At 62.6% G+C, this 54230-nt stretch carries 62 protein-coding genes (1 of these 62 running past the window's edge); 44 read left to right on the top strand and 18 right to left on the bottom strand.

Annotation, left to right across the window (positions count from 1 at the left end; all coding sequences use genetic code 11):
* Nucleotides 1–541, top strand: partial view of a c-type cytochrome gene (locus tag IEX16_RS00520; protein ID WP_188705519.1) — the 3' portion only. 125 nt of this gene lie to the left of the window's left edge; only the last 541 of its 666 coding nucleotides appear in the window; its start codon lies beyond the left edge, outside the window; it ends in the stop codon at nt 539–541.
* Between the two features lie 290 nt (nt 542–831).
* Here the strand turns inward: IEX16_RS00520 and IEX16_RS00525 are convergent, their stop codons facing one another.
* Entirely contained in the window at nt 832–1266 is a 435-nt protein-coding gene (locus tag IEX16_RS00525) for a DUF1841 family protein (RefSeq protein ID WP_188705522.1), read from the bottom strand.
* Nucleotides 1267–1444: 178 nt separating this feature from the next.
* On the opposite strand from IEX16_RS00525, the gene IEX16_RS00530 reads away from it, so the two are divergent.
* The gene (locus IEX16_RS00530) at nt 1445–1666 is read left to right on the top strand and encodes a hypothetical protein (RefSeq protein ID WP_188705524.1); all 222 of its coding nucleotides are present in this window, start codon (nt 1445–1447) and stop codon (nt 1664–1666) included.
* A 61-nt stretch (nt 1667–1727) separates the two neighbouring features.
* On the opposite strand, the gene IEX16_RS00535 is transcribed toward IEX16_RS00530, so the two are convergent.
* Nucleotides 1728–2546: an IclR family transcriptional regulator domain-containing protein gene (locus tag IEX16_RS00535; protein WP_188705526.1), complete on the bottom strand. Its 819-nt coding sequence runs from the start codon at nt 2544–2546 to the stop codon at nt 1728–1730.
* Between the two features lie 94 nt (nt 2547–2640).
* Between IEX16_RS00535 and IEX16_RS00540 the strand changes: the two genes are divergently transcribed.
* Genes IEX16_RS00540 through pcaF form a run of 3 tightly spaced genes read left to right on the top strand, consistent with a single transcriptional unit; the run spans nt 2641 to nt 5255 of the window.
* Entirely contained in the window at nt 2641–3357 is a 717-nt protein-coding gene (locus tag IEX16_RS00540) for a 3-oxoacid CoA-transferase subunit A (protein ID WP_188705528.1), read from the top strand.
* Between the two features lie 2 nt (nt 3358–3359).
* The gene (locus tag IEX16_RS00545; RefSeq protein WP_188705530.1) at nt 3360–4001 is read left to right on the top strand and encodes a 3-oxoacid CoA-transferase subunit B; all 642 of its coding nucleotides are present in this window, start codon (nt 3360–3362) and stop codon (nt 3999–4001) included.
* A 48-nt stretch (nt 4002–4049) separates the two neighbouring features.
* Nucleotides 4050–5255 (top strand): 3-oxoadipyl-CoA thiolase, encoded by a 1206-nt coding sequence (gene pcaF / locus IEX16_RS00550; protein WP_188705531.1) that lies wholly within the window; start codon nt 4050–4052, stop codon nt 5253–5255.
* Nucleotides 5256–5295: 40 nt separating this feature from the next.
* Here the strand turns inward: pcaF and IEX16_RS00555 are convergent, their stop codons facing one another.
* Both IEX16_RS00555 and yghU read right to left on the bottom strand, forming a co-directional pair.
* A complete protein-coding gene (locus IEX16_RS00555) occupies nt 5296–5928 on the bottom strand; it encodes a glutathione S-transferase family protein (protein ID WP_188705533.1) in 633 nt (210 codons plus the stop codon).
* The gene (gene yghU, locus IEX16_RS00560) at nt 5925–6794 is read right to left on the bottom strand and encodes a glutathione-dependent disulfide-bond oxidoreductase (RefSeq protein ID WP_188705535.1); all 870 of its coding nucleotides are present in this window, start codon (nt 6792–6794) and stop codon (nt 5925–5927) included. The genes IEX16_RS00555 and yghU overlap by 4 nt, the downstream gene beginning before the upstream one ends.
* A 184-nt stretch (nt 6795–6978) precedes the next feature.
* Between yghU and IEX16_RS00565 the strand changes: the two genes are divergently transcribed.
* From IEX16_RS00565 to IEX16_RS00605, 9 genes are all read left to right on the top strand, one after another.
* Nucleotides 6979–7902 carry an NAD(P)-dependent oxidoreductase gene (locus IEX16_RS00565; protein ID WP_188705537.1) on the top strand — a complete coding sequence of 308 codons (924 nt, stop codon included), beginning with the start codon at nt 6979–6981 and terminating at the stop codon, nt 7900–7902.
* Nucleotides 7903–8132: 230 nt separating this feature from the next.
* Nucleotides 8133–9476 (top strand): amidohydrolase family protein, encoded by a 1344-nt coding sequence (locus tag IEX16_RS00570; protein WP_188705538.1) that lies wholly within the window; start codon nt 8133–8135, stop codon nt 9474–9476.
* Between the two features lie 74 nt (nt 9477–9550).
* Nucleotides 9551–10513 carry a tripartite tricarboxylate transporter substrate binding protein gene (locus IEX16_RS00575; protein WP_188705540.1) on the top strand — a complete coding sequence of 321 codons (963 nt, stop codon included), beginning with the start codon at nt 9551–9553 and terminating at the stop codon, nt 10511–10513.
* A gap of 148 nt (nt 10514–10661) precedes the next feature.
* The gene (locus IEX16_RS00580; RefSeq protein ID WP_188705543.1) at nt 10662–11576 is read left to right on the top strand and encodes an ABC transporter substrate-binding protein; all 915 of its coding nucleotides are present in this window, start codon (nt 10662–10664) and stop codon (nt 11574–11576) included.
* 8 nt (nt 11577–11584) lie between these two features.
* The gene (locus tag IEX16_RS00585; protein WP_229676094.1) at nt 11585–12193 is read left to right on the top strand and encodes a carboxymuconolactone decarboxylase family protein; all 609 of its coding nucleotides are present in this window, start codon (nt 11585–11587) and stop codon (nt 12191–12193) included.
* Nucleotides 12190–13083 (top strand): NAD(P)-dependent oxidoreductase, encoded by an 894-nt coding sequence (locus IEX16_RS00590; protein ID WP_188705546.1) that lies wholly within the window; start codon nt 12190–12192, stop codon nt 13081–13083. The genes IEX16_RS00585 and IEX16_RS00590 overlap by 4 nt, the downstream gene beginning before the upstream one ends.
* Nucleotides 13080–14141: a maleylacetate reductase gene (locus IEX16_RS00595; RefSeq protein ID WP_188705548.1), complete on the top strand. Its 1062-nt coding sequence runs from the start codon at nt 13080–13082 to the stop codon at nt 14139–14141. The genes IEX16_RS00590 and IEX16_RS00595 overlap by 4 nt, the downstream gene beginning before the upstream one ends.
* Before the next feature lie 56 nt (nt 14142–14197).
* Entirely contained in the window at nt 14198–14809 is a 612-nt protein-coding gene (locus IEX16_RS00600) for a hypothetical protein (protein WP_308421312.1), read from the top strand.
* The gene (locus IEX16_RS00605) at nt 14806–15417 is read left to right on the top strand and encodes a tRNA-uridine aminocarboxypropyltransferase (protein WP_188705551.1); all 612 of its coding nucleotides are present in this window, start codon (nt 14806–14808) and stop codon (nt 15415–15417) included. The genes IEX16_RS00600 and IEX16_RS00605 overlap by 4 nt, the downstream gene beginning before the upstream one ends.
* Before the next feature lie 52 nt (nt 15418–15469).
* Here the strand turns inward: IEX16_RS00605 and IEX16_RS00610 are convergent, their stop codons facing one another.
* A complete protein-coding gene (locus tag IEX16_RS00610; protein WP_188705552.1) occupies nt 15470–17146 on the bottom strand; it encodes an FAD-dependent oxidoreductase in 1677 nt (558 codons plus the stop codon).
* 1 nt (nt 17147) lies between these two features.
* Entirely contained in the window at nt 17148–18077 is a 930-nt protein-coding gene (locus IEX16_RS00615) for a LysR family transcriptional regulator (RefSeq protein WP_188705554.1), read from the bottom strand.
* Nucleotides 18078–18243: 166 nt separating this feature from the next.
* Between IEX16_RS00615 and IEX16_RS00620 the strand changes: the two genes are divergently transcribed.
* From IEX16_RS00620 to IEX16_RS00640, 5 genes are all read left to right on the top strand, one after another.
* On the top strand, nt 18244–19089 hold the full coding sequence (locus IEX16_RS00620; RefSeq protein ID WP_188705557.1) for an intradiol ring-cleavage dioxygenase: 846 nt from the start codon (nt 18244–18246) through the stop codon (nt 19087–19089).
* Nucleotides 19090–19106: 17 nt separating this feature from the next.
* A complete protein-coding gene (locus IEX16_RS00625; RefSeq protein ID WP_188705560.1) occupies nt 19107–19457 on the top strand; it encodes a Dabb family protein in 351 nt (116 codons plus the stop codon).
* Nucleotides 19454–20071 carry a nuclear transport factor 2 family protein gene (locus tag IEX16_RS00630; RefSeq protein WP_188705562.1) on the top strand — a complete coding sequence of 206 codons (618 nt, stop codon included), beginning with the start codon at nt 19454–19456 and terminating at the stop codon, nt 20069–20071. Before IEX16_RS00625 ends, IEX16_RS00630 begins: the two co-directional genes overlap by 4 nt.
* Nucleotides 20072–20148: 77 nt before the next feature.
* The gene (locus tag IEX16_RS00635) at nt 20149–21126 is read left to right on the top strand and encodes a Bug family tripartite tricarboxylate transporter substrate binding protein (protein ID WP_188705564.1); all 978 of its coding nucleotides are present in this window, start codon (nt 20149–20151) and stop codon (nt 21124–21126) included.
* Nucleotides 21127–21164: 38 nt separating this feature from the next.
* Nucleotides 21165–21749: a malonic semialdehyde reductase gene (locus IEX16_RS00640; protein ID WP_188705567.1), complete on the top strand. Its 585-nt coding sequence runs from the start codon at nt 21165–21167 to the stop codon at nt 21747–21749.
* A 13-nt stretch (nt 21750–21762) separates the two neighbouring features.
* On the opposite strand, the gene IEX16_RS00645 is transcribed toward IEX16_RS00640, so the two are convergent.
* Nucleotides 21763–22644: a LysR substrate-binding domain-containing protein gene (locus IEX16_RS00645; RefSeq protein ID WP_188705569.1), complete on the bottom strand. Its 882-nt coding sequence runs from the start codon at nt 22642–22644 to the stop codon at nt 21763–21765.
* Between the two features lie 145 nt (nt 22645–22789).
* On the opposite strand from IEX16_RS00645, the gene IEX16_RS00650 reads away from it, so the two are divergent.
* The 9 genes from IEX16_RS00650 (at nt 22790) to IEX16_RS00690 (ending at nt 32203) form a co-directional block, all read left to right on the top strand.
* Nucleotides 22790–23683: a dioxygenase family protein gene (locus IEX16_RS00650; protein ID WP_188705571.1), complete on the top strand. Its 894-nt coding sequence runs from the start codon at nt 22790–22792 to the stop codon at nt 23681–23683.
* A gap of 36 nt (nt 23684–23719) precedes the next feature.
* Entirely contained in the window at nt 23720–24523 is an 804-nt protein-coding gene (locus IEX16_RS00655; RefSeq protein WP_188705573.1) for a citryl-CoA lyase, read from the top strand.
* Nucleotides 24520–25686 (top strand): CaiB/BaiF CoA transferase family protein, encoded by a 1167-nt coding sequence (locus tag IEX16_RS00660; RefSeq protein WP_188705575.1) that lies wholly within the window; start codon nt 24520–24522, stop codon nt 25684–25686. The genes IEX16_RS00655 and IEX16_RS00660 overlap by 4 nt, the downstream gene beginning before the upstream one ends.
* Entirely contained in the window at nt 25683–26687 is a 1005-nt protein-coding gene (locus IEX16_RS00665; protein ID WP_188705577.1) for a Bug family tripartite tricarboxylate transporter substrate binding protein, read from the top strand. Before IEX16_RS00660 ends, IEX16_RS00665 begins: the two co-directional genes overlap by 4 nt.
* 47 nt (nt 26688–26734) lie before the next feature.
* Entirely contained in the window at nt 26735–27934 is a 1200-nt protein-coding gene (locus IEX16_RS00670) for an amino acid ABC transporter substrate-binding protein (RefSeq protein WP_188705579.1), read from the top strand.
* A gap of 15 nt (nt 27935–27949) precedes the next feature.
* Nucleotides 27950–28807, top strand: coding sequence for a branched-chain amino acid ABC transporter permease (locus IEX16_RS00675; protein WP_188705581.1), 858 nt, complete (start codon nt 27950–27952; stop codon nt 28805–28807).
* 2 nt (nt 28808–28809) lie between these two features.
* Nucleotides 28810–30534, top strand: a complete 1725-nt coding sequence (locus IEX16_RS00680) for a branched-chain amino acid ABC transporter ATP-binding protein/permease (protein ID WP_188705583.1) — start codon at nt 28810–28812, stop codon at nt 30532–30534.
* Entirely contained in the window at nt 30527–31243 is a 717-nt protein-coding gene (locus IEX16_RS00685; RefSeq protein WP_188705584.1) for an ABC transporter ATP-binding protein, read from the top strand. The genes IEX16_RS00680 and IEX16_RS00685 overlap by 8 nt, the downstream gene beginning before the upstream one ends.
* A 204-nt stretch (nt 31244–31447) precedes the next feature.
* On the top strand, nt 31448–32203 hold the full coding sequence (locus IEX16_RS00690; protein WP_188705587.1) for a sulfite exporter TauE/SafE family protein: 756 nt from the start codon (nt 31448–31450) through the stop codon (nt 32201–32203).
* A 95-nt stretch (nt 32204–32298) separates the two neighbouring features.
* On the opposite strand, the gene IEX16_RS00695 is transcribed toward IEX16_RS00690, so the two are convergent.
* A complete protein-coding gene (locus tag IEX16_RS00695; RefSeq protein WP_188705589.1) occupies nt 32299–33414 on the bottom strand; it encodes a hypothetical protein in 1116 nt (371 codons plus the stop codon).
* Nucleotides 33415–33426: 12 nt separating this feature from the next.
* On the opposite strand from IEX16_RS00695, the gene IEX16_RS00700 reads away from it, so the two are divergent.
* Together IEX16_RS00700 and IEX16_RS00705 are read left to right on the top strand one after the other, a co-directional pair.
* The gene (locus IEX16_RS00700; RefSeq protein WP_188705590.1) at nt 33427–34044 is read left to right on the top strand and encodes a nucleotide-binding protein; all 618 of its coding nucleotides are present in this window, start codon (nt 33427–33429) and stop codon (nt 34042–34044) included.
* Between the two features lie 63 nt (nt 34045–34107).
* Nucleotides 34108–34563: a MaoC family dehydratase gene (locus IEX16_RS00705; protein ID WP_188705592.1), complete on the top strand. Its 456-nt coding sequence runs from the start codon at nt 34108–34110 to the stop codon at nt 34561–34563.
* On the opposite strand, the gene IEX16_RS00710 is transcribed toward IEX16_RS00705, so the two are convergent.
* From IEX16_RS00710 to IEX16_RS00720, 3 genes are all read right to left on the bottom strand, one after another.
* A complete protein-coding gene (locus tag IEX16_RS00710) occupies nt 34554–34961 on the bottom strand; it encodes a hypothetical protein (RefSeq protein WP_188705594.1) in 408 nt (135 codons plus the stop codon). The two genes, IEX16_RS00705 and IEX16_RS00710, sit on opposite strands and share 10 nt — an antisense overlap.
* Before the next feature lie 222 nt (nt 34962–35183).
* Nucleotides 35184–35489, bottom strand: a complete 306-nt coding sequence (locus tag IEX16_RS00715) for a DUF4148 domain-containing protein (RefSeq protein ID WP_188705596.1) — start codon at nt 35487–35489, stop codon at nt 35184–35186.
* Between the two features lie 63 nt (nt 35490–35552).
* On the bottom strand, nt 35553–35861 hold the full coding sequence (locus IEX16_RS00720) for a DUF4148 domain-containing protein (protein WP_188705598.1): 309 nt from the start codon (nt 35859–35861) through the stop codon (nt 35553–35555).
* A 227-nt stretch (nt 35862–36088) separates the two neighbouring features.
* On the opposite strand from IEX16_RS00720, the gene IEX16_RS00725 reads away from it, so the two are divergent.
* Entirely contained in the window at nt 36089–36988 is a 900-nt protein-coding gene (locus IEX16_RS00725) for a LysR family transcriptional regulator (protein WP_308421313.1), read from the top strand.
* Here the strand turns inward: IEX16_RS00725 and trmL are convergent.
* A complete protein-coding gene (gene trmL / locus IEX16_RS00730) occupies nt 36985–37467 on the bottom strand; it encodes a tRNA (uridine(34)/cytosine(34)/5-carboxymethylaminomethyluridine(34)-2'-O)-methyltransferase TrmL (protein ID WP_188705602.1) in 483 nt (160 codons plus the stop codon). The genes IEX16_RS00725 and trmL overlap by 4 nt on opposite strands.
* A 182-nt stretch (nt 37468–37649) precedes the next feature.
* On the bottom strand, nt 37650–38399 hold the full coding sequence (locus tag IEX16_RS00735; RefSeq protein WP_188705604.1) for a ComF family protein: 750 nt from the start codon (nt 38397–38399) through the stop codon (nt 37650–37652).
* Nucleotides 38400–38450: 51 nt separating this feature from the next.
* Between IEX16_RS00735 and IEX16_RS00740 the strand changes: the two genes are divergently transcribed.
* From IEX16_RS00740 to IEX16_RS00770, 8 genes are all read left to right on the top strand, one after another.
* On the top strand, nt 38451–39347 hold the full coding sequence (locus tag IEX16_RS00740) for a methyltransferase domain-containing protein (RefSeq protein WP_188705606.1): 897 nt from the start codon (nt 38451–38453) through the stop codon (nt 39345–39347).
* A gap of 137 nt (nt 39348–39484) precedes the next feature.
* Nucleotides 39485–39991, top strand: a complete 507-nt coding sequence (locus IEX16_RS00745; RefSeq protein WP_373288252.1) for a DUF2244 domain-containing protein — start codon at nt 39485–39487, stop codon at nt 39989–39991.
* Nucleotides 39992–40140: 149 nt separating this feature from the next.
* Nucleotides 40141–41280 carry a cytochrome c oxidase subunit II gene (gene coxB / locus IEX16_RS00750; protein WP_229676127.1) on the top strand — a complete coding sequence of 380 codons (1140 nt, stop codon included), beginning with the start codon at nt 40141–40143 and terminating at the stop codon, nt 41278–41280.
* Nucleotides 41281–41361: 81 nt separating this feature from the next.
* The gene (ctaD, locus tag IEX16_RS00755; RefSeq protein WP_188705610.1) at nt 41362–42996 is read left to right on the top strand and encodes a cytochrome c oxidase subunit I; all 1635 of its coding nucleotides are present in this window, start codon (nt 41362–41364) and stop codon (nt 42994–42996) included.
* 29 nt (nt 42997–43025) lie between these two features.
* A complete protein-coding gene (locus IEX16_RS19835) occupies nt 43026–43139 on the top strand; it encodes a cytochrome oxidase small assembly protein (RefSeq protein WP_229676095.1) in 114 nt (37 codons plus the stop codon).
* Nucleotides 43140–43142: 3 nt separating this feature from the next.
* On the top strand, nt 43143–43733 hold the full coding sequence (locus IEX16_RS00760; RefSeq protein WP_188705613.1) for a cytochrome c oxidase assembly protein: 591 nt from the start codon (nt 43143–43145) through the stop codon (nt 43731–43733).
* A complete protein-coding gene (locus tag IEX16_RS00765; protein ID WP_188705615.1) occupies nt 43730–43942 on the top strand; it encodes a DUF2970 domain-containing protein in 213 nt (70 codons plus the stop codon). Before IEX16_RS00760 ends, IEX16_RS00765 begins: the two co-directional genes overlap by 4 nt.
* Nucleotides 43943–44008: 66 nt before the next feature.
* A complete protein-coding gene (locus tag IEX16_RS00770; protein ID WP_188705616.1) occupies nt 44009–44890 on the top strand; it encodes a cytochrome c oxidase subunit 3 in 882 nt (293 codons plus the stop codon).
* A 155-nt stretch (nt 44891–45045) separates the two neighbouring features.
* On the opposite strand, the gene IEX16_RS00775 is transcribed toward IEX16_RS00770, so the two are convergent.
* Entirely contained in the window at nt 45046–45267 is a 222-nt protein-coding gene (locus IEX16_RS00775) for a twin transmembrane helix small protein (RefSeq protein WP_188705618.1), read from the bottom strand.
* An 18-nt stretch (nt 45268–45285) separates the two neighbouring features.
* Between IEX16_RS00775 and IEX16_RS00780 the strand changes: the two genes are divergently transcribed.
* From IEX16_RS00780 to IEX16_RS00800, 5 genes are all read left to right on the top strand, one after another.
* A complete protein-coding gene (locus tag IEX16_RS00780) occupies nt 45286–46044 on the top strand; it encodes an SURF1 family protein (protein ID WP_188705621.1) in 759 nt (252 codons plus the stop codon).
* On the top strand, nt 46041–46742 hold the full coding sequence (locus IEX16_RS00785; protein ID WP_229676096.1) for a redox-active disulfide-containing membrane protein: 702 nt from the start codon (nt 46041–46043) through the stop codon (nt 46740–46742). The genes IEX16_RS00780 and IEX16_RS00785 overlap by 4 nt, the downstream gene beginning before the upstream one ends.
* Nucleotides 46743–46874: 132 nt before the next feature.
* The gene (locus tag IEX16_RS00790; protein ID WP_188705623.1) at nt 46875–48035 is read left to right on the top strand and encodes a COX15/CtaA family protein; all 1161 of its coding nucleotides are present in this window, start codon (nt 46875–46877) and stop codon (nt 48033–48035) included.
* Complete coding sequence (cyoE, locus tag IEX16_RS00795) at nt 48032–48949, top strand: heme o synthase (protein ID WP_188705626.1); 918 nt, start codon at nt 48032–48034, stop codon at nt 48947–48949. The genes IEX16_RS00790 and cyoE overlap by 4 nt, the downstream gene beginning before the upstream one ends.
* A complete protein-coding gene (locus tag IEX16_RS00800) occupies nt 48946–49584 on the top strand; it encodes an SCO family protein (RefSeq protein WP_188705627.1) in 639 nt (212 codons plus the stop codon). The genes cyoE and IEX16_RS00800 overlap by 4 nt, the downstream gene beginning before the upstream one ends.
* A gap of 100 nt (nt 49585–49684) precedes the next feature.
* Here the strand turns inward: IEX16_RS00800 and rpoH are convergent, their stop codons facing one another.
* The 4 genes from rpoH to IEX16_RS00820 form a co-directional block, all read right to left on the bottom strand.
* Nucleotides 49685–50629, bottom strand: coding sequence for an RNA polymerase sigma factor RpoH (gene rpoH, locus IEX16_RS00805; RefSeq protein ID WP_188705629.1), 945 nt, complete (start codon nt 50627–50629; stop codon nt 49685–49687).
* A gap of 345 nt (nt 50630–50974) precedes the next feature.
* On the bottom strand, nt 50975–52354 hold the full coding sequence (locus IEX16_RS00810) for an MmgE/PrpD family protein (RefSeq protein WP_188705631.1): 1380 nt from the start codon (nt 52352–52354) through the stop codon (nt 50975–50977).
* Nucleotides 52355–52454: 100 nt separating this feature from the next.
* Nucleotides 52455–53426 (bottom strand): Bug family tripartite tricarboxylate transporter substrate binding protein, encoded by a 972-nt coding sequence (locus tag IEX16_RS00815; protein ID WP_188705633.1) that lies wholly within the window; start codon nt 53424–53426, stop codon nt 52455–52457.
* Nucleotides 53427–53467: 41 nt separating this feature from the next.
* A complete protein-coding gene (locus IEX16_RS00820; RefSeq protein ID WP_188705636.1) occupies nt 53468–54166 on the bottom strand; it encodes a GntR family transcriptional regulator in 699 nt (232 codons plus the stop codon).
* Nucleotides 54167–54230 lie beyond the last annotated feature (64 nt).

The following is a 54230-nucleotide window of genomic DNA, read 5'->3' on the forward strand; positions in this document are numbered from 1 at the left end:
CCATGGCATCAAGGGTTATCAGGCCAGCTTCCCCGAGGTGTACAAGGTGCCGATGATTTCGGGCCAGAGCGGCAAATACATCGCTGCTGCCCTGCAGGCTTACAAAAAAGGTGATCGCAAACATCCGACGATGCGCGGCATTGCCGAATCGCTGAACGATCAGGATATTGCCGACCTGTCCGCCTATTACGAGCAGCACGGCGTGAACGCCGCCGCAGCGCCTGCGGCCCGGACCGCCAAAACGCCGAGCCCTGCCGTCGCTGCCCTGCTGGCCAAGGCCAATTGCGCGTCTTGCCACGGCGCCGACTTCAGCAAACCGATTGATCCGAGCTACGCCAAACTTGGCGGCCAACATGCCGACTACCTGTTTGTGGCGCTCAAGGCCTACAAGGTCGAGAACAACCCCAAGGTCGGCCGCAGCAACGCCATCATGGCGGGCATGGCCAAGCAGTACACCAACGCAGAACTCAAGCAGTTGGCCAATTACCTTGCGTCCGTCGAAGGCGACCTCAAGGTGATCCCGCAGAGCAAGTTCCGCTAGGCCGCTTCGCTCCGGAAGTAAACAAAGCCCCGCTCTGCGGGGCTTTGTCTTTGTGGGCCGATCTTTGTGAAGTGCCGCCGCACGCAAGTAGAGCGACGTGGCTGGTTCTCTTTTCAAGCAGGGGCCGCGGGTCCGGCTCCGCCGGCCCGCAGGCGCAGCGCCCCCTCGGGGCTGGTGCCTGCGGCTCCAAGCCTGCTTGAGCAGGTTTGGACAGGCATCAGAAGCGAAGCCTCTGGCGAGCGGCGGCCTGCAAGGTGCGAGAGCTACGCGAAACGAGTGAACGTGAGGGCTTAATCCCTTGTAGCGTGGCGCTGCACGCAGGCGATGTAGGCGTCGCCATCGGGTGGGCGGCCGCCGCGCTGGCTTTCCCAGACCATCTGGCCCAGGCAGTCCATGGCTTCGTGGTGGGCGTCGTGCAGGGAGTTGCGCCGGGCGGCCAGCAATTCCACTGCCTGGCGGATACCGCGCGGCTGGTCGATGGAACACTGCTCGCTGATCGACAAGTGCATGGACAGATGCAAAAAGGGGTTGGTTTTGCCGGCTTCCACCTCGTAGATTTTTGCCAGGGCGGCATCCGCGTCGGCAAAGTCGCCGTGGTATTCGGGGTGATCTTCCAACCACTGGCTTGCTATGGTTTCAATAGCTTCCAGTGGTTGACCGGTGCGGGTCTTGGCATAAACAGAGCAAAAAAACCGGCGGACATCGGCTTGTGAAGGCGTGAACATGGGGCAAGCGTAGCACGGCTTGTTTTCCCGCCGGGACTGTGGTGTTTCCGGCACGACCGGCCCTCAGGCGGCAATGTCCTACGCGGCTGCGATGGCACTTCGATTAAATTCCAGCCACGGCAGCGTGATACCGGCAAGCGCGCGCCGGCTTATCCAAACATCCGGCGAGGAGAACTCCATGAACGCAATGAAAATTACCGGCATCGTCCTGATCGTGCTGGGCCTGGCTGGGTTTTTCACCGGTGGCTTCAGTTTCACCAAAGACACATCCACAGCCAAGCTCGGCCCGCTCGAGCTGGTGGTCAAGGAAAAGGAAACCGTCAACTTTCCGCAGTGGCTGAGCATAGGCGCCGTGCTTCTGGGCGCGGTCGTGCTGGTGATGGGCTCCCGCAAGCCCTAGTCCCGTCGCTCGCTCCTGCGTGTAGCTCCCTGCACCTCACAGGGAGGGCTTCCTTTCCGACTCAGCCCTTGTTCTGAACCGCCAGCAGGCGCGAAATCGTCTGCGCGGCCTGCAGCAGGGGCTGCAGCATGCTGTCCTGCATCATCTTGGCGCTGGTGCGGTTGGCCTGGCCGCTGATGTTGAGAGCTGCCACCGTGCGGCCCGCCCGGTCATGAATCGGCGCGGCCATGGACACCAAGCCTTCTTCCAGTTCCTGATTGACCAGGCACCAGCCCTGTTTGCGGGTTTGCGCGAGTTTCTGCCGCAAGGCGTCTAGGTCCGTCACCGTATGGCGCGTCAGCGTTTCGGGGAGAGAGGCTTCCAAACAAGCCATGGCCTGCTCCTCCGGCAACGCGGCCAGCAACACCCGGCCCATGGACGTGCAATAGGCCGGCAGCCGCGAGCCGACGCCCAGCGTGATGCTCATGATCTTGTGGGTGGACACGCGCAGCACATAAACAATGTCGGTGCCGTCCAGCACAGCCGCTGAACACGATTCACGGACTTGCTCCACCAAATCTTCCATGACCGGCTCGGCCAAACTCCAGATCGGCATCGACGACAGGTAGGCAAAACCCAGGTCCAGAATGCGCGCGGTCAGCGAGAAATGTTTACCGTCACTGTCCGCATAGCCCAGGGTCTGCAAGGTCAGCAAAATGCGCCGCGCGCCGGCGCGGCTCAGGCCGCTGCGTGCTGCCACTTCGCTCAGCGTCTGCCGGGGCGATTGGGCACTGAAGGAGCGAATTACCTCCAGCCCACGCGCAAACGACTGGACATAGCTGTCGCCAGGGAGGGGGCCGGGTGTGTTCTGGGTGTTCAGGGGGGATGCCGCAATTGCCATGGTTGCCAAAATCTCCTAAAATTCATTATACGAACGTTTGTTCTACATACGAACAAATTAAGTCGTTGAAATTTCTTGCTGGAGACACTTTTTCATGATCAACAAGATAGCCCGGTCCGTGACCGAGGCGCTGGCCGGTGTGCAGGACGGGGCCACCGTGCTGATCGGCGGCTTCGGCACTGCCGGCATTCCGAATGAACTCATAGACGGGTTGATCGCGCAGGGCGCGAAAGACCTCACCGTCGTCAACAACAACGCCGGCAATGGCGACACAGGGCTGGCGGCGCTGCTCAATACCGGACGGGTACGCAAAATCATCTGCAGTTTCCCGCGGCAGGCCGACAGTCATGTGTTTGATGCGCTTTACCGCTCCGGCAAGCTGGAACTGGAGCTGGTGCCGCAGGGCAATCTGGCCGAGCGCATACGCGCTGCCGGTGCCGGCATAGGCGCATTTTTCTCACCGACCGGTTATGGAACCGAGATGGCAAAAAACAGCGACGGCTCGGCCAAGGAAACGCGCGAGATCAATGGCAAGGGCTACGTGCTGGAGATGCCAATTTACGGCGACGTGGCGCTGATCAAGGCCGAGCGCGGCGACCGCTGGGGCAACCTGATGTACCGCAAGGCCGCGCGCAACTTTGGCCCGGTGATGGCCACGGCTTCCAGACTCACGGTGGCCACGGTGCATGAGATTGCCGAACTCGGCAGCATGGACCCTGAGCACATCATCACGCCCGGCATTTATGTGCATCAGATTGTGAAGATCGACCGCGTTGCGACGCAGGCCGGCGGCTTTCAGAAGGCGGTCTGACCATGAGTTATCAAAAACGCAGCAAAAATCAGCTCGCCGCGCGTGTGGCCCAGGACATCCACGAAGGCGCAGTTGTCAATCTGGGCATCGGCATGCCGACGCTGGTGGCCAACCACATTCCGTCCACCCGCGAAGTGCTGCTGCACAGCGAAAACGGCATCCTCGGCATGGGGCCTGCACCCGCCGAAGGTGATGAAGACTTCGACCTGATCAACGCTGGCAAGCAGCCGGTGACCCTGCTCAAGGGCGGTGCATTTTTTCACCATGCCGACAGCTTTGGCATGATGCGCGGCGGCCATCTGGACATCTGCGTGTTGGGCGCCTTCCAGGTCTCGGCTACGGGCGACCTGGCCAACTGGAGCACTGGCGAGCCCGGCGCGATTCCCGCCGTCGGTGGCGCCATGGACCTCGCCATCGGCGCGAAGGAAACCTGGGTCATGATGGACCTGCTGTCCAAAAAAGGAGAGAGCAAAGTGGTCAGCACTTGCAGCTACCCGCTCACCGGGATGGGCTGCGTCAAGCGCATCTACTCCGACCTGGCCACGCTGGAATGCACGCCGCAAGGCCTCAGACTGGTTGATAAAGTCGACGGGCTGACGCATGACGAGCTGGAAAAACTTGTCGGTTTGCCTATCGCGCTCTGAGCCGCCGGAATCCCGAATCATCAGAACCCCTGTCACTGGAAAACCAACATGAGTACTCAAGCCTTTATCTGCGACGCCATTCGTACCCCTTTCGGCCGTTACGGTGGCGCGCTCAGCAGCGTGCGCACCGATGATCTGGCCGCAGTGCCGCTCAAGGCCCTGATGGCGCGCAATCCCAACGTGGACTGGCTGGCCGTGACCGATGTGATTTACGGCTGCGTCAACCAGGCCGGTGAAGACAACCGCAACGTGGCCCACATGGCGACGCTGCTGGCCGGACTGCCGCTGGAGCTGCCCGGCACCACGCTGAATCGCTTGTGCGGCTCCGGCATGGACGCGGTGGGCACGGCGGCACGCGCCATCAAGTCGGGCGAAGCGCGCATGATGATTGCCGGCGGGGTTGAAAGCATGAGCCGCGCGCCCTTCGTGATGGGCAAGGCCGAAAGTGCTTTCAGCCGCGCCGCGCAGATGTACGACACCACCATCGGCTGGCGCTTCGTTAACAAGCTGATGAATGAAAAATACGGCACCGACGCCATGCCAGAGACGGCGGAAAACGTCGCTGCGGAGTACAAGATCAGCCGCGAAGACCAGGACAAGATGGCGCTGGCGTCCCAGCTCAAGGCGGTCGCTGCGCAGAAGGCGGGTTTCTTCGACGCCGAGATCACGCCGGTCACCATCCCCCAGAAAAAGGGCGACCCGGTTGTCGTGGGCAAGGACGAGCACCCGCGTGAAACCTCGATCGAGGCGCTCGCCAGACTCAAGGGTGCGGTGCGGCCTGACGGCAGTGTCACCGCGGGCAACGCCTCGGGTGTCAACGACGGCGCCTGCGCACTGTTGATTGCCAACGAGGAAGCTGCGAAACAAAACGGCCTCACGCCACGCGCGCGCATCGTCGGCATGGCCACGGCGGGCGTGCCGCCGCGCATCATGGGCATAGGCCCGGCGCCGGCCACCGAAAAAGTGCTGGCGCTGACCGGCCTGAGCCTGGTGCAGATGGATGTGATCGAACTCAACGAAGCCTTTGCTGCCCAGGGCCTGGCGGTGCTGCGCCTGCTCGGTCTGCAGGACGACGATGCCCGCGTCAACCCGAACGGCGGCGCGATTGCGCTGGGCCACCCGCTGGGCGCGTCCGGCGCGCGGCTGATCACCACCGCGGTGAACCAGTTGCATCGCACCGGCGGTCGCTACGCGCTGTGCACCATGTGTATTGGTGTGGGCCAGGGCATTGCGGTGGTGATCGAACGCGTGTGAACCGGCGCAGCTGTTTCGTTTATGAGGCCGCCCAAGGCGTTTAAAGCGACATCGACGGCCGCTGCGCCATGGCTGCACGCCAGCGCAGCAGGTTCGGGTGCTGCTCGCCGGGCTTGACCTTGACAATGCGGGCAAAATCCACCACCACCACGGCGGTGATGTCGGCCAGGCTGAACCGGTCTGTCGCCACGAAATCGCGGCCCTGCAGCCGTTCATTGAGTACCGCAAAAAATTGCTGCACGCGCGCCAGTCCGCGCTGGGCGAGTTCGGGAATCTGCGGGTAGTCCACCGGTCCGGGCAGGGCGCGGTTCGCCATCCCCGGGGAGCTGTTGCGCAGGCATTCGGCAATCGCGATCAGGCCCTCGAACTCGATGCGCCATTGCCAACTGGCGATGTCGGCTTTTTCCAGTGCGGTGCTGCCCAGCAGGGGCGGCTGGGGGAAGTGTGCTTCCAGCCAGGCCGCAATTGCAGCGTTATCGGTGAGCATCACTCCCTCGGCGGTGCGCAGTGCCGGCACGGTGCACTGCGGGTTGATCTGGCGGTAGGCCTCGCCCATCTGTTCGCCGGCGCGCAGGTCAATCTGCGCGGTTTCGTGGACCACGCCTTTTTCAGCCAGCAGGATGCGCGCACGCCGCGGGCTGGGGGCGGTGGCGCAGTCGTACAGAATGATCATGAGCTCAATTTATCCTGAGTGCGGGTGTCGAAGTCGCTCGCCTCATGGCGCTCATGCAACTGGCTGGACGCCTCGCCCCAGGTGCGGTTGACCATGCGCCCGCGTCTGGCGGCGGGTCGTTGTGCAATTTCGTTGGTCCAGCGCAGCACGTGGGTGTAGGCCTGCACCTGCAAAAACTCGCCGGCTTCGTACAGCTGGCCCTTGACCAGAGCGCCGTACCACGGCCACACCGCCATGTCGGCAATGCTGTAGTCCTCGCCTGCGAGGTAGCGCACCTCGGCCAGGCGGCGATCCAGCACGTTGAGCTGCCGCTTGACTTCCATCGCGTAGCGGTCGATGGGGTATTCCATCTTGCTCGGGGCGTAGGCGTAGAAGTGGCCGAAGCCACCGCCCAGAAAAGGCGCGCTGCCCATTTGCCAGTTCAACCACGACAGGCACTCGGCGCGCGGGGCGCCGCCTGCGGGCAAAAACACACCGAACTTCTCCGCCAGGTACTGGAGGATAGCGCCCGACTCGAAAATTCGCACAGGGGTGACGCCGCTGCGGTCCACAAGCACCGGAATCTTGGAGTTGGGGTTGGCCGCCACAAAGCCACTGCTGAACTGCTCGCCCTCGTGAATGCGGATCAGCCAGGCGTCGTACTCTGCGCCCGTGTGACCCAGCGCCAGCAACTCCTCCAGCATGACGGTGACCTTGACGCCATTGGGCGTGCCCAGCGAATACAGCTGCAGCGGGTGGCGGCCCACCGGCAGTTCCTTGTCGTGGGTGGCACCCGCCACAGGCCGGTTGATGTTGGCAAAGCGGCCTCCACTCGAAGACGGTGGTGACCAGATGGCGGGGGGGGTGTAGGGCGGGGTGACGTTCATGAGAACCATATTGCCTGAGTTTTGGGGGGTCTGCAGAACACGCCTCCTCTGGGAGCAGGATCCCGGCCGGCTCCAAGGGGTAACCTTTTTTCCGCCAACGGGAAAACTGATTTCCTCTGTATTTCTTGAACCAGGGGAGCGGCTGCGGCACATTAGCGCCAGATGTTATGAACAAGGAGACAGCATGACGGTGCGCATTGGATGGATAGGGTTGGGACGCATGGGCGAGGCGATGGCCAAGCGCCTGGTGAAAGCGGGTAACGAGCTGAGCGTCTGGAACCGCACCGCCTCCAAGGCCGCGCCGCTGGCCGAATACGGCGCCACCATCGTCGGCAGCAAGCAGGCGCTGGCGTCCTGCGACATCGTGTTCACCATGGTCTCCACCACCGACGATTTGAAACAGGTGCTGTTTGAAGAAGGCGGGTTGGTGGCAGGTCCTGTCAAACCGAAAATCGTGGTGGACAGCTCCTCGATTTCTCAGGAGGGTTCGGCCGAGATCCGCGCGCGGCTCGAAGCCATGGGTGTCGGCTACCTGTGTTCACCGGTGTCGGGGAATGCCAAGGTGGCCAAGGCTGGCAAGCTGCTGCAGGTGGCTTCGGGCCCGAAGGCCTTGTATAACGAGGTCGAGCCCTATTTGCAGGCCATGGCGCGCAAGGTAATGTGGGTGGGTGAGGGCGAACTCGCCCGCATCTGGAAGATTGCGCACAACACCATGTTCGGCGTGATCATCCAAAACCTCTGCGAGATCACGGTGCTGGCGGAGAAGGCCGGCATACCGCGCCACATCTTTCTCGAGAGCATCAACGATTCGGTGCTCGGATCCATGTACACGAAGTACAAGACGCCGATGCTGACCAACCTGAGTTTCGACCAGGTGACCTTCACGCCCAAGCTGCTGCTCAAGGACATGGACCTGGGCCTGGGCGCAGCGCGTGCGTACGGTGTGGCCATGCCTGCGGCGGCGGCCACGCGCGAGTCGGTGGCGCGCATGGTGGGACGCGGTCACGAGGACATTGACTTTGCCGTGCTGCTGCTGGAAACGGCCAGGGATGCCGGCCTGGAGTTGACATCCGAAAACATGAAGATGAGCGACGGACTGGAAAGCTAGGATATGGCCCCCACGCTTTTCACTGCGTGTAATGCGCGGCACCTTGCAGGCCGCCGCTCGCCAGAGGCTTCGTTTCTGTCGCCCGTCCCAACCTGCGCAGGCAGGTCGGGAGCCGCAGGCTCTAGCCCCGAGGGGGCCGCTGCGCCTGCGGCCTGGCAAAGCCAGTTCCGAGGCCCCGGCTTGAAAGGGTGTACCGCGCGGCGACCGTTTTTTGCCGGCCTGCGCTGGCCATGAGCACGAACCAGACGCTGATCAAAGGCGCGACCATCATCACGATGGATGCGCAGGGCGACCTGAGCGTGGGCGATATTCTGGTGACCGGCGACACGCTGACCGAGATCGCGCCACGCATTCATGCCGATGATGCGCAAGTGGTTGATGCCACCGGCCACATCATCATCCCCGGCCTGATCAATGCCCACATGCACACTTGGCAGACCGCGCTGCGCGGGCTGGCCGCGAACTGGACCTTGCTTGAATATTTCAGGAAGATGCACGCCGGGCTGGCCACCGTATTCACACCCGATGACCTCTACATCGCGACGCTGATGGGCTCGCTGAACCAGCTCAACTGCGGCACCACCACGCTGGCCGACTGGTGCCACAACAATCCGACGCCACCGCACAACGATGCGGCAATTGCCGGGCTGCTGGCCTCGGGCATACGCGCTGCTTTTTTCCATGGCACGCCCAAGCCGGACCCGCAGCCGGGGCAAAAGCCGTTCTGGGAAGTGCCGCATCCGCGCGCCGAGATCGAACGCCTGCTCAAGGCGCAGCTCGGCCAACCGCTGCTGAGCATCCAGGCGGCGGTGCTGGGCCCACATTACTCGACGCTGGACGTGGCGATGCACGATTTCGCCATGGCCAAGGACCTGGGCTTGATCGCCTCGCTGCACCAGGGTGGCGGGCCGGCGCGCACGCCCGATGGCTGGGAAAAACTCGAAGCGGCCGGCCTGCTTGGCGACCACATCAACATTGTGCACGGCCATGCACTCAACGATGTACAGCTCCAGCGCTTCTGTGAACTCGGCATGAGTTTTTCTGCGGCCGCCGAAAGCGAAATGAGCCAGGGCCATGGTCACCCGCTGACCGGCCGCCTGCGCGCTTTCGGCCGCGCGCCTTCTCTGGGCGTGGACCTCGAAAGCGTGATGAGCGGCGACATGTTGTCGCAGGCGCGGATTGCGCTGGGCATTCAGCGCTCGCTGGACAACGTCGCCTATCGCGAAACCCACGGCAGCATCCCGCCGACCTCAACCATCACGACGCGCGAGGCGCTGTCCTGGGTCACGGTCGAAGGCGCACGCATGCTCAAGCAATCGCACCGCATCGGCTCACTGGCTGCCGGCAAACAGGCCGATCTGGTGATGATCCGCGCCAGCGACCTCAACATGCAGCCGGTGCACGACCCGGTCAGCTCGGTCGTGATGCAGGCCTCGCTGGCCAATATCGACAGCGTGATGGTGGCGGGGCGCTGGAAGAAGCGCCATGGCCAGTTGCTGGACGTGGACCTGCCGCCCAAACTGCTTGCATTGCGAGCGTCGGGCGGGAAGATCATGCAGGCGCTTGCGTTGTAAAAAACATAGCAAAGTATTCGGATATTCAGAAGGCACAAGACCGGTCTGGTCATTATTCAACCTTGGAGACAACCATGAAACGTTTTTTCATTGCCACGGCCACCCTGCTGGCATTCACCACCACCTGGGCCCAGGCGCCGGCTGGGCAGGACTATCCTGTCAGGGTCATCAAAATTGTGGTTCCTTTCACCGCGGGCAGTGCGACCGACATCATGGCGCGCATCGTCGGCGAGCGGCTCAGCGCGAGCATGGGACAGCCCGTGGTGGTGGAAAACCGCCCCGGCGCCGGTGGAACGCTGGGTTCAGCCCAGGTGGCCAAGAGTGATCCTGATGGCTACACCTTGCTGGTGGTGTCTACCGGCCATGTGGTCAATCCGGTTCTCTACCCCGGCCTGCCCTACGACACGGTGGGCGACTTTGCGGGCGTTGTCCCGCTGGCGGCGCTGCCCAGCGTGCTGGTCGTGGGCACCGGGAGCCCGATCAGGTCGGTGCGCGAACTGATCGCCGCCGCCAAGGCAAAACCGGGGCAGCTTAACTATGCATCGGCCGGGGTAGGAAGTGCTACTCACGTCAATGCCGAGAAATTTCGCAGCGCGGCAGATATTCAGGTGACCCATATTCCGTTCAAGGGAACACCTGAAACCATTGTCGAGACCAGTTCCGGCCGGGTCGACTTCATGTTTACACCGGTGCTTGCGTCGATCCCGACCATTCGCGACAACCGCATGCGGGCGCTGGCCGTGAGCACTGCCAAGCGCTCGTCGGCATTGCCCGATGTGCCTACGGTGGCCGAGGCTGGCATGCCGGGATTTGTCTTCGATTTCTGGATCGGTTTATTGGCCCCCGCCAAGACGCCACGCGCCATTGTCAACAAGCTCAACGCGGAAGTAAGCAAGGCGCTTGCCCAGCCCGACGTGCTTGAGCGGATGGCCAAGCTCGGAGCTGAACCCATGCCCATGACGCCTGAACGTTTCGACGCCTATATCAAGGAAGAGTTCACCACGCTGGGTGCTGTGATGAAGGCAGCACCCAAGTGAATATCGCGCAGGCTGATGGGGAGGTCGCAAGAACCTGACGGCAGTTCGTCAGTTTTCAGCTTCATGCAACGGCAGCGCACGCCTTGCCGGTCGGGGAAAACACTTCGCTGCTGTATGTCTTGCCGAAAGTTTCCGAGGAGTTTTTTCAATGCTGCTTCGCGTCAATATCTTTAACACATCAAGCAACCTGCCGCTGCTGGCCGCTATCGCCAATGGCTACTTTGCGCAGCGCGAGCTGGTGATTGAGTTGCAGACCACGCCCAATTCGGACCAACAGCGCGCCGGACTGGCTGAAGGAAGGTTCGAGATAGCGCACGCGGCGGTGGACAACGCAGTAGCCATGATCGAGGCAGGCAAGGACGTGGTCATCGTCTGCGGTGGGGACGCTGGCATGAATGAGTTCATGGTGCGCGCCGAGATTGATTGCATGGCCGACCTGCGCGGCAAACTGCTTGCGGTGGATGCGCCCCATACCGCGTATGCGCTGGCCGCCAAGAAGATCCTCAAAAATCATGGACTGCTGGAGGGCCGTGACTACGACGTGAAGTTGGCCGGCGGGACTGGACCGCGCTCCGCAGCGATGGTGGCGGATGCGCAACTGGCGGCTGGCATGATTAACCCGCCCTTTTCATTTCTGGTACGCGAAAAGGGCCTGAAGAGCCTGGGCAGCCAGTTCAGCCTGCTGGGCCCTTACCAGGCAACCGGCGCGTTTGTTATGCGACCATGGGCTCGGGACAATGCGGACGCTTTGATCCGTTATCTCACGGCCTACGTCGAAGGACAGCGCCATGTGATGAACCCGTCCAATCGCGACGCCACGGTCGCCTTGTTGGTCCGCAGTTTCAAACTGTCTCCCGAGGTGGCGGCTGGTACTTATGAGGCGCTGGTTGCACCGGGCTCCGGTCTGGCGCCCGATGCGGGTTTCAGTGGGGAGGGATTTGAGAGCGTGCTGGCGATACGTGCGGAGATGGAAGGCCCGACGGGGAGTGTGCCACCAGCATCCGGGAGATACCTGGACTTCTCTTTTTACGAACGCGCCTTTGCGGCAGCGCGCATGACTTGAATATAAAAATGGAGCACGCCAAGAATCATCCCCAGCGACTGCCATATGTCGATCCGGTGTTCATCACCGACCCGGCCATGATGGCGGAGTTCCAGCGTGCCGCCCGAGAAGGAGCGCCACGGCCTGAAAGCCATGCGATCCGGGCCCATGTGCCCGATGTTTTCTGGGCTTTCACCAACGCCTGGAACGCAACCTTTGTCAACGGCGTGTGTGATCACGCGATCAAGGAGTTGTGCCGCCTCTACGTGTCGCAGGCGGTCAACTGCAACTACTGTGGAAACCAGCGCTCGGCCAAAGCGCAGGCGCAAGGTTTGCTCGAAGACGATGTGAAGGACCTGCTCGACTTCGACAAGTCGGCGCGCTTCACGCCGCGCCAGAAGGCTGCATTGCGTCTGGCCGAAGCCATCACCTGGGGCCTGGAGTCCACCGACGCGTTGTGGGATGGTCTGTATGAAAATTTTGAAACTGCCTCCATTGTCGAACTTGGCTTTTTCATTGGTCTGACCATGGGCCAGCAACGCTGGAACCGACTCATTGGCATGCAGCACAGCCAGTTCATGGCGGGTGCTTCGGGAGGGTTGGCTCCCATAGCCGCAACCCGCAAGGCCATGCCATGAGCAGCCGGATCCATGTCATGGGTGTTGGCAAGATGGGCCTGCCCATGGCCCAGCATTTTCTGGCGGCGCGGCACGTGGTGAGCGTTAGCGATCCAGACGCGGACAGGCTGAATCTGGCCAGAACGCAGGGATTGGTGGTGGCGGACAATACAACCACTGCGATTGCTAACGCCGATGTGATTGTTTCATCACTGCCAGACGATGCGGCCCTGCTTGCCGTGGCGAAGCAGGTTGCCGCATCGGCGCGTCCGGGCAGTATCTTTGTCGATACCAGCACAGTGTCGCAACAGGCATCGTCCGGCGCTGCGGTACTGTGCGCGGCTGCCGGGTTGCAGTATCTGCGAATCACTGTCTCGGGCAACAACAAGATGGCCGAAGCAGCACAACTCACGGTCATGGCCTCCGGCCCACGCGCGGCCTACGACGCGCTGCTGCCTGTGCTGATGCTGCTGGGTCCGCACCAGTTTTATCTGGGGGAGGCCGAACAGGCGCGCCTGATGAAACTGGTGGTCAACCTGATGATTGCGCAGACCAGCGCGATGTTGTCTGAGGCCCTGACCCTGGGCCGCAAGGGCGGGCTGGACTGGAGCGACATGTGGCAGGTGCTGGGCGCCAGTGCGGTGGCCTCGCCCATTGTCAAGGCCAAGGCTGTGCAGCTCAGTGCGCGCGACTTCACGCCGACCTTCACAGTCGAGCAGATGATCAAGGACCTGGACCTGATCCTGGACGCCGGCCGGGCTGTTCACGCGCCGTTGGCACAGACCGCGTTGACGCAGCAACTGATGCATGCGGCCATGGCCCAGGGGAACGGGCAGGACGACTATGCGGCCATCATCAAGACCGTCGAACGCAGCGCCGGGCTGGACACCGATCTCCCCTTAAATTCATGAAAAGTTTTATCTACAACGGCCAGGCGGGCCGCGTGATTTTTGGTGCCGGCAGCCTGCAGCACCTGGTCCGCGAAATTGATGCGCTGGGTGCGCGCAAGGCGCTGGTGCTTTCCACCCCTGAGCAGCGTGCCTCGGCAGAAATGATCGCCGACCTGTTGGGGTCACGTGCAGTCGGCGTGTTCGACCGTGCGGTCATGCATGTGCCCATCGAAACTGCCCGCGAGGCGCGCGAGCTGGCACGCAAGCTCGGTGCCGACTGTGCGGTGGCGATTGGCGGCGGCTCCACGACCGGGCTGGGCAAGGCGATGGCGCTGGACTCGGGCCTGCCCATCCTGGCCATTCCCACCACCTACGCCGGCTCGGAGATGACGCCGATTTACGGCATCACCGAAGCCGGAATGAAAAAAACCGGCAAGGATGTGCGCGTGTTGCCGCGTACCGTGATCTACGACCCCGAGCTGACGTTGGGCCTGCCGGTGGGCATGAGCATCACCAGCGGCATCAATGCGATTGCCCACGCCGCCGAAGGCCTGTATTCGGTGGACTGCAACCCCATCATGGGCCTGATGGCAAAAGAGGGCATAGCCGCCATGGGACGGGCGCTGCCAGCTATCAAAAAAGTAGCAAGCGACGCGGCTGCCAGAAGTGATGCCCTGTATGGTGCGTGGCTCTGCGGCACCGTGCTGGGCAATGTCGGCATGGCGCTGCACCACAAGTTATGCCACACGCTGGGCGGCAGTTTCAATCTGCCACATGCCGAGACCCACACCATCGTGCTGCCGCATGCGCTGGCCTACAACGCGGCCGCTGCGCCCGAAGCGATGGCGGATATCGCCGTGGCGCTCGGTGCGGTCCATGGCCCGCAGGCGGTGTTTGACCTGGCGAAGAACAATGGTGCACCGGTGGCGCTGCGCGATATCGGCATGAAAGAGGCTGACCTGGACAGGGCTTGCGACATGGCCATGCAGAACCAGTACCCGAATCCGCGCCCGCTGGAGCGCCGAGCGATCCGGCAGTTGCTGCAGCAGGCTTTTGACGGGGAGCGGCCCGGCGCCTGAAGAAAACGCGGCGGCCACTACACTGGGGTCTTGTTTCTCCAGACCTGCGACCCCCCGTGATTGAAATTGTTCTGCTCCTGATCATGCTGGCCGGCTACGGCGCCTACACGCTGAAATCGAAAACCCAGAAGCGGCGCATCGCGTTGCTGGGCACACATCTCGGCCAGTACCAGGTTGAAAAACTGATGGAGACCCTGACCCAGGGTTATCTGCGCGCACTGGGTGAAAAGGATGCAGAGCGGCAGGTGCAGGTGTGGAGTTTTCTGGCGACGTCCGAGCAGGAGCTGTGCGACCAGTTCGACCGTTTTGTTGCCGACTTCGCGAAGGTGGGTAACGAAGATGCGCGTGTCAGCACCTTTGCGGTCTTCATTCCTGAGGCACACCGCTTTTTCCCGGACAGCACCTTCGACATGCGCAAGTTGCTGGCCGTGCATGGCCAGGGCTTGCGCCGCGTCGCCACCGAAGACCTGCAGTTGTCGCCCAAGGCGCGGGCCTTCATGCTGTCGGCCGAGCTGTTTCTGATGCAGCACAGTTGTCACTGGTACTGTCGGTCAAAAACCGTTGCTTCCGGACGCGTGCGGGTGCGGCACCAGACCTCGTATGCGCAGTTGCTGGCATCGGTGAGCGTGGAAACGCGTCAGGCCTACGCCGCGCTGGTCGGGCCTTGAACAAACGCCAGCGCTGCGAAACCTGCCTGCGTCCGCAAAGCGCCTGTATCTGCCGCTGGATCACCCCGGTCCCACATGCGGTCGACGTGCTGATCCTGCAGCATCCGCTGGAAGCGGGCAATCCCAAGGGGACGGCTCGCCTGCTGCAGCTGAGCCTTCCGTCGAGCCGGCTGCTGACAGGAGAAGTGTTTGATGCGCTGCAGTGGCAGGCGCCCGGCGACCCCCGGCACAACCTGCTGCTGTACCCCGATCCGGCTTTGGACCGTGCCGCCGGTTTGCCGCCACCGCCCATGCCGGCGCCCAGCCTGCTGCAGGACCCGTCGAAGTTGCGGCTCATCGTGCTCGACGGCACCTGGCGCAAAAGCCGCCGGATGCTGTACCTCAACCCGGCGTTGCAGCACTTGCCCCGGCTGTCGCTGCAGGACCTGCCGGCATCGAATTACCGTATCCGCCGCGCGCACCGGCCAGACCAAGTGTCCACGCTGGAGGCAGTGTGTGCCGCGCTGGCACAACTCGAAGGCGGCAGTGGCCGCTTCCAGCCCCTGCTGGAGGCATTTGACGGATTTGTGGCGCAGCAAATGGCTTTCCCGGCTCTTGGACAGAGTTGACAGACAAAATCGGACACCAGCCCATGTCAAGTATGGGCTATTAGCTATCAAATCAGGAGCAAATCGGGGGTCCGTGATGGCCGCTTGCTTGTACCAGCACCTGCTGCGCCTGGCTGTCGTTGCTGCCGCGCCAGGCCACGATCTGGTCAGGGCGGATCAAGGCCAGCGGCGCCTGATACAGCGCCAGCAAGGTCGCTGATGAGTGCACGACGACCTTGAGATCCAGGCCCAGCGTCGCAGCCGCCTGCCTGAAACCGCCGCTGCCAGCGGCGTCGGGCCCGAGCACCAGCAAGGTCCATTCAAAACCGAAACTGTCATACAGCGAGGATGCGTCCTCCAGCCAGGCGTGCGGCGCGCGGCCGCCGGGACTGGCGCTGGGCTGGTAGTTGCCGGCCTCATCGGGTGGTGGTGTGCTGCCGTCTTTCACGATCAGGCTTGATCCGTCGTACCGACCGCCGAAGGTCACGCCGGGGATGTTGAATTCCAAGCGGACATGCTGGTTCAAGTACGCCGAGGCGCGTTCGCGCTCGGCCTGGCCATCGGTACCGGCCTGCTCCAGCAAGGCGGAGGCGCCGAAGCTGCCGACCGAGTCGGCAAAACGCTGCGCATAGGCAGTGTTGCGTTCGGCCAGCGGTTTGCGCTCAGGCTCATAACTGTCCAGCAGTTGCGGCGGCGCCTGACCGCGGATGACAGCGGCCAGTTTCCAGCCGAGGTTGACGGCGTCTTCCACCGCCGTGTTGTAGCCGAGTCCGCCGGTCGGCGTGAACAGATGGGCCGCGTCGCCGGCGATGAATACCCGCCCGCGCTGAAAGGCGTGCGCGACCAGCGAATGGCCGGCGGTCCAGATGCCGAGCGACAGCACCTCGATGGGCATATGTGCGCCCATGGCTTCATTAAAGATCCGCTGCGCGTCAACGGCGGTCCACGCGTCGGCATCTTCTCCCTCATGCACGGCAGCGTGAAAGGCAAATTCCGACTGGCCGTCCACCGAGGCCATGAAGGCGCGGCGTTGCGGGTTGACCGAGACATACATCCAGGCGCGGTCATGGGGAAAGGCGCTGTAAAAATCCGGCGCGCGCAGGTAGACCGCAAACATTTTTCCGCCCATGAACTCGCGCCTGACGCCGCTGACGCCGTCCCACCCGATGCCCAGCTTGGTGCGGACCCCGCTTCGCGGGCCGTCGGCACCCACCAGATAAGACGCCTGTACCTGCACGGATTCGCCGCCGGTGCTGGCACGCACCTGCGCCTGCACATCGCTGCCGCGGTCTTCAAAATTCTCCAGCGCCCAGCCGTAGCGCACATCGACGCCGGGCAGGGCTTCGGCATGCCGGCGCAGGGTGGCCTCGACAAACTTTTGCGACACCCGGTGCGGCAACTCGGCCGCACTCCAGGAGCCGCCCATGGCCTTGATGTTGGTCACCGCCTGCGCGGCGGTCGGCAGCTGCAGGCGCGCCAGTTCATGGCCGGTGTAACGCGTGAAGTAGGCGATGTCGGTCGGGTGGTCGGCCGGCAAGCCCTGGGCGCGGATCTCGCTGGCAAAACCGAGGCGCCGGAAATGCTCCATGGTGCGTGCTTGCGTGGCATTGGCCTGGGGATTGAACGCGGTGCCGGGTTTCGGATCGACCAGCAGGCAGGACACGCCGCGGCGGCCGAGTTCATTGGCCAGCATCAGGCCGCAGGGACCGCCGCCGGCGATGAGGACGTCGGTGTGCAAAAGGTCGGCCATCTCAATACACGCCGAAACGCCCGGTCCACTTGCGTTCGTAGTCCTGCTTGTCGAAGTGTTCGGCGACGAAGTCGATGAAGGTGCGCACCTTGGCCGACAGATGTTTGCGGCTGGGGTAGGCCAGGTTGATGGTCAGGCGCGGCAGGTCCCAGTCATCGAGCACCGGCACCAGGCGGCCGGCCACGATGTCGTTGTAGACGATGTAGCTGGGCTGCACCAGGATGCCCAGGCCGTCGAGGGCCGCCGTGCGCAGAATCTGGCCGTCGTTGGACTCCAGCAGGCCTTTGACCGTGACAGTGGTGGAGGCACCGTCCCGCGTGAAACGCAGCTCGTTGGGGTTGTTGGCATAGGTATAGATCAGCAGCTTGTGGTGCTGCAGGTCTTCCAGCGTTTTGGGAAAACCGTGCTGCGCAAAATAGCGTGGCGACGCAGCCAGGATGCGGCGCGTCTCGGCCAGGCGGCGGATGGTGATGTTCGAGTCGGGCTCGATCTCGCGCGTGCGAATCGCCACGTCGATGTTGTTGTCGATGATGTCCAGGTAGCGGTTGGCGGCTTCCACATGCACGCTGACATTCGGGTAGCGCTGCGTATATTCGCGCAGCAGCGGTGCAACGTGGTGCAGCGAAAACGACAGCGAGGCGGTAATGCGCAGCGTGCCGGTCGGGTTCAGCGCAGTGGCATTGACCGCAGACTCCGCATCCTTCAGGTCGGCCAGGATGCCCTTGGCCCGGCTGAAAAACTCCTGGCCGGTGTCGGTGAGGTAGAGGCGGCGCGTGTTGCGTTCGACCAGGCGCGCACCCAGCCGCTCCTCCAGAGCCGACAGATGCCGGCTCGCAGCAGCGTTGGACAGGTCCAGCACCTCCGCAGCGCGGCTCAGGCTGCCAATTTCGGCCACCTGCACAAACAGTTCGATTTCAGTCCAGCGGTCCAAGCCCAGTCTCCATTTGCCAGCCCTCTTGTCGTGGCTTGCATTGTGGGGCAGATGGCGACCAGTTTCTTCCACACCGCGAAAAAGTCATTTTCGCCAGTTGGCTTCTACAAACCGTCGCTCCCCTCTATATTTGTCGCACAGAGAGACTACCGGAAGGAAAACCAGCGTGCGAAATCTCAACCAGGACACCATCACCCAGGCCGTGATTGCGCGTTTTGCGGGCACGCCCGATCCCCGCCTCAAGGAAATCATGACCAGCCTGGTGCAGCATCTGCACGCGTTTGCGCGCGAGGTAAAGCTGACCGAGTCCGAATGGCTGGCCGGCATCGATTTCCTGACCGCGACCGGCCAGAAGTGCGATGACAAGCGCCAGGAATTCATCCTGCTGAGTGACACGCTGGGCCTGTCCATGCTGACGGTGGCCATGAACAACAACAAACCGGCTGGCTGCACCGAAGCGACAGTGTTTGGCCCCTTCTTTCTGGAAGGCGCACCACGCTTCAATCTGGGCGATGACGTTGCAGGCGGTGCCCGTGGCGAGCCCTGCCTGGTGCATGGCACCATCAAGGCACTCGATGGCACACCGGTACCGAACGCGCTCATCAATGTCTGGCAGGCCGATGCCGAGGGCAATTACGACGTGCAGTACGCGCACCTGGCCAAACCGCAGGCGCGCGGCATCCTCAATGCCGATGAGAACGGCAACTTCCACTTCAAGACCATCCTGGCCGAGGCCTACCCCATACCGACCGACGGCCCGGTCGGCGCGATGCTGAAGGCGACCAGCAACCATCCGTGGCGGCCCGCCCACTTGCACTTCATGATTGATGCACCGGGTTACGAAAAACTCATCACGCATGTGTTTCGTGAGGAAGACCCGTACCTTGAATCAGACGTGGTTTTTGGCGTGCGTTCATCGCTGGTCGCAGACTGGAAGAAAAACCCCGACGGCACTTACGACCTCGACTACGACTTTGTGCTCAACCCGGTCAAGCAGACCGCCAAAGTCTGAAAAACGGGTGTGAAAGCGTGATCAAACACATCGTCATGTGGAATGTTCGCGGCGACACGGTGGCTGAAAAAGCCACCGGGGTGGCCAAACTCAAACAGACGTTTGAAAGCCTGCGCGGCAAGGTGCCCGGCCTGCTGAATCTTGAAATCGGCGTGGACATCAGCCGCATCGACTACGCCTGTGACGTGGTGCTGTATTCAGAGTTTGACTCGCAGGCCGCGCTCGATGCCTATGCGGTCCACCCCGAGCATCTGCGTGTCAAACATGAACTGGCCGACCTGCGCGTTGCGCGTTACCAGGTGGATTACGAAGACCCGCACGAGCGCCGCGTGCCCACTGCCCATCAACACAAGGAAACCAGCGAATGAACGACGAGATGAATAAGGAACTGCAGATCCGCCAGATGATCGAGCGCTGGGCGGTCTGGCGCGACGCCGGCGACTGGGAGCGTTTTGCCACCGTCTGGCACCCGGACGGTGTCATGATGGCGACCTGGTTCCAGGGCCCGTTCGCGGAGTTCATCCGCGTGACCCAGGAAGGCTGGGCCAAGGGCGTTAGCATCCTGCACTTCCTGGGCGGCTCCGCCGTCGAAGTGGCGGACGAGCGCGCCATTGCGCAGACCAAGATGACAATTTCCCAGCGCGGCATGGTCGAGGGCGCGAATGGCCCGGTGCTGTGCGACGTGGTCTGCACCGGCCGCTTCTACGACTTCGTTCAAAAACACGAAGGCCAGTGGAAGCTGCTGCACCGCCAGCCGATTTACGAGAAAGACCGCATCGACCCTGTGGATTCGGCCGCCAGCGTGGCGCTCGATGCGCAGGCGCTGCAGGCTTTTCCCGAAGGTTACCGGCACTTGGCCTATATCCAGACGCGTATTGGTTACACCGTCAAGCTTGACATGCCCATGCTCAAGGGGCCAGTGGTCGAGGAGCTGTACAAGCGTGGCGCCCGCTGGCTGGCCGGTGGGGCGCTGGAGCGCTGAAGAGTCGGCACAGGGCCGGCAGATCCGGGCACAGGCCCCATCGTTCGATGATCCATTCCAACAAAGAGTAGACAAACATGAATTCGACAATCACCCGTCGGGCGGCACTTGCCGCCATCGCCGTGTGCAGCACCTCCCCCGGATTTGCGCAAGGTGCTTTTCCCAACAAAGCGCTGCGTATCATCGTGCCGCAACCGCCGGGCGGCGGTTTCGATTTTGTCGGGCGCGTGCTGGCCGAGCGGCTGGGCAAGTCGCTGGGCCAACCGGCGGTGGTTGAAAACCGCACCGGTTCAGGCACGCTGATCGGCACCGATCTGGCCGCCAAGGCCGAGCCCGATGGCCATACGCTGCTGGTCGGCTCGGTGTCCAACCTTGCGATCAACATGGGCCTGTATCGCAATCCGCCCTACAACAGCCTGCGCGACTTCGAGCCACTGGGCCTGGCTGTCGCCTACGCCTACACGCTGATGGGACGCAAGGATCTGCCTTACAAGTCGCTCAGCGAAGTTATTGCCTTTGCCAAGGCCAATCCGGGGCGGCTGACCTACGCGTCGGCCGGGAACGGTTCGGGCCAGCACGTCATTGCCGCAGCGCTGTGGCGGCTGGCCGGTGTGGAGCTTACACACATACCCTACCGTGGCGCGCAAGCGGCTTACCAGGACCTGCTGGGCGGTCGGGTTGATTTTTTCTTTGACCTATCGCCCACGGCACGACCGCAGATCGAGGCCGGCAATGCGCGCGCGCTGGTGGTGTCCGGCCTGACACGCCAGCCGACCCTGCCGGATGTACCGACCATCACCGAGACCGGCGTGGCCAAGCTGGAACTTGAGTCCTGGTTCGGGCTTTTTGCACCGGCCAAAACACCGTCCAAGGTGCTGGAGCGGCTGCGCGCCGACCTCGAAACCGTGATTGCCTCGCGCGAAGTCAGCGACATCTTCCGCAAGGCCGGTGGCCGCTCGCTTAGTTTGTCGATGGCCGAGACGCGGGCCCTGGTCAAGCGCGATGTTGATCGCTGGTCCAAACTGGTTCGCGACATGGGCATCACGGCCGATTGATTTTCCACGCCACTTCACTTCATCAAGAAAAAACCATCATGCAAATTCCCGCTCCCTGCCTTGACCAGTTGTTTCTCAAGGCGCGCACCGCCAACGGCTTTGACGGCCGGCCGGTGCCGACCGCCTTGTTGCAGCAGGTCTACGAACTGGCCAGCATGGGCCCGACCTCGATGAACACGCAGCCCGCGCGTTTTGTTTTTCTGCTCACCCCGGAATCGCGAGCGCGCCTGCTGCCGGCCTTGAGCCCCGGCAACCTCGACAAGACGCGTGAGGCGCCGGTCACGGTCATCGTCGCCAATGACACCAGGTTCTACGAACACATGCCGCAGGTCTGGCACAAGCCGGGCGCGAAGGAAAATTTCGAGGGCAACCCGGGCCTGGCACAAGGCACGGCGACCCGCAACGGCACCTTGGGCGGCGCCTGGTTCATCATGGCCGCGCGCGCGCTGGGGCTGGACTGCGGACCGATGAGCGGGGTGGACCTGGCCAAGGTCAATACCGAGTTTTTTGCCGATGGCCGCCTGCAGGCCAACTTTCTGATCAACCTCGGTTATGGCGACGACAGCAAGCTGTTCGACCGCAATCCGCGGCTGTCGTTTGAACAGGCATGTTCGCTGCTTTGAACCAGCGCGGCACTCAGCCGCCCTGGCTTGCGGCCCGGCGGATGATGTCGGCGAAGTGTTTGATCATCGGCGAGCGGGTCGCGCCTTTTTGCCAGAGCATGCCGGGTGTGCGTATCGGTGTCGGGTCTTCCAGCGGCACCACCCGCAGGTCGTCGGAGGGCGAAACAGCAGTTTCGCCAATGATGCCGGCCAATTCGGTCTGGCGGATCAGCTCGATCATGGACGCGACGGAATTGAGCTGCACGACCACCAGCGGCTCCGCGCCGGCAGCCTCGAAGCAGTCGTCCAGCAACTGGCGTGTCTGGAACTGCGGATGCAGCAGCACCATGCGCACATGATGCAGTTCCACCATGCGCACGCGCCGCCGCTTCGCCAGCGGGTGCGATGTCGCCACCACCAGGCGCAGCTCCTCGTTGTACAGCGGCTCGAACCACAGGTCGGTTCCCTCGGGCCGGTAGGACACGGCCAAGTCGAGATGCCCGGACTTCAACTGGCTGACGATGGCGGCGGCCGACAGTTCTTCCACCGTTACCTGGATGCCCGGGTAGTGGTTCAAAAAAGACGACACGCAGTGCGGCACCATGCGCGTGTTGAAGCTCGGCGTGGTGCCCAGCCGGATGCTGCCGGTGAGGACTTCCACCTCGCCGCGCAGGGCCTGGATGCCGCGGTCGATCTGCTCGAGCGCGGGCGTCAGGTAGGTGCGCAGGATTTCGCCGGATTCGGTCATGCGGATCTTTTTGGCGCTGCGGTCGAACAGCTCGACGCCGAGCTCGTCCTCCATCTGCCGGATCTGGTGCGAGAGCGTGGACTGCGTGACGTGCAGGCGTTCGGCCGCGCGTGTGAAGTTCAGGGTTTCGGCGATGGCGTCGAAGTAACGGACATGGCGAAGTTCCATAAAAAACCCCCGAATTCAATCATTGATCGCATCGATCATAACGGTGCAAATTAATCACTTCCGTGGCATTGCATGACATCCTAGACTCGCGGGGCTTTCTCATGCCAGGCCCTCAGGGCCAACGATGAATAAAAGGAGACAAGACATGGCACAACTAGAAGCACAGGACCTCGCGCAAGCGGTGGTGGACCGCATGGCGGACTGCGCCGACCCGCGGTTCAAGCAGGTGATGACGTCGCTGGTGAAACATGCGCATGCCTTTGTGCAGGACGTGCAGCTCACGCCGCAGGAATGGATGACCGCCATCCAGTTTCTGACCGCCACCGGCAAGATGTGCGACGAAAAACGCCAGGAGTTCATCCTGCTGTCCGACACCCTCGGCATTTCCATGCTGGTGGTCGCGATTGAGCAGGCCAAGGGCGCGGCCGCACACAAGGCGCGCAGCGGTGTCGATTCGCCGACCGAAGCCACGGTGCAGGGCCCGTTTTACTGGGAAGGCGCGCCCGAACTCGAACTCGGTGCCGACATCGGCGCGGGTAATTCGGGCGAGCCCTGTTATTACCACGGCCGCGTCACCGACCTGGCCGGCAAACCGCTGGCCCGCTGTGCGGTGGACGTGTGGTCGGGCGACGGCGAAGGTTTTTACGACATGCAAAAAGGCGAGGATGCCGGCATGGCGCTGCGTGCGCGCTTTTACACGGACGCGGACGGCAACTACCGCTTCTGGTCCATCAAACCCTCTTTTTATCCGGTGCCGGCCGACGGCCCGGTGGGTGGCATGTTGCACCGCATGGGCCGGCATCCGAACCGGCCCGGCCACATGCACATGATGCTGAGCGCGCCCGGCCATGAGCGGCTGACCACCCACATTTTTGTGTCCGACAGCCCTTACATCGATTCCGACGCCGTGTTCGGCGTGCGCAACAGCCTGATCGTGGATTTCGATGCACACCCGGCCGGCAAGGCGCCGGACGGCCGCACCCTGGACACACCCTTCCACAGCGCGAAGTACGACTTCCGGCTGGTGGCCAGCGCCTGAAATCCCTCGCGCATCCTTTTTGACTGGAGAACTTCTTTGAAAATCGGCAAGGCCACCGTGCCCCGCTCCGCCATCTGCACCTCGAACGAAAACACCATTGTGGTTCGCGGCGCCGACCTCGCGCACGAACTGATCGGACAGATCAACTTCGGCGACTACTTCTTCCTGCTGGTCACCGGCCGCCGCGCCGATGCCGCAACCAGCGCCGTGCTCAATGCCACGCTGGTGGCCATTGCCGAACACGGCCTGGTGCCCAGCGTGCAGGCCGCGCGCATGACGCTGGCTGCCGCACCCGATGCGATGCAGGGCGCGGTGGCCGCCGGCATCCTGGGCTCCGGCTCGGTGATCCTCGGTGCGTCGGAGAGCGCCGGCCGCCTGTTCCTGGCGGTGGAACAGGAAGCGGCGAAACACCAGGGCGACATCACCGCAGCTGCACGCGCGGTGGTCGCTGACCTGCGTGCCCGCAAGCAACCGATTGCCGGTTACGGCCACCCGGAGCACAAGACGCTGGACCCGCGTGTCGGCAAGCTGTTCGAGGTGTCGGCCAAAGCCGGCGGTGGTCAGCGTTATGTGGAGATTGCGCGCGCCATCGAGGCGGTGATCCCCGAGGTCGTGGGCAAGGCGCTCCGGCTCAATGTCTCGGGTGCGATTCCGGCCGTGCTGCTGGGCGTGGACTTCCCGGTCAATGCGCTCAAGGGTGTGCCCATGCTGGCGCGCACGGCCAGCCTGATCGCCCACCTCAATGAGGAACTCACCGACCCCATCGGCTTTGCGCTGTCCTACCAGGCCACGCGCGAGCAGGAATACACCGGCGACATGCCGGTGGAGCGTCAGGTATGAGCCAGGTTCTCGCGGGTGTGCGGGTGGTCGAGCACGGCACCTTCATCACCGGGCCGGCCGCGTCCATGCTGCTGGCCGACCTGGGCGCCGATGTCGTCAAGGTCGAGCTGCCGGGCACGGGCGATCCCTTCCGGGCTTTCAAGGGCGGCCTCTACAGCCCGCACTTCCAGACCTACAACCGCAACAAGCGCAGCATCACGCTGAACACCAAGCGCGCCGAGGACCTGGCGCAGTTCGACGCGCTGATCCGGGACGCCGATGTTTACATCCAGAACTTCAGGCCCGGCGTGGCCGAACAGATAGGCGCCGGCGAGGAGCGCCTGCGCAAGCTCAACCCGCGGCTGGTTTATTGCGCCATCAGCGGTTTCGGTGCCACCGGCCCTTCGGCGCAACGGCCGGCCTACGACACCGTCGCCCAGGCGGTCAGCGGATTTCTCGGCCTGCTGGTGAACCCCAAGGATCCGCGCGTGCTGGGCCCAGCCATGGCGGATTCGCTGACCGGCTTTTACGCGGCCTACGGCATTCTCGGGGCGTTGCATGAACGCCATACCACCGGCGTGGGCCGCAAGGTCGAGGTCTCGATGTTCGAGGCCATGACCCACTTCAACATTGACGCCTTCCAGCACCTGTTTTCCGAGAACGAAATCATGGGCCCGTTCAGCCGGCCCAGCGTGTCGCAGTCCTACGTGATGAAATGTTCGGACGACAAATGGCTTGCCCTGCACATGTCTTCGCCACCGAAGTTCTGGCAGGGCCTGGCCGCGGCGATGGAACGGCCGGACATTTTTGAGGATGAACGTTTTGCCACACGCGAGGCGCGCATCGCGCAACAGGAAGACATGATTGCCGTGCTGGGCCCCATCTTCGCCGGGCGTGACCGTGCCGAGTGGTGCCGCCGCCTGGAGGCGCAGGACGTGCCGCACGCACCCATGTACACCACGGCCGAGGTGCCAGAGGACCCGCAGGCCCGGCACCTGCAGCTTTTTGTCGAAGCCCCTCACCCGGTAGCCGGCACCTACCGCACCGTGCGTTCGCCGGTCTCCTTCGATGGCCAGCGCTCACTCGAGATCACCGCGCCACCGCTGCTGGGCGCGCACAACGCAGAACTTCGGAACGGCTGGGCCCCCCGCCCCGCCAAACCGCATCAGGAAACAACATCATGAAACACCTTTCTTTTGGTTCAGGCCAGGTGCTGGCGCGCCGCACCGTGCTGGCGGCCCTGGTTTCTGCCGCCCTTGGCCTGGCGCCGGCGGCCGTGTTGGCCCAGGACTACCCGTCGCGGCCGGTCAAACTCGTCGTGCCTTTCGGCGCGGGCACAACCACCGACATCATCAGCCGCATCTTTGCCGAGGCGCTGTCCAGGCCGCTGGGCCAGAGTCTCATTGTCGAGAACCGCGCGGGTGCGGGCGGCAATATCGGCTCGGATCTGGTGGCCAAGTCCACGCCCGACGGTTACACCATCCTCATGGGCACGGTGGGCACCCACGCCATCAATCCGGGCCTGTACAAGCGCATGCCCTACGACGCCATCAAGGACTTTACGCCGATTGCTTATGCGGGTTATACGCCGACGCTGCTGGTCGTCGCGGCCAATTCATCTCTCAAGGCGCTGAAGGATTTGCAGGCGCAGGCCGCGAAGCCCGGTGGCGTGAGTTTTGCCTCCGCCGGCAACGGCACCTCCGGCCACCTGGCTGGCGAACTGCTGAAGGCGAGGCTGGGCGGCGAGATGGTGCATGTGCCCTACAAGGAAGGCGGGCTCGCCATGTCCGACGTCATGAGTGGACAGGTGCAGTTCATGTTTTACCACCCGGCCGCCGTGATGCCGCACATCCAGTCCGGCAAGCTGCGCGCCCTGGGCGTGTCCAGCGTGCGGCGCAGCATCGCAGCGCCCGATGTGCCGTCGATCACCGAGCAGGGCTTTGGGGAATTCGACCTGGTTCCGTGGTTCATGCTGTATGCGCCTGCCGGCACGCCCGCGCCGGTGCTGGCGAAGCTCCGCGCTGCGGCCGCGCAGGTGCTCGCCACGCCCGAACTCAAAACCAGGCTGGCCGCCCAGGGACTGGAGATGCGCGACTTCAAGCCCGAGGAACTGAGTGCCTTCAACCGCAGCGAGATCAGCAAGTGGTCTGAACTCGTCAAGCGCTCTGGCGCGCAGATCGACTGAGAGACAAGTTTTCCGCGACCTACCTATAAATCAACTGGAGACAAATCATGAAATTCCTGAAAGCACTGTTAAGCACGGCTGCCGCAAGCGCGGCACTTCTGGCTGGTTTGCCGGCTTCGGCGCAAGCGCCCGCGCCCCTGCGCATCGGCAGCACGCTGGCGCTGACCGGCCCGCTCGCCACCACGGCGCTGACGCACAAGCTGGTCGGCGAAATTTATGTGGAGCAGCTCAATGCCAAGGGCGGCCTGCTGGGCCGCAAGGTGGAGTGGATCGTCAAGGACGACCAGTCCAAACCGGAGCTGGCCCGTACGTTGTACGAGCAGCTGGTGACTTCGGACAAGGTGGACCTGCTGATGGGTCCCTACGCGACCGGGGCGATTCTCTCTGCCATGGGTGTGGCCCAGCGTTACAACAAGGTGCTGGTGCACCACACTTTCGGCATTCCCTCGCTGTCCAAGTACGACATGGCCTTTCCGGCCTGGTCGCTGGGCTCTGATCCCGGCACCACGGTGCCGAACTCGGTGTTCGACGCGCTGGCCGCATCCCCCAAGCCGCCCAAGACCGTGGCCTTCGTGACCAGCAAGTTCCCGTCCATCCACTTCATGTCGCTGGGCGCGCGCGAGGTCGCGAAAAAGCGCGGCCTGCAGGAAGTGCTGTTTCTCGAATGGGATTTCGGCAACCGCGATTTCGGACCGATTGCCGCGCGTGTCAAGGACGCCAAGCCGGACCTGGTCTGGATTGGTGACATCGGCCTGGAGGGCAACATGCTGCTCGACGCGATGAAAAAAATTGACTACGTGCCGCCGCTGCACTTCCACACCTATCCCGCGCCTGGCCCCATGACCAAATCGCCCGACGGAAAAAACGCACTGTCGCTAACCATCTTCGAGGAGCATGCGCCCTTCACCGCCAATCCGGTAGCGGCCGAATTTGTCAAACTCTTCAACGAACGTGCCACCAAGGCCAACCTGCCTGACACCTCGGTCGAAGTGCAGGCCGCAGCGTCCTACTCGGCCTGGCAGATCCTGGAAGCCGGCGTGCGTGGCGCCAACAGTTTTGACGACAAGGCGATTGCCGCCTTTCTGCGCAAGAACCGTGTGGACACCATCCACGGCCGTCTGCGTTTCGACGGCCCCGGCAACTACGGCGACGACCTGATGAAGATCAAGCAGGTGCAAAACGGCAAGTGGGTGGTGGTCCATCCGGCGCAGTTCGCCCCTGGCGGCGCCAAGCTGCAAGTCAACTGACAGCGCGAGCCGCTCATGAGTTTCCCGAGTTTCAACCTGCTCGCCCAGTCCATCCTCTCGGGGATATTCATCGGCGGCCTCTACGGCCTGATCGGTCTCGGGCTGGGCCTGACCTGGGGCATGCTGCGCCAAATCAACCTGGCTCACTTCGGCCTGGTGTTCCTGGCGGCCTACATGAGTTACCACATGGCCACGGTCTGGCATGTGGACCCGCTGCTGACCCTGCTGATCCTGCCGCCGCTGTTTTTCATGTTCGGTGTCGGCATGCAGTGGGTGCTGTCGCGTTTTGCGATCTCACCGTTCAATTCGCTGCTGGTCACCTTCGGCATCACCGTCGTGATCGAAAGCGTGATCCAGGCGATCTGGACCGCGGACTTTCGCCGGCTCGAGACGCATTACAACGACCAGAAATTCACCGTCGGCTCGCTCTACATTCCGGTGCCGGAACTGGTGACCCTGGTGATTGCGGTGAGTCTGTCGCTGCTGATCTGGGCGGCCATGCGCTACACCGACCTCGGCAAGGCCTTGCGCGCCATGGCCGAGGATGGGCCGATTGCTTCGGCCTTCGGCATCAACCAGAAAGGCATGTCGCTGATGCTGGCGGGCATTTGCGCGGCGCTGGCGGCTGTCGCCGGTATTTGCCTGGCGCTGACCTTCACTCTGACACCTTCGCAGATTTTTGCCTGGGTCGGCGTGGTTTTCGCCGCGGTCATGCTGGGCGGCCTGGGCAGCGCGCTGGGACCGCTGGTGGCCGGCATCATCATCGGCGTGAGCGAGGCCATTACCATGGCCGTGGCCGCACCCTCGTGGGCACCCATCGTGAGCTTCTCGTTGCTGATCGTGATGCTGCTGTTTCGTCCCGGAAAGCTGTAGTCATGAACAAAACCGTTATCGGCATCCTCGGTTCGGGGGCGCTACTGGCCAGCGTGCCCTGGCTGGGCCTGCCGGCCTTTTACGAATCCTTCTTGTACCTGCTGTGCCACTGGATGATCCTGGCCCTGTCCTGGAACATCCTGTCGGGCTACTCCGGTTATTTTTCCTTCGGCCATGGCGCATTTTTCGGCATCGGCATGTACACCTCGGCCGGGCTGTCGGCCAATCTCAACTGGCCCTTTCTCTGGACCTTGCCGGCGGCCGCCCTGATGGCGGCCCTGCTGGGCATGGCCCTCGGCGCGGTGGTGTTCCGCGTCAAGTCGGTGCGCGGCGAACTGTTTGCGCTGCTGACGCTGGCCATCACCTTTGTCGTCGGCACCATCGTGCTGAACACGCGCATCGACGGCGGGCCCGGCATCTACCTCAACGCGGTTGCGATTCCGGCTATCGGCCCGACGGCGTCCTCCTCGATCTACCTGATGGCGCTGATCGGTGCGGTCGCCACCCTGCTGATTTCTTACCGCATCCATGTATCGCGGCTGGGCCTGGGGCTGTTCGCCATCCACGACGACGAGGACGTGGCCGAGGTCATGGGCGTGCCGACCTTTCGCTACAAGCTGCTGGCTTTCGGCATCTCCTGCGCGCTGGCCGGCCTGGCCGGCGGCATCCACGCGCTGTTTGTCTCCTACGTCACGGCCGGTGAAACCTTCACCATCGTGGTGCCGCTGACCGTGGTGCTCATGAGTGTGCTGGGCGGCACGCGGCACTGGGCCGGCCCGGCGGTGGGCGCGGTGGCGATCACCTGCCTGATGTATTTCTTCACGGCGGGCAACAACCCGATTGCCGGCAAGGCGGCGGTGGGCGTGATTCTGGTGCTGGTGATCCTGTTCATGCCCAACGGCATCCTCGGTTATTTTCTCAAACGCACGGCAGGCAGACGTTCGGTGCCGCCGGCGCCGAGCGCCGTCGCCCCCGAGGCCGCAGCGCCGGTGTCCACTGGCAAGGTGCTGCTGGACGTGCGTGAACTGTCGAAGGCGTTTCGCGGCGTGCAGGCGCTCGATGGCGTGACGCTGCAGGTTTTTGAAGGTGAAATCCTCGGCCTGCTGGGCCCCAACGGTTCGGGCAAATCCACCTTCATCAATGTGGTCAGCGGGCATTTCCCGGCCACCGGCGGACAAATGTTTTTTGAAGGTCGACAACTGGCCGGCCTGGAGGCACACAGCATTGCGCAGGCCGGCATTGCGCGAACCTACCAGATCCCGCGGCCCTTCGCGCACCTGTCGGTGCTCCAGAACGTGTCGCTGGTGGCGATGTTCGGCGGCGCTGCGCTCAATCATGAGCAGGCCACGGCGGAAGCCTGGAAGTGGCTGGCCTTCACCGGCCTGCAGGACAAGGCCGATGCCTTGCCCGACGATTTGAACCTGCACCAGCGCAAGTTTCTTGAACTTACGCGCGCGCTGGCCTCACGCCCGCGCCTGGTGCTACTCGACGAGGTGCTGTCGGGCCTGACGCCGGGCGAGATCAACGAGGCGATCACGCTGATCCGCAAGATCCGCGACCGCGGCGCGACCATCGTGTTTGTTGAACATGTGATGCGCGCGGTGATGGCGCTGGCCGATCGTGTGGCGGTGCTGAATCACGGCAAGCTGATTGCCGTCGGCCCGGCGCAGGAAGTCATGAAAAACGCCGACGTGGTCAGCGCCTACCTGGGGACACCCCATGCTTGAAGTCAACAACATCCTGGTCAACTACGGCGCAGCGCCGGCGCTGTGGGGCGTGACGCTCACCGTCCAGCCCGGTGAACTGGTGTGTGTGGTCGGCCCCAACGGTGCCGGCAAGACCACGCTGATCAATGCGATTGCCGGCATGCACCGCGTGCGCGAAGGCAGCCTGTATTTCAACGGCAAGGACATCACGCAACTGGCCAGCCACCGCTTCTGCGACGAAGGCATCGCCATCGTTCCGGAAGGCCGGCGGCTGTTCACCCAGATGACGGTGCTGGACAACCTCGAACTCGGCAGCTTCATCCGCAAGGCCAAAGTCCACCGCAAGGCCTCGCTCGAACAGGTGCTGTCGCTGTTTCCGGCGCTCAAAGTCAAGTTGGGCAGCCCGGCCGGCGCGCTGTCGGGCGGCCAGCAGCAGATGGTGGCCATAGGCCGTGCGCTGATGGCGCAGCCCAAGCTGCTACTGCTCGACGAACCGTCGCTGGGGCTGGCGCCGGCCATCGTGCTGGACATGTTCCGCGCGATCCGGCAGATCAATGCACAGGGCACCTCGGTGCTGCTGGTCGAACAGAACGTGGCCATGGCCATGGAAATCGCCAGCCGTGCCTATGTGATGGAAGAGGGCCGCATCGTCGCCGAAGGGCGCGCCAGCGAGTTGCTGACGCGTCCGGAAATTCAGAAGGCCTATCTCGGGCTGGAAACCCACGAGTGACGCCCTGTGTTCCCAGTGTCTGTTTGTTAACAAAACGATAGCTGTTTGAGCTTATTTGACAAGGGCGCATGGCCGATATGAGGCTTGAACATCAGCCTGGCGGTGTGGCAACGCCGCGCAGGCCCGATAATCGGCGGCTTCTGTCCTGCGGCTGCTGTTGCAAGCCCGCCTTTCCGGCGGGCTGTTCTTTTTTCTGAGCTGCCCGTGACCTTTCCCCTCATCACCGACCCTTTTTTCTACGCTCTCGCGATCCCCGCCGTCCTCCTGATGGGCATCAGCAAAAGCGGCTTTGGCGCCGGCTTTGGCTCGCTGGCTGTGCCGATGATGGCGCTGGCCGTGACGGTGCCGCAGGCGGCGGCCATTTTGATGCCCATCCTGCTGCTGATCGACATCCTGGGCATGGCCGCCTTCCGCAAGGATTTCGACATGCGGCTGGTGAAGTTCCTGCTGCCCTTCGGCCTGCTGGGTACATTGGTCGGCACGCTGCTTTTCAGCATCATGCAAGCCAACATCGTGGCCGGCATCGTCGGCGCCGTCACGCTGTTGTTCCTGGCGCAGCGGCTCGCGTTCCCACCCAAACCCGACAGCCCGCCGCCGCCGCGCTGGCTCGGCGCACTGCTTGGGGTGACGTCGGGCTTCACCAGTTTTATCTCCCACGCCGGCGGGCCGCCCCTCAGCGCCTATGTGATCCCCCTGAGGCTGGCGCCGGTGACCTTTACTGCCACCATGGCGTTTTTCTTTTTTGTCATCAACCTGTCCAAGTGGATCCCGTATGCCTGGCTGGGCCTGCTGGACATGCGCAACATGGCGACCTCGGTGGTGCTGTTGCCGCTGGCGCCGCTCGGGGTGTGGGTCGGTGTGCGTCTGGCCCGCCGCATTGATCCGGTGTTGTTCTACCGGATTCTTTACTTCGGCATGTTCCTCACCGGCGTCAAACTGCTCTGGGATGGTTTTCGCTAGTCAGCCTTGCGCCTGACAACTTTGCGGCAAACCCGGTAAAAACCTCACAGCGGACCTGCCTGCTTTTGGGTGAATCGCGCATGAAAACAAATGCTTTAATGTTGATGCCCGAAACGGGTCGCGCTGCTGTTTTCTTCATTGGCGGCAGTGTTGCTTAGGCGTCGGGAACCAGCACCATGGTCCTGACCGGTGAAACCGAATGGACTTGTCTGCAGACGCAACACAGCTTTGCGCCCTGCCGCGCCAGGTGCCGGTGTTCCGGCCGATGCGGAAGCGACGCGCCTGGCTGCGTCCGATGCGCTGCCTGCTGACGCATCAACGATACCGACAACGCAACAGACCCCGACGCCCGTGCCCGTGCCCGTGCCTGTTGCGCAGGCGTTTGTTGCAACACGGGCAGCGGCTTTGCCGCCAACGCCATCATTAACGCCGGTACCGACTTCGGCTCCGCGACCTCCTTCACCTTCCCCTGCGCCAACCGCGACACCCTCCGCCGCTTCCAAAATGCCGGTGTACGCTGCCGCCGGTGTCGCTGTCCTGGTGCTTGCCAGCCTGGCTTTCAAGTTTTTATCGGACCCGCCCGCGACGGGTAGCGACGCTGAGCAGACCGCTCCTGCCGCAAGCGTCGCAGCGGACGACAGCCCGGCGCCGCTGCCGACCGTGTCAGCGCTGGCGGCAGGTGCACCTTCCGGCGGCGCGTCTTCAGCGGCAGCAGTCACGCCTGCCCCAAAGCGGGCAGCGGTCAAGCCCCCTGTTGAAAAGGCCGTTTGGCCCGCCCTGCGGTGGTCAGTCCCGTGACCGTGGAAACCTCCCCGGTCTTGCCGCTTGAGCAGTCGGCTGCGGCACAGGGCGGGCCCACCCATCCCAAACAGGCCTGTGAAAACCGTGTCCTGCTGGGCTTCCAGAGTTGCATGAACGAGCAGTGCGCCAGGCAGCGCTTCCAAAATCACCCGACTTGCGTGGAGCGCCGCGAACAGGACAAGCAGCGCCAGGAGATCCGGGACGGGCGTCAGTGAGCCGCCGCGCCTGATCGGGGCTGTTTCAGCGCTATCAAAAATGAAGCTGCTGAAACCCGCCAGATAAGGGCTCGAACTGGATTTGATTGATATTTTTGGGTTTGGAGAGGATGCCGGCCTGGCGCGGGCGCTCTGGACCATCCGGGCCTCTGGTTGGCTGACGGCGCGGCTGCCGTTACCATAGTGATCAAACATCGGGAGTTATTCATGCCTGTGGTTGTGATTGCCAATCCGAAAGGCGGCGTCGGTAAAACGACGCTGGCCACCAATGTTGCCGGTTATTTCGCCAGCCAGGGCCATGCGGTCATGCTTGGCGATGCCGACCGCCAGCAGTCGTCACGGCTCTGGCTCGGCTTGCGTCCCCCGGCCGCGCGGCCGATCACCACTTGGGATGTCAGTGCCGACATGATTGTCAAGCCGCCCAAGGGCACGACCCATGTGGTGCTGGACACCCCGGGCGGGCTTCACGGCTGGCGCTTCAATGATGTGATCAAGCTGGCCGACAAAATCATCGTGCCTTTGCAGCCCAGCGTGTTTGACATTTTTGCCACCCGAACCTTTCTGGACCAGTTGGCTGAACACCGCAATGCCGGCAAGATGCAAGTCGGCATTGTCGGCATGCGAGTTGATTCGCGCACCATCGCTGCCGACAAGCTGCGCAGCTTTGTCGACGGTCTGGGTCTGCCGGTGCTCGGTTATGTGCGTGACACGCAGAACTACATCCACCTGGCGGCGCGCGGCCTGACGCTGTTCGATGTGGCGCCCAGCCGGGTGGAAAAAGACCTGGAGCAATGGGCCCGCATCTGCCGCTGGCTGGACCAGTAGGCGCACAGCGCTGATGTCGCTGGCTGGACAAGCCCGCCCTCAGGCGGGCGTTACAGTCGGCGCATGAAAACCTTCCAGACTCTTTCCGAACTGGCGGCTTGTGTTGGCCAGGAAGTCGCTGTCAGCGACTGGCTCACGGTCACCCAAGCCCAGGTCAACCTGTTTGCCGACGCCACCGGCGACCACCAGTGGATCCATGTGGACCCTGAAAAAGCAAAAGCCGGGCCTTTCGGCGCGCCGATCGCGCACGGCTTTCTGACCTTGTCACTGCTGCCGAAATTTTTCGAGTCTGCATTCGAGATCGTGCAAAGCCGCATGGGCGTGAACTACGGACTCAACAAGGTGCGCTTCACCGCGCCGGTGCCGGTGGGCAGCCGTCTGCGCGCACGCATGAAGTTGCTGAGCTGCGAAAGCATCGCCGACAACGGTGTGCAGATGGCCTGGGAGGTGACCGTCGAGCGCGAGGGCGCGGCCAAGCCGGTTTGCATCGCCGAATCGCTGGTCAGGCGCTATGTCTGACTCTCGCTGACGGACTCCGGTATCGGCGTTAACTGATTTGAGGGCACCCAGCCGTCAAACGCGTCAAGCAAATTGTTGGTTCGCCGGGCCGCTTCAGCCTGGTTATGTACCCGCGCGATACATTGGTATAAATCACTGCGCAACAGCCAGAGTTCAGACGGCGTGGCGGCGACATTGATCCTGTAGATGACGCGCTGGGCACCCATGTCCTTGCAGTCCAGCAGTGCCGCATACAGTCGCTCGCGGATTTGCTCGAGCGGCAGGCGGTCCGGTGCGGCAGTCTGCCGCCGGGCAAAAAAGTTGATAACCATGATGATCGGTAGATTTGCCCGCAATCTTGTGAATTGCTGAGGGCATTGAAAATGCGCTGCAGTTGGCGGGTCGCGTCTGTCGGGCATGGGGAGCTTACGTTTATAGGGTTTACCCTTGTTTTGAGTGATTTGAGATGCCTAAAGCAAGTGTGTTCTGAAGTTTTAGAGCGCCGGAATGGTTGCAGCCCATCGGAGCCGTCAAATTGCCATGGTTTTGTTGTTGCTACCCATAAAAAAACCCGCCGGGGTCAGACCCGGGCGGGTTGTGTCGCGCGCCGCGCTACTTTGTAGCAGCGCGGCCCCGTCCGATCAGGCGCGGCCAGGCGCCGAGTCGAAACGCTGATGGGTCTGGACCGCCTCTGCCCGCACATCAGTGCGGGTGCGCTCGCCGGCTGCAGGGGTGGCAACAAGCATGGTGCCGCCGTCCACCTGGTTGCTGGCAGTCACCGGGCCTTTTTGGACCTTGGCGGCTTCTGCACGAACTTCGGCACGCGTCAGGCTACTGACAAAGTTGCTTTTCTGTTCTGGCGCGTTGTCAGCACCAGCGGCGAAAGCATTGACGGAAGCCAGGCTGGCAACGGCGATCAGGGCGGAAGTGAAAAATTTCGTGTTCATGGTGAAAATCCTAGAAAAAGTTATTGAGATATTGCGGTTGCCTGCTGCGCAGGCCAGGGATGCTTAAGCGCGGCCGGGAGCTGGGTTGAACATCGAGCCGGTATTGCCTTGCGAAGACTGCACACGCACTGCGTTGCGGCTGCGCTCGCTGACCACCGATGCAGAAACAGACATGCCGCCGTCGACCTGGTTGCTGGCAGTCACCGGGCCTTTTTGGACCTTGGCGGCTTCTGCACGAACTTCGGCACGCGTCAGGCTGCTGACAAAGGTGCTTTTCTGTTCTGGCGCGTTGTCAGCACCAGCGGCGAAAGCATTGACAGAAGCCAGGCTGGCAACGGCGATCAGGGCGGAAGTGAAAAATTTCGTGTTCATGATGAAAATCCTTGAAAAAGTTAATGAGACATTCAGGGCATGGCGGGGAGCTTGTTCCTCGTCTGTCCATCCTCGGTGAGTCGTTAATTGGTTTCGGCTCATCGATGGAGTGAACTTTAAAACGCTTGAGATCAATTTAAAACTACTAAGTCATCAATTAACCATTTCAGTTATTGAAATAATAAAGACGTAGGAATACAATTTGTTTCATGGATAGATTGCAGTCAATGAAAGTTTTTCAGCGCGTCATCGACGAGGGGGGCTTCGCGGCGGCAGCCCGCGCACTGGACATGTCGCCAGCGGGCGTGACGCGCATGGTGGCGGCACTGGAGGATCATCTGGGGGTGCGGCTGCTGCAGCGCACTACACGCAAGCTGTCGCTTACCGACGCGGGCGAGGCCTACCTGATGCGGGTGCGCACTATTCTTTACGAGGTCGAGGACGCTGAGTCGGCGGCGGCGGCGCACACGCGCGAGCTGCAGGGCACCCTGCATGTACTGGCGACGCCGGTGCTGGCCTCGTATTTTCTGTCGCCGCGCATCGCGACCTGGCATACGCGCCATCCCAAGGTGCTGCTGGATCTGGCCATCGACCCTTTTCCACAGCCGCGCATCGAAGAGTTTGATGTCACTTTCCTTGTGGTGGACGAGGGTTTTGATGCCGATATCGTGGCCCGCCCGCTGGCGACCACCGACTGGATTGTTTGCGCGTCACCCGACTACCTCCAGCGCGCCGGCACGCCGGCCACGCCGCAAGCGCTGCGCGAGCACACCTATTTGAAGTTCCAGTGGCCGCAAAACTCTGGCCACTACGGCCGGCAGGCCCGGTTGCACCCGCTGGCTGGTGGCGACGCGGTGGAGGTGGATGTCAAGCCGGCACTGCAAACCACCAGTTTTGATGTGCTGCTGCGCGCCGCGCTGGACGGTGCGGGCATTACCTTTTTATCGCGCATGCTGGTTGCGCCGCATCTGGCGCGCGGCACCCTGGTGCAGGTGCTACCGGAGTGGATTTTCGGCCGTTTCACGATTTACGCGGCCTTGCCTACGCGCAAGTTCATGCCGGCGCGAACACGCGCTTTTCTGGACTTTCTCGCGGAATTTGCGCCGCAGACCCAGACGGTGCGTTAAGGGCGCGGGTTGGTGGGGGAGCCAAAGGCGTTTTGCCGCCACGCCTCGAACACCGTCACCGCCACGGCATTCGATAAATTGAGGCTGCGTTGTCCTTCCAGCATGGGCAGTCTCAGGCGCTGCGCGGGCGCAAAAGCTTCGCGCAGTTCCGGGGCCAGACCACGTGTTTCCGAGCCGAATACCAGCCAGTCACCGGGTGCAAACACCGCCTCATGAACCAGCCGCGTGCCGTGGGTGGTCAGTGCAAACAACCGCAGCGGATCGGGTTGTTCGGCCGCCAAAAAAGCGGCCCAGTCGGCGTGGCGGGTCAGATCGGCGTACTCGTGGTAATCCAGCCCGGCTCGCCGCATCAGTTTGTCGTCCATCGAAAAGCCCAGTGGTTCGATCAGATGCAGCCGGCAGCCGGTGTTGGCGGTCAGGCGGATCACATTGCCGGTGTTGGGGGGGATTTCTGGCTCGACCAGAACGATATTAAACATGACCCGATTGTCGCCTGTGGCGAAGGCCGGGATGAGAACGCTTTGATGCAGAGAGAGACGCCGTGAACGCCTGCCGGGCAACTGTCTTTTCAAGCGGGGCCGCGGGTCCGGCTCTGCCGGCCCGCGGCGCAGCGCCTCCTCGGGGGGCAAAGAGCGACACGCAGTGCGCGAACGTGGGGGCCCTATTCAGTCCGGGCAAAAACCACCGCACTGACTGCGGCGGCACCGGCCTCGCGCAAGGCCTGTGCTGCGGCGAACAGTGAGGCGCCGCTGGTCATCACGTCATCGACCAGCAGCACACGGTGGCCCTGGATGGCTTGCACGCGCAATGGGTCGGCAACAAACGCGCCCCTGACGTTGCGCAGTCGGGCTTCGCGCTTGAGCTGGGTTTGGGGTAGCGTGTTTCTGATGCGCAGCAACAGCCTGGCGTCGGCGCGTGCTGACGTGCCGCTCTGTTGTGCCAGCGCCTTGGCCAGTTCCCAGGCCTGGTTGAATCCGCGTGACTGCAGCCGCTGGCCTGACAGCGGCAGCGGGACCAGCCAGTCGCCCGACTGCAGGCTCTCAAGGGCCGCGCGCGCGCCAGGCACCTGTAGCAGCAGGCTGGCAAACACGGCGGCCCAGGCGGGGTCGCCGCCGAATTTGTGGCGGGCCACCAGATCCGACCACGGGTAGGCGTAAGGCATCGCTGCAAAACAGGCGTCCAGCGGCGGCGGCTGGCGCAGACAGGCCGCGCACTGCAACGAAGGTGAGCCGCGGCCGTCTGACAAATCTGCAGGCAGGACCAGTGCGCAGGTGCCGCATCGCGCCAGCGCTTGCCCAAAGCGCGCCACGCAAGGTGCGCACACGCGCCGCGCCGGCCAGCTGTGGCAGACGGCACATTGGCTGGCCAGTGCATGCAACAAGGTGGCCGGATGGGGCGGGCGCAGCAACATCGTGTCAATATACTCGGCGCTTCCTCTCCCGTTTCGTCTCCCGCTTCATTGATGCCCACCCAACGTCCCCCTACCGTCGATCCAATAGCCGCAGAGCGCTGGCAGCGGGTGGCACCGCTTGTTTCGCCCTGGCTGCATGAAGAAGTGGCCGAGCGCATGCTGGATCGGCTGCAGTGGATCAGGCTGCAACCCAAAGCCTGGATCCACTGGGGTGCGCTTCGCGGTGGCTTGCAGGGGCATCGCCAGCTTGCTGGCAGGTATCCGGATTCAGCATGTTTTGTGCTTGAAGCCCATACGCGGCAGGTGCAAGCAGCTATTAAAAGCATAGCTAAACCATGGTGGCATCCGAAGCGTTGGCTGGGGCCTGTCGTGCGTGTCGAGACGCCGCCGGCCGCGGTGAACATGCTCTGGGCCAACATGGCGCTGCACGAAGCGGCCGACCCGCAGGCGCTGCTGGGGCAGTGGCACCAATTGCTTGAAGTGGGCGGCTTCCTGATGTTTTCATGCCTGGGCCCGGACACCGTGCGCGAACTGCGTGTGCTTTATGCTGCGCTCGGCTGGCCCCCGGCGGGTCATGAGCTGACCGATATGCACGACTGGGGCGACATGCTGGTGCAAACCGGCTTTGCCGAACCGGTGATGGACATGGAGCGCATCACCCTGACTTACGAAACGCCCGAGCGCCTGCTGCAGGAACTGCGAGAACTCGGTCGCAATTTCCATCCACAGCGGTTTCCCGCCCTGCGCGGACGCGCCTGGAAAGCCCGCCTGCTCGAGGCGCTGGAGGCGCAATTGCCGCGCCAGGCCGACGGCCGGCTGGCGTTGACCTTCGAAATTATTTACGGACACGCGCTGAAAGCGCAGCCCAGAGTCAAGGTCAGCCCCATGAGCGCGGTTTCGGTCGCTGACATGCGCGCGATGTTGCAGAGCCCGCGCAACGGCTCCTGAGCAGGCGGGCGTTGCGGCCGCTGGCGGCATTGCACGGGGTAAACCCGGCTACAATCCAGTCACGAATTTTGGGTATGTTCCCACGCACCACGCGGCCGAAAGTGTTTGTTCGGCGGCAATTTTTCGAGTCTTGCCTCGTGTCGAACGTCTCCCCGACATTTCGTTTCACTGCAGCATCCGGCACAGGTGGTCAGGGGCCGCAGGCGGTTCAATGGCTGCTCAAGCGCAATTGTTCAGTGTCACCGGCACAACTGGCGTGGTTGTATGCGTCGCTGTGCGTGGTTTCGCTCGGGATTGCCGGGTTTTTCTGGTGGCAGGGCGCTACCCTGGTGATGCCTTTTGTATGGCTGGAGCTGCTGGTGGTGGGCGCGGCCTTTTCGGTGTACGCCCGCCATGCCACGGACGGCGAGCGCATTGTGCTGCAGGGCGAGCAACTGCTGGTGGAGCTGGAGAATGCCGGGCACCTGGAGCGGGCGGAGTTCAACCGGCAATGGGTGCGTGTGGAGCCTAAAAGCGGCGACGGCTCCCTGATCGAGGTTTCGGGGCAGGGCCGCTCGGTCAGGGTGGGGCGGCATGTGCGCCCTGAATTGAGGCCGGCGCTGGCTCGGGAAATCCGGCGCGCACTGCGTGGGTGTAATGGCTAACTTTATAATCAGCAGCTAATCTGTCGGTAATTGAGGCAATAAAAGTGATCACGATGAACGTACGTACAACGATAGGGCCAGGAATGAAGCACGCAGGTGAAGTTTTCAAGTCCCTGGCTCAGCAGGCCAATCGCAAGCTGGCCGCTGCGATGGCCCTGATGGCCGCTTGGCTCAGCACGGCGGCTTATGCGGTCAACGACCTGCCCGGTGGCCCGGCCGTCAACCAGCTCAATCTGCATCCCGCGGTGACCAAAATTGCCGAAGAGCAGCAGTGGCTGCACTGGTTCATGATGATCATCTGCCTAGTGATTTTCCTGGCAGTGTTCGGTGTGATGTTTTATTCGATCTGGAAGCACCGCAAGTCGGTCGGCCACAAGTCGGCCAACTTCCACGAGTCCACCACGGTCGAGATCATCTGGACCATTGTTCCGTTTGTCATCGTGATCCTGATGGCCCTGCCGGCTACCAAGGTGCTGGTAGCTTCCAAGGACACGACCAGCGCGGACCTGACCATCAAGGCCACCGGCATGCAGTGGAAGTGGGGCTATGACTACATCAAGGGCGAGGGCGAAGGCATTGGTTTTGTGTCCACCCTGGACAGCACCCACCGCGAAATATCCAACAATGGCGGCCCGAAAAAAGGCGAAGAGCTCGACAACTACCTGCTGAAAGTGGACAACCCGCTGGTGGTGCCGGTGGACCGCAAGATTCGCATCATCACCACCGCCAACGACGTGATCCACGCCTTCATGGTGCCGGCTTTCGGCATCAAGCAGGATGCGATTCCGGGCTTTGTGCGCGACACCTGGTTCCGTGCCGAAAAAATTGGTGACTACTACGGCCAGTGCGCCGAGCTGTGCGGCAAGGAACACGCGTACATGCCCATCCATGTGAAGGTGGTATCCGGCGAGGACTATGCCAAGTGGGTGAGTGTGAAGGTCAAGGAAGCTGCCGCCAAGGCCGACGATCCTTCCAAGGTCTGGGCCCTGCCCGAACTGAAGGCTCGCGGCGAAAAAGTCTACGCTGCCAATTGCGCTGCCTGCCACCAGGCCACCGGCAAAGGTGCCGGCCCGATCAAGCCGCTGGACGGCTCGGCCATCGTGCTCGACAAGAACCATGGCCCGCAAATCCAGATCCTGCTCAACGGCGCAGCTGGAGGCGCGATGCCTGCGTGGAAAACGCTCAGCGACACCGATCTTGCGGCCGTCGCCACCTACACCAAGAACAACTGGTCCAACCAGACCGGCGATATCGTGCAGCCCGCTGAATTCCAGGCCGCACGCAAGTAAGCCACTTCTCCCGATTCAGGCAGGCCTCCGGGCCAGCCGCAAAGACAAAGCTACAGGCACAAGCCACCAAAGGAAGCCAAGATGAGTGCAGTTCTCGACCATCATGATCACGCGCATGACGACCACGACCACCATGCCCCCACGGGCTGGCGGCGCTGGGTCTTTGCGACCAACCACAAAGACATCGGCACGCTGTACCTGCTGTTCAGCTTTGCCATGTTCATGGTGGGCGGTGTACTTGCGCTGGGCATCCGTGCCGAGTTGTTCCAGCCCGGCCTGCAACTGGTGAACCCCGAGCTGTTCAATCAGCTCACCACCATGCACGGCCTGATCATGGTGTTCGGCGCCATCATGCCGGCCTTCGTCGGTTTTGCGAACTGGATGATCCCGTTGCAGATCGGTGCAGCCGACATGGCTTTTGCGCGCATGAACAACTTCAGCTTCTGGCTGCTGATTCCGGCCGGCCTGATGATCGTCGGTTCCTTCTTCATGCCTGGCGGCGCGCCGGCTGCCGGCTGGACGCTGTACGCGCCGCTGACCCTGCAGATGGGTCCCTCGATGGACGCCGGCATTTTTGCCCTGCACATCCTGGGCGCCTCGTCCATCATGGGTTCGATCAACATCATCGTGACCATCCTGAACATGCGCGCGCCCGGCATGACCTTGATGAAAATGCCGATGTTCTGCTGGACCTGGCTGATCACCGCTTACCTGCTAATCGCCGTGATGCCGGTGCTGGCAGGCGCCATCACCATGACGTTGACGGACCGCCATTTCGGCACAAGCTTTTTCAACCCCGCTGGCGGCGGCGACCCGGTGATGTACCAGCACATCTTCTGGTTCTTCGGTCACCCCGAGGTTTACATCATGATCTTGCCGGCCTTCGGCATCGTCAGCCAGATCATTCCGGCCTTTGCCCGCAAGCGCCTGTTCGGCTACGCCTCCATGGTGTATGCCACTGGCTCCATCGCGATCCTGAGTTTTGTCGTATGGGCCCACCACATGTTCACCACCGGCATGCCGGTGACCGGCCAGCTGTTCTTCATGTATTCGACCATGCTGATTGCGGTGCCTACCGGCGTGAAGATCTTTAACTGGATCGCGACCATGTGGAAGGGCTCGATGACCTTCGAGACGCCGATGTTGTTTGCGGTCGGTTTCATCTTCGTATTCACCATGGGCGGCTTCACCGGCCTGATCCTGGCCGTGGCCCCTATTGACATTCAGCTGCAGGACACCTACTACGTGGTGGCCCACTTCCATTACGTGCTGGTGGCCGGCTCGCTGTACGCGCTGTTCGCCGGTTATTACTACTGGGCGCCGAAGTGGACTGGCGTGATGTACAACGAAAAACGCGGCAAGATCCATTTCTGGTGGTCGCTGATTTCCTTCAACGTCACCTTCTTCCCGATGCACTTCCTGGGCCTGGCCGGCATGCCGCGCCGTTACGCCGACTACCCGATGCAGTTCGCCGACTTCAACGCGATCGCCAGCGTCGGTGCCTTCTTCTTCGGTTTTGCGCAGGTCTACTTCTTCTTGTTTATCGTTCTGCCGACGATGCGCGGCAAGGGCGAGAAAGCACCGCAGCGTCCATGGAATGATCCTGACGGCGCCGGCGCCGAAGGCCTGGAGTGGGAAGTTCCGTCGCCCGCACCTTTCCACACCTTCGAAACGCCGCCCCGCCTGGACGCTACCGCGACCAAGGTGATCGGTTAATCGTCTGCCGAACAGAAGCACAACGCGTCATGACATCTGAACAGAAAAAAAGCAACCTGCGGCTGGGCCTGACCCTGGCCTCGATTGCGGTCGTGTTTTTTCTCGGCTTCATGGCCAAGCTTGTGTTTTTCGGCCGGGGTTGAAGCATGGGCCTGAAGCGCGAAAATTTCCGGATGGTGGGCAAGCTGGGCGTGATCGTGCTCGGCATGTTCTGCTTCGGTTATGCGCTGGTGCCAATCTACAGGGCGATTTGCGAAATGACGGGCATCAATGTGCTGGCGCTCGGCGACCGGCAGATTCCCGGCGCCACGCCCAAAACGTCGCCCAACACCCAGATCGACACCAGCCGCAGCATCACGGTCGAGTTTGACGCCAATGCGCGCGGCCCCTGGATGTTCAAGCCGGCGGTGACGTCGATTCAGGTGCATCCGGGCGAACTGGCCACGGTCATGTACGAGTTCCAGAATGTCCAGAACCGTACCATGTCGGCTCAGGCCATTCCGAGTTACGCGCCCATGCAGGCCGGCTCGCATTTCAACAAGCTCGAGTGTTTCTGCTTCAGCCAGTACACGCTGGCGCCGGGCGAGAAAAAACAGTGGCCGGTGGCTTTTGTGATTGATCCCAAGCTGTCCAAAGACGTGACGACGATCACGCTGTCCTATACATTTTTCGAGGTCGGTGGCAAAACGCCGCCGGCGCCAGTCGCGGCGGCTTCCGTGCGGGAGCCGGGCGCGTGAGCACCCGCCCCCCCGCGCAACGCAAGGGATCGATCTGGCGCACCATCCAGGCGGTCAGTTGGTCGTTTGTTGGCCTGCGCGCGCGCGGTGACTATGAGAAAGACGTGGAGCAGCTCAACCCGGTGCATATCGTCATCGTGGGTCTGGTGGGCGTGCTGGTGTTTGTTGGTAGCCTGATTCTTCTGGCTACCTGGGTGGTCGGCAAGTAGCCGCAGGGCGCGCCACGTCGTTGATCGAATAATGAATTCAAGAATTTAGCGAAACAGGAGTTGGAAATGTCTTCAGCAGCACATACAGGCACACCGTATTATTTTGTCCCGGCGCCTTCGGCCTACCCGGTGATGACGGCTGTTGGCCTGTTTTTCGTCGTTCTGGGCGCAGGCCAGTGGATCAACGGATCCGGCTGGGGCGCGTACTCGCTGGCCTTTGGCATGGTCTGGTGGCTTACCGTGCTGTTCTTCTGGTTCCGCGCCGCAGCGCGTGAAAGCGAAGGCGGCCTTTACGGCCACAAGATCGACCTGTCCTACCGCTGGAGCATGAGCTGGTTCATCTTCTCGGAAGTGATGTTTTTCGGCGCTTTCTTCACGGCCCTGTGGTGGGCGCGTTCCCACTCGCTGCCGGCGCTGGGCAGCCTGGAAAACGCGCTGCTCTGGCCTGATTTCAAGGCCGTCTGGCCCAGTTCCGCGGTCGGCGCGACCGGTTCGCCCGCCGACATCATCGAACCTTTTTCGACCATGGGTCCGTTCTGGCTGCCGACCATCAATACCGCCTTGCTGTTGACATCGGGCGTGACACTGACGATTGCCCACCACGCGCTGCGTGAAAACCACCGTGGCAAGACCATCGCCTGGATGTGGGCCACCGTGTTGCTGGGCATTATCTTCCTGTGTGTGCAGGGCTACGAATATTTTCATGCCTACAGCGATCTCAACCTGAAACTGACGTCCGGCGCCTACGGCTCGACCTTCTTCATGCTGACCGGTTTTCACGGCTTCCATGTGTTTGTCGGCATGCTGATGCTGCTGTTCATCACCCTGCGCCTGCAAAGCGGCCACTTCACTGCGGACCGCCACTTCGGTTTTGAGGGCGCGGCCTGGTACTGGCACTTTGTGGATGTGGTGTGGCTGGGCCTGTACATCCTTGTGTACTGGATGTGACGGTTACTGCGAGTTCGTGATCCGTCGTTGCGGGGCCCGTCCGGAAATCCTCATGGACCTCAAGTCCACTCCGGTTCCCGGCCACCCGCGCCTCGGCTGACAAGCTCTCGCTACGCCGTTCTGGATGCAAGGTCGCTGAGGCGGCCTTTTTCTTTTTACTTGCCTGCCGGGATGCCGGTAGGCTGGATATAACCCATTTTCCAGGCGATCAGGATGCAGACAAACAGCAGGATGGAAAAGCCGACACGAAACGCCAATGCGCGCGCCATGTTGCTGGTTTTTGCCTTCCCGCCCGTACCGTCCTTCAGCATGAAAAACAGCGCGGAAGCCAGACTCGCGATGATGGCCAAAAATGCAAGTGCAACGAGGTAATTCATGAACCGGATTATCGGCGCATGAGTTCACGCCTGCTCCAGCCGCGTTTTGTGGTTTTGACGCTTGCGACCGTGCTGATGGTCGTACTGACCTTTTCGCTGGGCCAGTGGCAAATGCGTCGTGCTGCCCAAAAACAAGCGTTGCAGGCTGCCATTGATGCACAAAAAAGGCTTCCAGCCCTTGACGAACGGGCGTTGCCAGCTATTGAAAATATAGCAAATATGATGCACCGTGAGGCCGTGGTGCGCGGCAGTTGGCAGGCCGCGCATACGGTGTACCTGGACAACCGGCCCATGGACGGCAAGTCCGGCTTCTGGGTGGTGACGCCCTTGCTGCTGGCCGGCAGCACGCAGTCCGTCCTGGTACAGCGTGGCTGGGTGCTGCGCGACTTCACCGACCGCACGCGGCTGCCCGAGGTGGATACGCCCCCCGGTGTGGTCACCGTCTACGGCCGCATGGCCCCGCCGCCATCCAAGCTTTATGAGTTTGAAGGGGCGGTGCAGGGCCGTATCCGGCAAAATCTCGATCTGCCGGCCTTCAGCGCCGAAACCGGTTTGCGCTTGCTGCCGGCTTCACTGCTGCAGTCTGGAGCAGCCAGTGGGGGCCTGCTGCGCAACTGGCCGGCGCCCAACACCGGCGTGGACAAGCACCACGGTTATGCCTTCCAGTGGTTTGCGCTGTGCGCGCTGCTGGTCGGCCTGTATGTCTGGTTCCAGCTGCTTCTTCCGCGCCGCAGGTCTTCTGTCCCTCCTTCTGTTCTTGATAGCGATTTACCGTGACACCTTCCCAGCCTCCTTCCTCCGTGCCCGACGGCCGTGACCAGCCGCTGGATCTGACTGTGCACAGCCTGCCGCAAGCCGATGCGGCTGCCGCCATCGCGCGGCCCGATACGCGTGCCGGCCGCTGGAAAATGCTGGCCGTGCTGCTGGTCTGCGCGGCGCCGGTGATCGCCTCCTACTTCACCTATTACGTAATTCGTCCGGACGGTCGGCGCAACTACGGTGAGCTGATTGATCCGCAACGGCCGCTGCCGGCCCTGGACGCCGTGACGACCGACGGCCAGCGCCTGGCCTTGCCAGCGCTCAAGGGCCAGTGGTTGCTCGTCAGTGTGGCCGGCGGCGCCTGCGATGCGGCTTGCCAGCAGCACCTGTATTTTCAGCGCCAGCTGCGCGAGTCGCTGGGCCGCGAGAAAGACCGGCTGGACCGCGTCTGGCTGGTAAGTGACGAGACCGCCATTCCCGCAGCGCTCAACACGGCGCTGCAGGGCGCCACCGTGCTCCGCATCGCCGGCCTGGCGCAATGGTTGCAGCCCGCGCCTGGTCAGAAGCTCTCCGATCACTTGTATGTGGTGGACCCGATCGGCAACTGGATGATGCGTTTTCCGGCCGACATGGACGCTGCCGGTGCGGCGCAGGCCAAGCGCGATCTGGAACGCCTGCTGCGCGCGTCCGCCTCCTGGGACAAAGCCGGCCGCTAGATATGACCCCCACGCTTGTCGCTTCGCGTACTACGCTGCCCCCCGAGGGGGCTGCTGCGCCTGCGGGCCGGCAAAGCCGGACCCGCGGCTCCTGCTGGTCTGGAAACCCGCAATAACCCGCTTCTGTTAAACATGGAAACGCAAGAGCTTTACAACCTGAGCCCGGCGCTGCGGCTGATGGGCATGGGCCTGGTGCTGGCGCTGGGGCCGCTGGCCTGGGTCTGGCTGCGCAACAAGAACCAGCCGATGGCGCGGCGCCTGCGTGTGCTGACCCTGCTCACCTTGTTCCTGACCTTTGACCTGGTGCTGTTCGGCGCTTTCACGCGGTTGACCGACTCCGGGCTCGGTTGCCCGGACTGGCCGGGGTGTTACGGCCATGCCAGCCCGGTGGGCGCCAGCCAGCCCATCAGCGCGGCGCAGACCGCCATGCCCAGCGGACCGGTCACGCATTCCAAGGCCTGGATAGAAATGATCCACCGCTACCTGGCCACCGGTGTCGGCGTGTTGATCCTGACCTTGGCTGTGGCCACCTGGCTGAGCCGTCGAAAGGGGCAGCAGAACGCAAGTATTCTGTCGGCTTGGTGGCCGATGGCCACACTGGTCTGGGTTTGCATTCAGGGGGCTTTCGGCGCTTTGACCGTGACCATGAAGCTGTTTCCGCTGATCGTGACCCTGCACCTGCTGGGCGGGCTGATCCTGTTGGCCTTGCTGCAGGCCCAAGCCGTGCGTTACGCGCAGGCGCATGACGCCACGCGGACGGTGCTTTTGTCAAAGGGCGTCTGGCTGTTGCTGACAGCAACCTTTTTGCTGTTGTGGCTGCAGATTGCGTTGGGCGGCTGGGTCAGCACCAACTATGCGGTGCTGGCTTGCAGCGAGTTTCCGGCCTGCCAGGGCAGCTTCTGGCCGGCCATGGACTTCCGCGAAGGCTTCACCTTCTGGCGCGCGCTGGGCGCTGGGCTGGACGGTAACAACATCAGCTTCCAGGCGCTGACCGCCATTCACTATGTGCACCGGCTCGCCGCTTATATCGTGTTTGCCGCCTTGCTGGCACTGGCCTGGCAGTTGCGGCGGATTCCCGCGATGCGTTCTTATGGCAACTGGGTAGGCGGCCTGGCGCTCTGGCAGTTCGCCACCGGCCTGAGCAATGTGGTGCTGGGCTGGCCGCTGGTTGCCGCGGTGTCGCACACCGGCGGCGCGGCCGCATTGGTGGTGGTGCTGACGGGCGCTCTTTTTTCGAGCCAGCGCGTCCCGCAGGCAGCAAGTGCGTCAAAATTGAGGGCTTCCCCTTTATGAACTCCTCAGATTCTTCCGCCTCCGTGGCAATTCCGGCGTTTGTGCCGTCGAAGTTCGCGCAGTTCTACGCGCTGACCAAGCCGCGTGTGGTGCAGCTTATTGTGTTCTGCGCGTTGATCGGCATGGTGCTGGCGGTGCCCGGTGTTCCGGGCTGGGCTGAGATCAAGCTGGCCGTGATTGCCTGCGCCGGCATCTGGCTGGTGGCCGGGGCTGCTGCGGCCTTCAACTGCCTGGTCGAGCAGAAAATCGATTCGAAAATGAAACGCACGGCCTGGCGCGCCACCGCGCAGGGGCAGATCAGCAATCCGCTGACGCTGGCTTTTTCCAGCCTGCTGTGCGCCGCCGGTTCCGTGATTCTCTATGTCTGGGTGAACCCGCTGACCATGTGGCTGACCTTTGCCACCTTTGTCGGCTACGCGGTGGTCTACACCGTGATCCTGAAACCGCTGACACCTCAAAACATCGTGATCGGCGGTGCTTCCGGCGCGATGCCGCCGGTGCTGGGCTGGGCCGCGATGACCGGCAGCGTGACGCCCGAGGCGCTGATCCTGTTCCTGATCATCTTCCTGTGGACGCCGCCGCACTTCTGGGCGCTGGCGCTGTATCGGGTGGAAGACTACCGCAAGTCCGGCCTGCCGATGCTTCCGGTGACCCACGGCAACGAATTCACACGCCTGCAGGTCTTCCTTTACACCCTGGTGCTGTTTGCGGCCTGCCTGATGCCCTTTGTCTTCAAGATGAGCGGCTGGCTCTACCTGGTGGTGGCCATAGCGCTGAGCTTCGGCTTCAGCTGGTATGCGTGGAAGCTGTGGCGCAATTATTCGGACGCGCTGGCGCGCAAGACCTTCCGCTTTTCGCTGATTCACCTGTCTGTTTTGTTTGCGGCGCTGCTGCTGGACCACTACCTCGTATGAGCTTCTCCCCGACTTCTTCCAGCAAACGGAATGCTATCAAGTTAATAGCTGGTGGTGCATTCTGGACAGGGGCTGGAGGCCTTTTTGGCTTGTTATCCGGTTGCACCGAGACCAAACCGCAGTTCGTCAGCATCGACATCACCGGCGCCGATTACGCGAAAGACTTTGCGCTGGCCGACCACAACGGGCAGATGCGCAGCATCAAGGATTTCGCCGGCAAGGTGGTGGTGGTGTTTTTCGGCTTCACCCAGTGCCCGGATGTTTGCCCGACCTCCATGGCCGAGCTGGCCGAGATCAAAAAGATGCTGGGTACCGACGGCGACCGCCTGCAGGGGCTGTTTGTTTCGCTGGACCCCGAGCGCGACACGCCCGAGGTGCTCAAGGCCTACATGACCAACTTCGACCCGAGCTTTCTGGCCTTGCGCCCGGCGCTGGACAAGCTCCCGCAAGTCGCGAAAGACTTCAAGATTTTCTACAAAAAGGTCGACGGCAAGACCCCGGGGGCCTACACCCTGGACCATTCGGCCGGCAGTTATGTGTTCGACCCGCAGGGCCGGGTGCGCCTGTACAGCCGTTACGGGAGCGGTGCGCCGGCACTGGCGGCCGACGTCAAGCTCCTGCTCAAAGGAAGCTAAGTCCTCCCCTGACCGGCAAAAAAAAGCCTGCACACGATGGTCGTATGCAGGCTTTGGGTGCGGCCAGTGGTGACCGCAGCAATCAAAAGGTGTCAGGCCATCACGCGTAGGCGGCCAGGACCTTCTTCATTTTTTTCATGGCCGCTACTTCGATCTGGCGGATCCGTTCGGCACTGACCTTGTACTCGGCCGCCAGGTCGTGCAGCGTCATGCCGCCGGACCCGTCGTCGTTGACCTTGAGCCAACGTTCCTCGACGATGCGGCGTGAGCGATCATCCAGCCCTTCCAGCGCAGTTGAAATGCCGTCACTGGCCAGGTAGTCGCGCTGGCGCGACTCCATCAACTGGGTCGGTTCCTGCGTCGCGTCCGACAGGTAGGCAATCGGGCCATAGGCCTCTTCACCGTCGTCGCTTGGGCTCGGGTCCAGCAGCACATCGTGGCCCGACATGCGTTGCTCCATCTCTATGACTTCCTCACGCTTGACGTTCAGCGTTTTCGCCATCGAGTTGATCTGATCCTGCGTCAGCGTGTCGCGGTGTGTCGCCACATCGGCGTCGTCCTTGAAACCCTGCTTCATCGAGCGCAGGTTGAAAAACAACTTGCGCTGGGCCTTGGTGGTGGCGACCTTGACCATGCGCCAGTTTTTCAGGATGTACTCGTGCATCTCGGCCTTGATCCAGTGCAGCGCATAGCTGACCAGGCGCACGCCCTGGTCGGGATCGAAGCGTTTGACCGCCTTCATCAGGCCGATATTGCCTTCCTGAATCAGGTCGGCGTGGGGCAGGCCATAACCGAGGTATTTGCGGGAAGTCGCCACCACCAGGCGCAAGTGAGAGAGCACTAACTTACCGGCTGCGTCCAGGTCATTGTTGTCCTTCAGACTGCGCGCAAACTCCTGCTCCTGCTCCAAAGTGAGCATGGGCAGGCGATTTACCGCCGAAATATAAGCGTCCAGATTGCCCAGAGGCGGCAGCAGCGACCACGGATTGGCGCTCGCCAAGGCCGTGCTGGCGGGTGTCACTTTGGGGGAAAGCGCATAGGACATGAGGCAAAACTCCTTTTCTGAAGTCAAATATTAGCACTCTGTTGGAGAGAGTGCTAAGCAATAGGTTCAATGACTTGAATAGGGTCAGGCTATGCGCGTAACCGCTTAACCGTCCCCTGTTGGAGACCTGATCCTGAACTTTGGTTCAGCCAAGCCGTGTAGGAAAGCAGCCAGACCGCGCGGCGTCCAAACCCGCGCGTACTGGCGCTCAGTCTCCCTTGGCTTTGCGTGGCAAGGCTGGGCCAGGAGACTGGGCGGCAGAAGGCGTTGAAAATTGGACCGCTGTGGCCGCTTTGCAGCCGACGTTCCGTTTGCCGCCCAGGCTCCGGGCGGCGCGAGGGTTTCTCAGGGACGCGCCAGCGCGGTCAGCGTCTGCACATCCGTGGCCGTGCCCACCGCCCAGCAGGCCTGGATCAGATCGACTGTTTTAGTCGCACCGATGACCGCGTTCGACATGCCGCTGAACTTGGCTTCCAGCATGGCGTCAGTCATCGGGTTCTGCAGCGAGCCGATGGCATGTTCGACAAACACATGCACGCGCCGGCCGTCGGTCAGCACGGCGGTCACGTCGGCGCTGGCTTCGTCGATGGAATCGTCCACCGTGGCCACCACCTTGCGACGCAGCGCCACCATGTCGGCCCGGTTGACGATCTCGTCGGAGAACTCGTCCTCGGCCGCGCGGCCGAAGGTGAGGCCGGCGGCGCAGCCGTGGTAAACGCTGAACTTGGCCTGCAGGCCGTCCTGCGGCTCCTTCTTGCCTGTGAGCTCGAGCACCAGCGAATGCACCTTGAGCTCGATGCTGGCGATCTGTTCCGGCGTCACGCCTTGCGCGCGCAACTGGGCGCAGGCGTCGATGCTGGGGTGGATCACGATGCCGCAGGCAAAGGGTTTGTAGCTGTTGAAGGAAATTTCAAAGCGCTGGCCGAGCTCATCGGTGATTTCGCGCCAGTCGTTTTTGGTCGAGACCGTTTGCATCATGCCGCGCGGCGCTTCCAGTGCCTTCGGGCTGGCGGTGTAACCCTGGCTGGCCAGCAGCGCCGACATCAGGCCGGCGCGTGCCGCACCACCGGGGTGAAAGGGTTTGGTCATGGTGCCAAATTGCTCGCGCATGCCGACCGGCTGCGAGGCGGCGATGCCCAGCGCCATCGCGGTTTTCTGCATATCGAGCTTGAGCAGGCGCGCGCAGGCGGCTGCGGCGCCCAGCGTGCCAGTCGAGCCGGTGATGTGCCAGCCACGGTCGTAATGTTCAGGGTACATGGCGTTGCCGACGCGGCAGGAGACATCAATTCCCAGCACCAGCGCGTCGATCAGTTCGCGGCCTGAAGCGCCCGTGTGTTCGGCCAGTGCCAGCACCGCCGAGGCCACCGGCCCGGCCGGGTGGATGATGGTTTTCAGATGGGTGTCGTCGAAGTCAAAGGTGTGCGAGGTGATGCCGTTGATGAGGGCGGCGCTGGCCATGTCGACCTTGCCGGCGCGGCCCAGCACGCTGGCCTGCGGAGCGGGTTGCAGCATGTTGACGGCGGCGAGCGCCGCGTCGGCAGCTTCGTGCTTGGCGGCGCCGACGGCGCAGCCGAACCAGTTCATGAAGGTGCGGTGCGCCTCGTGATCTACAGCAGCGCTCCAGCCGCCGGCCAGAAAGCCGGGATGGGTGGCGACTTGTTTGGCCAGGATCTGGGTGACGGGCGGGGCGTTGTGGTCGGCGACGACCTGGGTATTGCGGGCCATGGGTTCTTTCGGCAAAACTGCCAGAGGTTTAAAGCGCTATAAAAAAAGGAGCTGCTCACGCCCATGGGACATGGGCTAGAGGTCTGTTTTGCTTGTAATGTCAGCTGTCGAGCTGAATCCCGCGGGCGCGGGCAAGCTGGGTCCAGCGCGCAATGTCGGCCTTGATGAAGTTGCCGAACTGTTCCGGCGTCATCACCTGCGGCTCGATCGCCTCGACCGAGAGTTTTTCGCGCAGGTCAGGTGCGCGCAGCACCGTGGCCAGGGTGTCGTTGAGCTGCTTCACGATGGGGGCAGGCATGCCGGCCGGGCCAACCACGCCGTACCACTGCTGCGCGTCAAAACCCTTGAAGCCGGACTCGTCCAGCGTCGGCAGGTCCTTGAACTGAGGGTGGCGCTGCAGCCCCGTCACGGCCAATGGGCGCACCCGGCCCGAGCGGATGTGCGGCACGGCGGCAGCCAGGCCCGGGAACATGGCCTGGGTCTGGCCGCCGATCAGGTCGGTGAACGCCGGCGCAATGCCGCGGTAGGGAATGTGCACCATGAAGGAGGCGATCTGCTGCTTGAACAACTCCATCGTCAGGTGGGTGAGCGAGCCCTGTCCGGCCGAGCCGTAGCTGACTTTGCCAGGGTTCTTTTTCACGTAGTCGATGAATTCCCGGATGTTGTTCACAGGCAGCGAGGCATTGACCACCAGCACATTGGGCGTGCCGCCAATCATGCCGATCGGCGTGAAGTCCTTGATGGCGTCATAGGGGAGCTTGCGGGTCGCCGGACTGGTGCCGTGGGTGGCGACATAACCCTGCAGCAGCGTGTAGCCGTCGGGCGCCGCACGCGCCGCCGCCTGGCAGGCGATCACGCCGCCGCCGCCGCCCTGGTTGTCCACCACAAAATTTTGCTTCAGCAGATTGCCCCAGCGCTCGGTCACTGTGCGGCCGACCATGTCGCTGCCGCCGCCGGCCGATACCGGCACGATGTAGCGGATGGCCTTGGAGGGGTAGGCCGCCTGCGCACGGGAAAGGCTGGGCAGGCCCAGCAGCGCTGGCGCTGCCTGAAGAAGGGTGCGTCGTTTCATGAGGTGTCTCCGGGGTGGTTTTTATAAAGCGGGTAAAAAAATCAGGGCGCTGGTGCCGCATCGACCAGGCGCCGGAAGGCATCACTCACATGGTGTGCCATCAGGGCTTCGCAACGCTGCGGATCGCCGTCACGCACGGCCTGGACGATTTCCAGGTGTTCGGCAATCGAAGCCTGCATGCCGTAGTCGTGCGACAGGTTTTTCAGGCGCGACAGGTGCAGCTTTTGCACGATGCCGCGGTAGCTGTCGGCCAGGGTCTGGTTGCCGGTGGCTTCGATCAGCGCCCAGTGGAAACGCAGGTTCTCGCCGTAATAACGCTGGACTTCGTGTCGGCTCTCAGCATCTTTCATGGCCAGGGCGGCGTCTTCAAGAATTTCAAGCAAAGCGGTTTTGTCAGAAGCAGGTAATTGCGCTGCCTGGCGCCCGGCAAAACCGTCGAGCAGGCTGCGCATCTGGTAGAGGTCGCGGATCTCGGGTGCGTCGAGCTGGCGCACAAACACGCCCGCATGTTTGCGCGCAACGACCAGGCCGGAGCTTTCGAGCTCGCGCAGCGCTTCACGCACCGGCACACGTGAAACGCCGAGACGGGCAGCGACATCGGGCTCGTTGATGCGTTGACCGGGCACCAGCACTCCCTTGAGGATCAGCGACAACATGTCACCCTTGACCAGTTTGGCCAAGGAGGTGTCACGAACGTCGTTAAAACGGTCGGCGGAAGATTCGGTGAGCCAGGGCAGCATGGGATCAATCTGAGATTTGATATATCGTATACGAAAATACTTACAAAAAAGACCACCCGCCGTG

It is taken from the genome of Polaromonas eurypsychrophila (assembly GCF_014641715.1).
In the GTDB taxonomy this organism is placed as follows: Bacteria; Pseudomonadota; Gammaproteobacteria; order Burkholderiales; family Burkholderiaceae_C; genus Polaromonas; species Polaromonas eurypsychrophila.

What these genes read in the sequence shown, in the direction of transcription:
- IEX16_RS00660 (WP_188705575.1), top strand. Translation starts at nt 24,520, where the DNA reads ATGAGCCAGGTTCTCGCGGGTGTGCGGGTGGTCGAGCACGGCACCTTC.
- IEX16_RS00740 (WP_188705606.1), top strand. Translation starts at nt 38,451, where the DNA reads ATGCCCACCCAACGTCCCCCTACCGTCGATCCAATAGCCGCAGAGCGC.
- IEX16_RS00640 (WP_188705567.1), top strand. Translation starts at nt 21,165, where the DNA reads ATGCAAATTCCCGCTCCCTGCCTTGACCAGTTGTTTCTCAAGGCGCGC.
- IEX16_RS00720 (WP_188705598.1), bottom strand. Translation starts at nt 35,861, where the DNA reads ATGAACACGAAATTTTTCACTTCCGCCCTGATCGCCGTTGCCAGCCTG.
- trmL (WP_188705602.1), bottom strand. Translation starts at nt 37,467, where the DNA reads ATGTTTAATATCGTTCTGGTCGAGCCAGAAATCCCCCCCAACACCGGC.
- IEX16_RS00790 (WP_188705623.1), top strand. Translation starts at nt 46,875, where the DNA reads ATGGAAACGCAAGAGCTTTACAACCTGAGCCCGGCGCTGCGGCTGATG.
- IEX16_RS00675 (WP_188705581.1), top strand. Translation starts at nt 27,950, where the DNA reads ATGAGTTTCCCGAGTTTCAACCTGCTCGCCCAGTCCATCCTCTCGGGG.
- IEX16_RS00680 (WP_188705583.1), top strand. Translation starts at nt 28,810, where the DNA reads ATGAACAAAACCGTTATCGGCATCCTCGGTTCGGGGGCGCTACTGGCC.
- IEX16_RS00580 (WP_188705543.1), top strand. Translation starts at nt 10,662, where the DNA reads ATGCTGCTTCGCGTCAATATCTTTAACACATCAAGCAACCTGCCGCTG.
- IEX16_RS00700 (WP_188705590.1), top strand. Translation starts at nt 33,427, where the DNA reads ATGCCTGTGGTTGTGATTGCCAATCCGAAAGGCGGCGTCGGTAAAACG.
- IEX16_RS00770 (WP_188705616.1), top strand. Translation starts at nt 44,009, where the DNA reads ATGTCTTCAGCAGCACATACAGGCACACCGTATTATTTTGTCCCGGCG.
- IEX16_RS00555 (WP_188705533.1), bottom strand. Translation starts at nt 5,928, where the DNA reads ATGATCATTCTGTACGACTGCGCCACCGCCCCCAGCCCGCGGCGTGCG.
- IEX16_RS19835 (WP_229676095.1), top strand. Translation starts at nt 43,026, where the DNA reads ATGACATCTGAACAGAAAAAAAGCAACCTGCGGCTGGGCCTGACCCTG.
- IEX16_RS00715 (WP_188705596.1), bottom strand. Translation starts at nt 35,489, where the DNA reads ATGAACACGAAATTTTTCACTTCCGCCCTGATCGCCGTTGCCAGCCTG.
- IEX16_RS00525 (WP_188705522.1), bottom strand. Translation starts at nt 1,266, where the DNA reads ATGTTCACGCCTTCACAAGCCGATGTCCGCCGGTTTTTTTGCTCTGTT.
- IEX16_RS00645 (WP_188705569.1), bottom strand. Translation starts at nt 22,644, where the DNA reads ATGGAACTTCGCCATGTCCGTTACTTCGACGCCATCGCCGAAACCCTG.
- IEX16_RS00535 (WP_188705526.1), bottom strand. Translation starts at nt 2,546, where the DNA reads ATGGCAATTGCGGCATCCCCCCTGAACACCCAGAACACACCCGGCCCC.
- IEX16_RS00815 (WP_188705633.1), bottom strand. Translation starts at nt 53,426, where the DNA reads ATGAAACGACGCACCCTTCTTCAGGCAGCGCCAGCGCTGCTGGGCCTG.
- IEX16_RS00610 (WP_188705552.1), bottom strand. Translation starts at nt 17,146, where the DNA reads ATGGCCGACCTTTTGCACACCGACGTCCTCATCGCCGGCGGCGGTCCC.
- yghU (WP_188705535.1), bottom strand. Translation starts at nt 6,794, where the DNA reads ATGAACGTCACCCCGCCCTACACCCCCCCCGCCATCTGGTCACCACCG.
- IEX16_RS00670 (WP_188705579.1), top strand. Translation starts at nt 26,735, where the DNA reads ATGAAATTCCTGAAAGCACTGTTAAGCACGGCTGCCGCAAGCGCGGCA.
- IEX16_RS00590 (WP_188705546.1), top strand. Translation starts at nt 12,190, where the DNA reads ATGAGCAGCCGGATCCATGTCATGGGTGTTGGCAAGATGGGCCTGCCC.
- ctaD (WP_188705610.1), top strand. Translation starts at nt 41,362, where the DNA reads ATGAGTGCAGTTCTCGACCATCATGATCACGCGCATGACGACCACGAC.
- IEX16_RS00530 (WP_188705524.1), top strand. Translation starts at nt 1,445, where the DNA reads ATGAACGCAATGAAAATTACCGGCATCGTCCTGATCGTGCTGGGCCTG.
- IEX16_RS00760 (WP_188705613.1), top strand. Translation starts at nt 43,143, where the DNA reads ATGGGCCTGAAGCGCGAAAATTTCCGGATGGTGGGCAAGCTGGGCGTG.
- IEX16_RS00635 (WP_188705564.1), top strand. Translation starts at nt 20,149, where the DNA reads ATGAATTCGACAATCACCCGTCGGGCGGCACTTGCCGCCATCGCCGTG.
- IEX16_RS00780 (WP_188705621.1), top strand. Translation starts at nt 45,286, where the DNA reads ATGAGTTCACGCCTGCTCCAGCCGCGTTTTGTGGTTTTGACGCTTGCG.
- coxB (WP_229676127.1), top strand. Translation starts at nt 40,141, where the DNA reads ATGGCCCTGATGGCCGCTTGGCTCAGCACGGCGGCTTATGCGGTCAAC.
- IEX16_RS00800 (WP_188705627.1), top strand. Translation starts at nt 48,946, where the DNA reads ATGAGCTTCTCCCCGACTTCTTCCAGCAAACGGAATGCTATCAAGTTA.
- rpoH (WP_188705629.1), bottom strand. Translation starts at nt 50,629, where the DNA reads ATGTCCTATGCGCTTTCCCCCAAAGTGACACCCGCCAGCACGGCCTTG.
- IEX16_RS00540 (WP_188705528.1), top strand. Translation starts at nt 2,641, where the DNA reads ATGATCAACAAGATAGCCCGGTCCGTGACCGAGGCGCTGGCCGGTGTG.
- IEX16_RS00705 (WP_188705592.1), top strand. Translation starts at nt 34,108, where the DNA reads ATGAAAACCTTCCAGACTCTTTCCGAACTGGCGGCTTGTGTTGGCCAG.
- IEX16_RS00570 (WP_188705538.1), top strand. Translation starts at nt 8,133, where the DNA reads ATGAGCACGAACCAGACGCTGATCAAAGGCGCGACCATCATCACGATG.
- IEX16_RS00735 (WP_188705604.1), bottom strand. Translation starts at nt 38,399, where the DNA reads ATGTTGCTGCGCCCGCCCCATCCGGCCACCTTGTTGCATGCACTGGCC.
- IEX16_RS00665 (WP_188705577.1), top strand. Translation starts at nt 25,683, where the DNA reads ATGAAACACCTTTCTTTTGGTTCAGGCCAGGTGCTGGCGCGCCGCACC.
- IEX16_RS00630 (WP_188705562.1), top strand. Translation starts at nt 19,454, where the DNA reads ATGAACGACGAGATGAATAAGGAACTGCAGATCCGCCAGATGATCGAG.
- IEX16_RS00685 (WP_188705584.1), top strand. Translation starts at nt 30,527, where the DNA reads ATGCTTGAAGTCAACAACATCCTGGTCAACTACGGCGCAGCGCCGGCG.
- IEX16_RS00575 (WP_188705540.1), top strand. Translation starts at nt 9,551, where the DNA reads ATGAAACGTTTTTTCATTGCCACGGCCACCCTGCTGGCATTCACCACC.
- pcaF (WP_188705531.1), top strand. Translation starts at nt 4,050, where the DNA reads ATGAGTACTCAAGCCTTTATCTGCGACGCCATTCGTACCCCTTTCGGC.
- IEX16_RS00585 (WP_229676094.1), top strand. Translation starts at nt 11,585, where the DNA reads ATGGAGCACGCCAAGAATCATCCCCAGCGACTGCCATATGTCGATCCG.
- IEX16_RS00710 (WP_188705594.1), bottom strand. Translation starts at nt 34,961, where the DNA reads ATGCCCGACAGACGCGACCCGCCAACTGCAGCGCATTTTCAATGCCCT.
- IEX16_RS00810 (WP_188705631.1), bottom strand. Translation starts at nt 52,354, where the DNA reads ATGGCCCGCAATACCCAGGTCGTCGCCGACCACAACGCCCCGCCCGTC.
- IEX16_RS00725 (WP_308421313.1), top strand. Translation starts at nt 36,089, where the DNA reads ATGAAAGTTTTTCAGCGCGTCATCGACGAGGGGGGCTTCGCGGCGGCA.
- IEX16_RS00545 (WP_188705530.1), top strand. Translation starts at nt 3,360, where the DNA reads ATGAGTTATCAAAAACGCAGCAAAAATCAGCTCGCCGCGCGTGTGGCC.
- IEX16_RS00595 (WP_188705548.1), top strand. Translation starts at nt 13,080, where the DNA reads ATGAAAAGTTTTATCTACAACGGCCAGGCGGGCCGCGTGATTTTTGGT.
- IEX16_RS00695 (WP_188705589.1), bottom strand. Translation starts at nt 33,414, where the DNA reads ATGTTTGATCACTATGGTAACGGCAGCCGCGCCGTCAGCCAACCAGAG.
- IEX16_RS00565 (WP_188705537.1), top strand. Translation starts at nt 6,979, where the DNA reads ATGACGGTGCGCATTGGATGGATAGGGTTGGGACGCATGGGCGAGGCG.
- IEX16_RS00820 (WP_188705636.1), bottom strand. Translation starts at nt 54,166, where the DNA reads ATGCTGCCCTGGCTCACCGAATCTTCCGCCGACCGTTTTAACGACGTT.
- cyoE (WP_188705626.1), top strand. Translation starts at nt 48,032, where the DNA reads ATGAACTCCTCAGATTCTTCCGCCTCCGTGGCAATTCCGGCGTTTGTG.
- IEX16_RS00650 (WP_188705571.1), top strand. Translation starts at nt 22,790, where the DNA reads ATGGCACAACTAGAAGCACAGGACCTCGCGCAAGCGGTGGTGGACCGC.
- IEX16_RS00775 (WP_188705618.1), bottom strand. Translation starts at nt 45,267, where the DNA reads ATGAATTACCTCGTTGCACTTGCATTTTTGGCCATCATCGCGAGTCTG.